The sequence below is a fragment of the Nonomuraea typhae genome (assembly GCF_009760925.1).
Taxonomy (GTDB): domain Bacteria; phylum Actinomycetota; class Actinomycetes; order Streptosporangiales; family Streptosporangiaceae; genus Nonomuraea; species Nonomuraea typhae.
This window is the reverse complement of sequence record NZ_VRLV01000016.1, coordinates 53,130-99,995: the sequence shown is the minus strand read 5'-3', so window position 1 is coordinate 99,995 and position 46,866 is coordinate 53,130. Positions and strand designations below refer to the sequence as shown.

General features: G+C 67.1%; 98 protein-coding genes and 1 tRNA gene (1 of these 99 cut by a window edge). 2 read left to right on the top strand and 97 right to left on the bottom strand.

Annotation, left to right across the window (positions count from 1 at the left end; genetic code table 11):
- Positions 1-146 precede the first annotated feature (146 nt).
- Genes FVE25_RS42555 through FVE25_RS42535 form a run of 5 tightly spaced genes read right to left on the bottom strand, consistent with a single transcriptional unit; the run spans position 147 to position 3,011 of the window.
- On the bottom strand, positions 147-491 hold the full coding sequence (locus FVE25_RS42555; protein ID WP_157253196.1) for a hypothetical protein: 345 nt from the start codon (positions 489-491) through the stop codon (positions 147-149).
- Between the two features lie 12 nt (positions 492-503).
- Entirely contained in the window at positions 504-1,151 is a 648-nt protein-coding gene (locus tag FVE25_RS42550; protein WP_157253195.1) for a hypothetical protein, read from the bottom strand.
- Entirely contained in the window at positions 1,152-1,631 is a 480-nt protein-coding gene (locus tag FVE25_RS42545; protein ID WP_157253194.1) for a hypothetical protein, read from the bottom strand.
- A 9-nt stretch (positions 1,632-1,640) separates the two neighbouring features.
- Positions 1,641-2,348 (bottom strand): hypothetical protein, encoded by a 708-nt coding sequence (locus FVE25_RS42540; RefSeq protein ID WP_157253193.1) that lies wholly within the window; start codon positions 2,346-2,348, stop codon positions 1,641-1,643.
- A gap of 9 nt (positions 2,349-2,357) precedes the next feature.
- On the bottom strand, positions 2,358-3,011 hold the full coding sequence (locus tag FVE25_RS42535; RefSeq protein WP_157253192.1) for a hypothetical protein: 654 nt from the start codon (positions 3,009-3,011) through the stop codon (positions 2,358-2,360).
- 82 nt (positions 3,012-3,093) lie between these two features.
- Here FVE25_RS42535 and FVE25_RS42530 point away from each other — a divergent pair, with 82 nt between their 5' ends.
- Positions 3,094-3,453 (top strand): hypothetical protein, encoded by a 360-nt coding sequence (locus FVE25_RS42530; RefSeq protein ID WP_157253191.1) that lies wholly within the window; start codon positions 3,094-3,096, stop codon positions 3,451-3,453.
- 343 nt (positions 3,454-3,796) lie between these two features.
- Here FVE25_RS42530 and FVE25_RS42525 read toward each other — a convergent pair whose 3' ends face one another.
- From FVE25_RS42525 to FVE25_RS42350, 38 genes are all read right to left on the bottom strand, one after another.
- Positions 3,797-4,024 carry a helix-turn-helix domain-containing protein gene (locus FVE25_RS42525; RefSeq protein WP_157253190.1) on the bottom strand — a complete coding sequence of 76 codons (228 nt, stop codon included), beginning with the start codon at positions 4,022-4,024 and terminating at the stop codon, positions 3,797-3,799.
- A 123-nt stretch (positions 4,025-4,147) separates the two neighbouring features.
- A complete protein-coding gene (locus tag FVE25_RS42520) occupies positions 4,148-4,834 on the bottom strand; it encodes a hypothetical protein (RefSeq protein WP_157253189.1) in 687 nt (228 codons plus the stop codon).
- Positions 4,835-4,944: 110 nt separating this feature from the next.
- The gene (locus FVE25_RS42515; protein ID WP_157253188.1) at positions 4,945-6,528 is read right to left on the bottom strand and encodes a TROVE domain-containing protein; all 1,584 of its coding nucleotides are present in this window, start codon (positions 6,526-6,528) and stop codon (positions 4,945-4,947) included.
- A 267-nt stretch (positions 6,529-6,795) separates the two neighbouring features.
- Positions 6,796-6,862 (bottom strand) — tRNA-Ser (locus FVE25_RS42510).
- A gap of 159 nt (positions 6,863-7,021) precedes the next feature.
- Positions 7,022-7,243 (bottom strand): hypothetical protein, encoded by a 222-nt coding sequence (locus FVE25_RS42505; RefSeq protein ID WP_157253187.1) that lies wholly within the window; start codon positions 7,241-7,243, stop codon positions 7,022-7,024.
- Positions 7,240-8,046 (bottom strand): hypothetical protein, encoded by an 807-nt coding sequence (locus tag FVE25_RS42500; RefSeq protein WP_157253186.1) that lies wholly within the window; start codon positions 8,044-8,046, stop codon positions 7,240-7,242. Before FVE25_RS42500 ends, FVE25_RS42505 begins: the two co-directional genes overlap by 4 nt.
- A 110-nt stretch (positions 8,047-8,156) precedes the next feature.
- Positions 8,157-8,318, bottom strand: a complete 162-nt coding sequence (locus tag FVE25_RS42495) for a hypothetical protein (protein ID WP_157253185.1) — start codon at positions 8,316-8,318, stop codon at positions 8,157-8,159.
- Between the two features lie 107 nt (positions 8,319-8,425).
- Positions 8,426-8,644, bottom strand: coding sequence for a hypothetical protein (locus tag FVE25_RS42490; RefSeq protein ID WP_246268307.1), 219 nt, complete (start codon positions 8,642-8,644; stop codon positions 8,426-8,428).
- A gap of 536 nt (positions 8,645-9,180) precedes the next feature.
- Positions 9,181-9,522, bottom strand: a complete 342-nt coding sequence (locus tag FVE25_RS42485; protein WP_157253183.1) for a hypothetical protein — start codon at positions 9,520-9,522, stop codon at positions 9,181-9,183.
- Positions 9,519-9,848 carry a DUF4873 domain-containing protein gene (locus tag FVE25_RS57185; protein ID WP_157253182.1) on the bottom strand — a complete coding sequence of 110 codons (330 nt, stop codon included), beginning with the start codon at positions 9,846-9,848 and terminating at the stop codon, positions 9,519-9,521. The genes FVE25_RS42485 and FVE25_RS57185 overlap by 4 nt, the downstream gene beginning before the upstream one ends.
- Positions 9,845-10,180, bottom strand: a complete 336-nt coding sequence (locus FVE25_RS42475; protein WP_157253181.1) for a DUF2283 domain-containing protein — start codon at positions 10,178-10,180, stop codon at positions 9,845-9,847. Before FVE25_RS42475 ends, FVE25_RS57185 begins: the two co-directional genes overlap by 4 nt.
- Positions 10,177-10,401 carry a DUF6011 domain-containing protein gene (locus tag FVE25_RS42470; protein WP_157253180.1) on the bottom strand — a complete coding sequence of 75 codons (225 nt, stop codon included), beginning with the start codon at positions 10,399-10,401 and terminating at the stop codon, positions 10,177-10,179. Before FVE25_RS42470 ends, FVE25_RS42475 begins: the two co-directional genes overlap by 4 nt.
- Entirely contained in the window at positions 10,398-10,700 is a 303-nt protein-coding gene (locus FVE25_RS42465; RefSeq protein WP_157253179.1) for a hypothetical protein, read from the bottom strand. The genes FVE25_RS42470 and FVE25_RS42465 overlap by 4 nt, the downstream gene beginning before the upstream one ends.
- 3 nt (positions 10,701-10,703) lie before the next feature.
- Complete coding sequence (locus tag FVE25_RS42460) at positions 10,704-11,015, bottom strand: hypothetical protein (protein ID WP_157253178.1); 312 nt, start codon at positions 11,013-11,015, stop codon at positions 10,704-10,706.
- Positions 11,012-11,491 carry a hypothetical protein gene (locus FVE25_RS42455; RefSeq protein WP_157253177.1) on the bottom strand — a complete coding sequence of 160 codons (480 nt, stop codon included), beginning with the start codon at positions 11,489-11,491 and terminating at the stop codon, positions 11,012-11,014. The genes FVE25_RS42460 and FVE25_RS42455 overlap by 4 nt, the downstream gene beginning before the upstream one ends.
- Positions 11,478-11,870 (bottom strand): hypothetical protein, encoded by a 393-nt coding sequence (locus tag FVE25_RS42450; protein ID WP_181019891.1) that lies wholly within the window; start codon positions 11,868-11,870, stop codon positions 11,478-11,480. The genes FVE25_RS42455 and FVE25_RS42450 overlap by 14 nt, the downstream gene beginning before the upstream one ends.
- A complete protein-coding gene (locus tag FVE25_RS42445) occupies positions 11,870-12,583 on the bottom strand; it encodes a hypothetical protein (RefSeq protein WP_157253175.1) in 714 nt (237 codons plus the stop codon). Before FVE25_RS42445 ends, FVE25_RS42450 begins: the two co-directional genes overlap by 1 nt.
- A complete protein-coding gene (locus FVE25_RS42440; protein WP_157253174.1) occupies positions 12,580-12,864 on the bottom strand; it encodes a hypothetical protein in 285 nt (94 codons plus the stop codon). The genes FVE25_RS42445 and FVE25_RS42440 overlap by 4 nt, the downstream gene beginning before the upstream one ends.
- Positions 12,857-13,084 (bottom strand): hypothetical protein, encoded by a 228-nt coding sequence (locus FVE25_RS42435; RefSeq protein WP_157253173.1) that lies wholly within the window; start codon positions 13,082-13,084, stop codon positions 12,857-12,859. The genes FVE25_RS42440 and FVE25_RS42435 overlap by 8 nt, the downstream gene beginning before the upstream one ends.
- Positions 13,077-13,283: a hypothetical protein gene (locus tag FVE25_RS42430; RefSeq protein WP_157253172.1), complete on the bottom strand. Its 207-nt coding sequence runs from the start codon at positions 13,281-13,283 to the stop codon at positions 13,077-13,079. Before FVE25_RS42430 ends, FVE25_RS42435 begins: the two co-directional genes overlap by 8 nt.
- Positions 13,271-13,696, bottom strand: a complete 426-nt coding sequence (locus FVE25_RS57180) for a DUF6221 family protein (RefSeq protein WP_219825902.1) — start codon at positions 13,694-13,696, stop codon at positions 13,271-13,273. Before FVE25_RS57180 ends, FVE25_RS42430 begins: the two co-directional genes overlap by 13 nt.
- On the bottom strand, positions 13,689-13,925 hold the full coding sequence (locus FVE25_RS42425) for a hypothetical protein (protein WP_157253171.1): 237 nt from the start codon (positions 13,923-13,925) through the stop codon (positions 13,689-13,691). Before FVE25_RS42425 ends, FVE25_RS57180 begins: the two co-directional genes overlap by 8 nt.
- A complete protein-coding gene (locus FVE25_RS42420) occupies positions 13,922-14,266 on the bottom strand; it encodes a hypothetical protein (RefSeq protein ID WP_157253170.1) in 345 nt (114 codons plus the stop codon). The genes FVE25_RS42425 and FVE25_RS42420 overlap by 4 nt, the downstream gene beginning before the upstream one ends.
- Positions 14,253-14,480, bottom strand: a complete 228-nt coding sequence (locus FVE25_RS42415) for a hypothetical protein (RefSeq protein ID WP_157253169.1) — start codon at positions 14,478-14,480, stop codon at positions 14,253-14,255. The genes FVE25_RS42420 and FVE25_RS42415 overlap by 14 nt, the downstream gene beginning before the upstream one ends.
- Positions 14,473-14,712, bottom strand: a complete 240-nt coding sequence (locus FVE25_RS42410) for a hypothetical protein (RefSeq protein WP_157253168.1) — start codon at positions 14,710-14,712, stop codon at positions 14,473-14,475. Before FVE25_RS42410 ends, FVE25_RS42415 begins: the two co-directional genes overlap by 8 nt.
- On the bottom strand, positions 14,705-15,169 hold the full coding sequence (locus FVE25_RS42405; protein ID WP_157253167.1) for a hypothetical protein: 465 nt from the start codon (positions 15,167-15,169) through the stop codon (positions 14,705-14,707). The genes FVE25_RS42410 and FVE25_RS42405 overlap by 8 nt, the downstream gene beginning before the upstream one ends.
- Positions 15,162-15,563 carry a DUF4326 domain-containing protein gene (locus FVE25_RS42400; protein WP_157253166.1) on the bottom strand — a complete coding sequence of 134 codons (402 nt, stop codon included), beginning with the start codon at positions 15,561-15,563 and terminating at the stop codon, positions 15,162-15,164. Before FVE25_RS42400 ends, FVE25_RS42405 begins: the two co-directional genes overlap by 8 nt.
- Positions 15,550-16,068, bottom strand: a complete 519-nt coding sequence (locus tag FVE25_RS42395) for a hypothetical protein (RefSeq protein WP_157253165.1) — start codon at positions 16,066-16,068, stop codon at positions 15,550-15,552. Before FVE25_RS42395 ends, FVE25_RS42400 begins: the two co-directional genes overlap by 14 nt.
- Positions 16,061-16,303 carry a hypothetical protein gene (locus FVE25_RS42390; RefSeq protein WP_157253164.1) on the bottom strand — a complete coding sequence of 81 codons (243 nt, stop codon included), beginning with the start codon at positions 16,301-16,303 and terminating at the stop codon, positions 16,061-16,063. Before FVE25_RS42390 ends, FVE25_RS42395 begins: the two co-directional genes overlap by 8 nt.
- A gap of 5 nt (positions 16,304-16,308) precedes the next feature.
- A complete protein-coding gene (locus tag FVE25_RS42385; RefSeq protein WP_157253163.1) occupies positions 16,309-16,890 on the bottom strand; it encodes a hypothetical protein in 582 nt (193 codons plus the stop codon).
- Positions 16,891-16,990: 100 nt separating this feature from the next.
- Complete coding sequence (locus FVE25_RS42380; RefSeq protein ID WP_157253162.1) at positions 16,991-17,269, bottom strand: hypothetical protein; 279 nt, start codon at positions 17,267-17,269, stop codon at positions 16,991-16,993.
- 3 nt (positions 17,270-17,272) lie between these two features.
- A complete protein-coding gene (locus FVE25_RS56570; protein ID WP_281367964.1) occupies positions 17,273-17,395 on the bottom strand; it encodes a hypothetical protein in 123 nt (40 codons plus the stop codon).
- A 12-nt stretch (positions 17,396-17,407) separates the two neighbouring features.
- Positions 17,408-17,638, bottom strand: a complete 231-nt coding sequence (locus FVE25_RS42375; protein WP_157253161.1) for a hypothetical protein — start codon at positions 17,636-17,638, stop codon at positions 17,408-17,410.
- Positions 17,639-17,910: 272 nt separating this feature from the next.
- Positions 17,911-18,168 carry a hypothetical protein gene (locus FVE25_RS42370; RefSeq protein ID WP_157253160.1) on the bottom strand — a complete coding sequence of 86 codons (258 nt, stop codon included), beginning with the start codon at positions 18,166-18,168 and terminating at the stop codon, positions 17,911-17,913.
- A gap of 123 nt (positions 18,169-18,291) precedes the next feature.
- Positions 18,292-18,432 (bottom strand): hypothetical protein, encoded by a 141-nt coding sequence (locus FVE25_RS42365; RefSeq protein ID WP_157253159.1) that lies wholly within the window; start codon positions 18,430-18,432, stop codon positions 18,292-18,294.
- Between the two features lie 8 nt (positions 18,433-18,440).
- Positions 18,441-18,704, bottom strand: coding sequence for a hypothetical protein (locus FVE25_RS42360; RefSeq protein ID WP_157253158.1), 264 nt, complete (start codon positions 18,702-18,704; stop codon positions 18,441-18,443).
- A gap of 69 nt (positions 18,705-18,773) precedes the next feature.
- Positions 18,774-19,007, bottom strand: coding sequence for a hypothetical protein (locus FVE25_RS42355; protein ID WP_157253157.1), 234 nt, complete (start codon positions 19,005-19,007; stop codon positions 18,774-18,776).
- Positions 19,008-19,017: 10 nt separating this feature from the next.
- Positions 19,018-19,215 (bottom strand): hypothetical protein, encoded by a 198-nt coding sequence (locus FVE25_RS42350; protein WP_157253156.1) that lies wholly within the window; start codon positions 19,213-19,215, stop codon positions 19,018-19,020.
- Positions 19,216-19,320: 105 nt separating this feature from the next.
- Between FVE25_RS42350 and FVE25_RS42345 the strand changes: the two genes are divergently transcribed.
- Positions 19,321-19,515, top strand: a complete 195-nt coding sequence (locus FVE25_RS42345; protein WP_157253155.1) for a hypothetical protein — start codon at positions 19,321-19,323, stop codon at positions 19,513-19,515.
- Between the two features lie 4 nt (positions 19,516-19,519).
- Here the strand turns inward: FVE25_RS42345 and FVE25_RS42340 are convergent, their stop codons facing one another.
- The 54 genes from FVE25_RS42340 to FVE25_RS42070 all read right to left on the bottom strand — a co-directional run.
- A complete protein-coding gene (locus tag FVE25_RS42340; RefSeq protein WP_157253154.1) occupies positions 19,520-19,714 on the bottom strand; it encodes a hypothetical protein in 195 nt (64 codons plus the stop codon).
- Complete coding sequence (locus tag FVE25_RS42335) at positions 19,711-19,920, bottom strand: hypothetical protein (protein WP_157253153.1); 210 nt, start codon at positions 19,918-19,920, stop codon at positions 19,711-19,713. The genes FVE25_RS42340 and FVE25_RS42335 overlap by 4 nt, the downstream gene beginning before the upstream one ends.
- On the bottom strand, positions 19,917-20,369 hold the full coding sequence (locus FVE25_RS54075; RefSeq protein ID WP_181019890.1) for a hypothetical protein: 453 nt from the start codon (positions 20,367-20,369) through the stop codon (positions 19,917-19,919). Before FVE25_RS54075 ends, FVE25_RS42335 begins: the two co-directional genes overlap by 4 nt.
- On the bottom strand, positions 20,366-20,542 hold the full coding sequence (locus FVE25_RS42325; RefSeq protein ID WP_157253152.1) for a hypothetical protein: 177 nt from the start codon (positions 20,540-20,542) through the stop codon (positions 20,366-20,368). Before FVE25_RS42325 ends, FVE25_RS54075 begins: the two co-directional genes overlap by 4 nt.
- Positions 20,539-21,216, bottom strand: coding sequence for a hypothetical protein (locus tag FVE25_RS42320; protein WP_157253151.1), 678 nt, complete (start codon positions 21,214-21,216; stop codon positions 20,539-20,541). Before FVE25_RS42320 ends, FVE25_RS42325 begins: the two co-directional genes overlap by 4 nt.
- Positions 21,213-21,704, bottom strand: a complete 492-nt coding sequence (locus tag FVE25_RS42315; protein ID WP_246268305.1) for a hypothetical protein — start codon at positions 21,702-21,704, stop codon at positions 21,213-21,215. Before FVE25_RS42315 ends, FVE25_RS42320 begins: the two co-directional genes overlap by 4 nt.
- 94 nt (positions 21,705-21,798) lie before the next feature.
- Complete coding sequence (locus FVE25_RS42310; protein ID WP_157253150.1) at positions 21,799-22,044, bottom strand: DUF397 domain-containing protein; 246 nt, start codon at positions 22,042-22,044, stop codon at positions 21,799-21,801.
- A 473-nt stretch (positions 22,045-22,517) separates the two neighbouring features.
- A complete protein-coding gene (locus FVE25_RS42305; RefSeq protein ID WP_157253149.1) occupies positions 22,518-23,012 on the bottom strand; it encodes a DUF5662 family protein in 495 nt (164 codons plus the stop codon).
- The gene (locus FVE25_RS42300; protein ID WP_157253148.1) at positions 23,005-23,196 is read right to left on the bottom strand and encodes a hypothetical protein; all 192 of its coding nucleotides are present in this window, start codon (positions 23,194-23,196) and stop codon (positions 23,005-23,007) included. The genes FVE25_RS42305 and FVE25_RS42300 overlap by 8 nt, the downstream gene beginning before the upstream one ends.
- On the bottom strand, positions 23,189-23,596 hold the full coding sequence (locus FVE25_RS42295) for a hypothetical protein (RefSeq protein WP_157253147.1): 408 nt from the start codon (positions 23,594-23,596) through the stop codon (positions 23,189-23,191). The genes FVE25_RS42300 and FVE25_RS42295 overlap by 8 nt, the downstream gene beginning before the upstream one ends.
- Positions 23,589-24,683 carry a DUF5131 family protein gene (locus FVE25_RS42290; protein WP_157253146.1) on the bottom strand — a complete coding sequence of 365 codons (1,095 nt, stop codon included), beginning with the start codon at positions 24,681-24,683 and terminating at the stop codon, positions 23,589-23,591. Before FVE25_RS42290 ends, FVE25_RS42295 begins: the two co-directional genes overlap by 8 nt.
- On the bottom strand, positions 24,676-25,323 hold the full coding sequence (locus FVE25_RS42285) for a hypothetical protein (RefSeq protein WP_157253145.1): 648 nt from the start codon (positions 25,321-25,323) through the stop codon (positions 24,676-24,678). The genes FVE25_RS42290 and FVE25_RS42285 overlap by 8 nt, the downstream gene beginning before the upstream one ends.
- Positions 25,320-25,487 (bottom strand): hypothetical protein, encoded by a 168-nt coding sequence (locus FVE25_RS42280; protein ID WP_157253144.1) that lies wholly within the window; start codon positions 25,485-25,487, stop codon positions 25,320-25,322. The genes FVE25_RS42285 and FVE25_RS42280 overlap by 4 nt, the downstream gene beginning before the upstream one ends.
- Entirely contained in the window at positions 25,484-25,834 is a 351-nt protein-coding gene (locus FVE25_RS42275) for a hypothetical protein (protein ID WP_157253143.1), read from the bottom strand. Before FVE25_RS42275 ends, FVE25_RS42280 begins: the two co-directional genes overlap by 4 nt.
- Before the next feature lie 39 nt (positions 25,835-25,873).
- On the bottom strand, positions 25,874-26,635 hold the full coding sequence (locus FVE25_RS42270) for a GIY-YIG nuclease family protein (RefSeq protein WP_157253142.1): 762 nt from the start codon (positions 26,633-26,635) through the stop codon (positions 25,874-25,876).
- Positions 26,632-27,498: a hypothetical protein gene (locus FVE25_RS42265; RefSeq protein ID WP_157253141.1), complete on the bottom strand. Its 867-nt coding sequence runs from the start codon at positions 27,496-27,498 to the stop codon at positions 26,632-26,634. The genes FVE25_RS42270 and FVE25_RS42265 overlap by 4 nt, the downstream gene beginning before the upstream one ends.
- Positions 27,499-28,857, bottom strand: coding sequence for an HNH endonuclease (locus FVE25_RS42260; protein WP_157253140.1), 1,359 nt, complete (start codon positions 28,855-28,857; stop codon positions 27,499-27,501).
- Between the two features lie 398 nt (positions 28,858-29,255).
- Positions 29,256-30,080 carry a helix-turn-helix domain-containing protein gene (locus tag FVE25_RS42255; protein WP_157253139.1) on the bottom strand — a complete coding sequence of 275 codons (825 nt, stop codon included), beginning with the start codon at positions 30,078-30,080 and terminating at the stop codon, positions 29,256-29,258.
- Entirely contained in the window at positions 30,073-30,405 is a 333-nt protein-coding gene (locus FVE25_RS42250; protein ID WP_157253138.1) for a hypothetical protein, read from the bottom strand. Before FVE25_RS42250 ends, FVE25_RS42255 begins: the two co-directional genes overlap by 8 nt.
- A 7-nt stretch (positions 30,406-30,412) precedes the next feature.
- Positions 30,413-31,969 (bottom strand): DNA methyltransferase, encoded by a 1,557-nt coding sequence (locus tag FVE25_RS54655; RefSeq protein WP_219825901.1) that lies wholly within the window; start codon positions 31,967-31,969, stop codon positions 30,413-30,415.
- On the bottom strand, positions 31,959-32,801 hold the full coding sequence (locus FVE25_RS42235) for a DNA adenine methylase (protein ID WP_157253137.1): 843 nt from the start codon (positions 32,799-32,801) through the stop codon (positions 31,959-31,961). Before FVE25_RS42235 ends, FVE25_RS54655 begins: the two co-directional genes overlap by 11 nt.
- Entirely contained in the window at positions 32,791-33,198 is a 408-nt protein-coding gene (locus FVE25_RS42230; protein ID WP_157253136.1) for a hypothetical protein, read from the bottom strand. Before FVE25_RS42230 ends, FVE25_RS42235 begins: the two co-directional genes overlap by 11 nt.
- Complete coding sequence (locus FVE25_RS42225; RefSeq protein WP_157253135.1) at positions 33,188-33,901, bottom strand: hypothetical protein; 714 nt, start codon at positions 33,899-33,901, stop codon at positions 33,188-33,190. The genes FVE25_RS42230 and FVE25_RS42225 overlap by 11 nt, the downstream gene beginning before the upstream one ends.
- On the bottom strand, positions 33,894-34,049 hold the full coding sequence (locus FVE25_RS42220) for a hypothetical protein (RefSeq protein WP_157253134.1): 156 nt from the start codon (positions 34,047-34,049) through the stop codon (positions 33,894-33,896). The genes FVE25_RS42225 and FVE25_RS42220 overlap by 8 nt, the downstream gene beginning before the upstream one ends.
- 163 nt (positions 34,050-34,212) lie before the next feature.
- Positions 34,213-34,581 (bottom strand): hypothetical protein, encoded by a 369-nt coding sequence (locus FVE25_RS42215; RefSeq protein ID WP_157253133.1) that lies wholly within the window; start codon positions 34,579-34,581, stop codon positions 34,213-34,215.
- Positions 34,582-34,630: 49 nt separating this feature from the next.
- On the bottom strand, positions 34,631-35,719 hold the full coding sequence (locus FVE25_RS42210) for a DNA cytosine methyltransferase (RefSeq protein ID WP_157253132.1): 1,089 nt from the start codon (positions 35,717-35,719) through the stop codon (positions 34,631-34,633).
- Positions 35,716-35,895, bottom strand: coding sequence for a hypothetical protein (locus tag FVE25_RS42205; protein WP_157253131.1), 180 nt, complete (start codon positions 35,893-35,895; stop codon positions 35,716-35,718). Before FVE25_RS42205 ends, FVE25_RS42210 begins: the two co-directional genes overlap by 4 nt.
- Complete coding sequence (locus FVE25_RS42200; protein ID WP_157253130.1) at positions 35,888-36,133, bottom strand: hypothetical protein; 246 nt, start codon at positions 36,131-36,133, stop codon at positions 35,888-35,890. Before FVE25_RS42200 ends, FVE25_RS42205 begins: the two co-directional genes overlap by 8 nt.
- The gene (locus tag FVE25_RS42195; protein WP_157253129.1) at positions 36,130-36,519 is read right to left on the bottom strand and encodes a hypothetical protein; all 390 of its coding nucleotides are present in this window, start codon (positions 36,517-36,519) and stop codon (positions 36,130-36,132) included. Before FVE25_RS42195 ends, FVE25_RS42200 begins: the two co-directional genes overlap by 4 nt.
- Positions 36,516-36,755, bottom strand: coding sequence for a hypothetical protein (locus FVE25_RS42190; protein WP_157253128.1), 240 nt, complete (start codon positions 36,753-36,755; stop codon positions 36,516-36,518). Before FVE25_RS42190 ends, FVE25_RS42195 begins: the two co-directional genes overlap by 4 nt.
- Positions 36,752-37,291: a hypothetical protein gene (locus FVE25_RS42185; protein ID WP_157253127.1), complete on the bottom strand. Its 540-nt coding sequence runs from the start codon at positions 37,289-37,291 to the stop codon at positions 36,752-36,754. The genes FVE25_RS42190 and FVE25_RS42185 overlap by 4 nt, the downstream gene beginning before the upstream one ends.
- Positions 37,288-37,488 carry a hypothetical protein gene (locus FVE25_RS42180; protein ID WP_157253126.1) on the bottom strand — a complete coding sequence of 67 codons (201 nt, stop codon included), beginning with the start codon at positions 37,486-37,488 and terminating at the stop codon, positions 37,288-37,290. Before FVE25_RS42180 ends, FVE25_RS42185 begins: the two co-directional genes overlap by 4 nt.
- A complete protein-coding gene (locus tag FVE25_RS42175) occupies positions 37,485-37,706 on the bottom strand; it encodes a hypothetical protein (protein WP_157253125.1) in 222 nt (73 codons plus the stop codon). Before FVE25_RS42175 ends, FVE25_RS42180 begins: the two co-directional genes overlap by 4 nt.
- Positions 37,703-37,909, bottom strand: a complete 207-nt coding sequence (locus tag FVE25_RS42170; protein WP_157253124.1) for a hypothetical protein — start codon at positions 37,907-37,909, stop codon at positions 37,703-37,705. The genes FVE25_RS42175 and FVE25_RS42170 overlap by 4 nt, the downstream gene beginning before the upstream one ends.
- A complete protein-coding gene (locus FVE25_RS42165) occupies positions 37,906-38,358 on the bottom strand; it encodes a hypothetical protein (RefSeq protein ID WP_157253123.1) in 453 nt (150 codons plus the stop codon). Before FVE25_RS42165 ends, FVE25_RS42170 begins: the two co-directional genes overlap by 4 nt.
- 137 nt (positions 38,359-38,495) lie before the next feature.
- Complete coding sequence (locus FVE25_RS42160; protein WP_157253122.1) at positions 38,496-38,924, bottom strand: hypothetical protein; 429 nt, start codon at positions 38,922-38,924, stop codon at positions 38,496-38,498.
- Positions 38,921-39,328, bottom strand: a complete 408-nt coding sequence (locus FVE25_RS42155; protein ID WP_157253121.1) for a hypothetical protein — start codon at positions 39,326-39,328, stop codon at positions 38,921-38,923. Before FVE25_RS42155 ends, FVE25_RS42160 begins: the two co-directional genes overlap by 4 nt.
- Positions 39,329-39,444: 116 nt before the next feature.
- Positions 39,445-39,942 carry an HNH endonuclease signature motif containing protein gene (locus FVE25_RS57175; protein ID WP_157253120.1) on the bottom strand — a complete coding sequence of 166 codons (498 nt, stop codon included), beginning with the start codon at positions 39,940-39,942 and terminating at the stop codon, positions 39,445-39,447.
- Positions 39,939-40,850, bottom strand: a complete 912-nt coding sequence (locus FVE25_RS42145) for a PD-(D/E)XK nuclease family protein (protein WP_157253119.1) — start codon at positions 40,848-40,850, stop codon at positions 39,939-39,941. The genes FVE25_RS57175 and FVE25_RS42145 overlap by 4 nt, the downstream gene beginning before the upstream one ends.
- Entirely contained in the window at positions 40,847-41,119 is a 273-nt protein-coding gene (locus tag FVE25_RS42140) for a hypothetical protein (RefSeq protein ID WP_157253118.1), read from the bottom strand. Before FVE25_RS42140 ends, FVE25_RS42145 begins: the two co-directional genes overlap by 4 nt.
- Positions 41,112-41,855, bottom strand: coding sequence for a recombinase family protein (locus tag FVE25_RS42135; RefSeq protein ID WP_157253117.1), 744 nt, complete (start codon positions 41,853-41,855; stop codon positions 41,112-41,114). Before FVE25_RS42135 ends, FVE25_RS42140 begins: the two co-directional genes overlap by 8 nt.
- Before the next feature lie 47 nt (positions 41,856-41,902).
- A complete protein-coding gene (locus FVE25_RS42130) occupies positions 41,903-42,211 on the bottom strand; it encodes a hypothetical protein (protein ID WP_157253116.1) in 309 nt (102 codons plus the stop codon).
- Positions 42,208-42,474, bottom strand: a complete 267-nt coding sequence (locus FVE25_RS42125; RefSeq protein ID WP_157253115.1) for a hypothetical protein — start codon at positions 42,472-42,474, stop codon at positions 42,208-42,210. Before FVE25_RS42125 ends, FVE25_RS42130 begins: the two co-directional genes overlap by 4 nt.
- A complete protein-coding gene (locus FVE25_RS42120; RefSeq protein ID WP_157253114.1) occupies positions 42,471-43,097 on the bottom strand; it encodes a hypothetical protein in 627 nt (208 codons plus the stop codon). The genes FVE25_RS42125 and FVE25_RS42120 overlap by 4 nt, the downstream gene beginning before the upstream one ends.
- A complete protein-coding gene (locus tag FVE25_RS42115; RefSeq protein WP_157253113.1) occupies positions 43,094-43,585 on the bottom strand; it encodes a hypothetical protein in 492 nt (163 codons plus the stop codon). The genes FVE25_RS42120 and FVE25_RS42115 overlap by 4 nt, the downstream gene beginning before the upstream one ends.
- Positions 43,578-43,847, bottom strand: coding sequence for a hypothetical protein (locus FVE25_RS42110; RefSeq protein WP_157253112.1), 270 nt, complete (start codon positions 43,845-43,847; stop codon positions 43,578-43,580). Before FVE25_RS42110 ends, FVE25_RS42115 begins: the two co-directional genes overlap by 8 nt.
- Positions 43,847-44,050, bottom strand: coding sequence for a hypothetical protein (locus FVE25_RS42105; protein WP_157253111.1), 204 nt, complete (start codon positions 44,048-44,050; stop codon positions 43,847-43,849). Before FVE25_RS42105 ends, FVE25_RS42110 begins: the two co-directional genes overlap by 1 nt.
- Positions 44,047-44,460 (bottom strand): hypothetical protein, encoded by a 414-nt coding sequence (locus FVE25_RS42100; protein WP_157253110.1) that lies wholly within the window; start codon positions 44,458-44,460, stop codon positions 44,047-44,049. Before FVE25_RS42100 ends, FVE25_RS42105 begins: the two co-directional genes overlap by 4 nt.
- Positions 44,457-44,603, bottom strand: a complete 147-nt coding sequence (locus FVE25_RS42095; protein ID WP_157253109.1) for a hypothetical protein — start codon at positions 44,601-44,603, stop codon at positions 44,457-44,459. Before FVE25_RS42095 ends, FVE25_RS42100 begins: the two co-directional genes overlap by 4 nt.
- Positions 44,600-44,977, bottom strand: a complete 378-nt coding sequence (locus tag FVE25_RS42090) for a hypothetical protein (protein ID WP_157253108.1) — start codon at positions 44,975-44,977, stop codon at positions 44,600-44,602. Before FVE25_RS42090 ends, FVE25_RS42095 begins: the two co-directional genes overlap by 4 nt.
- Positions 44,974-45,402: a hypothetical protein gene (locus tag FVE25_RS42085; RefSeq protein WP_157253107.1), complete on the bottom strand. Its 429-nt coding sequence runs from the start codon at positions 45,400-45,402 to the stop codon at positions 44,974-44,976. Before FVE25_RS42085 ends, FVE25_RS42090 begins: the two co-directional genes overlap by 4 nt.
- A gap of 247 nt (positions 45,403-45,649) precedes the next feature.
- Positions 45,650-46,360, bottom strand: coding sequence for a BRO-N domain-containing protein (locus tag FVE25_RS42080; protein ID WP_157253106.1), 711 nt, complete (start codon positions 46,358-46,360; stop codon positions 45,650-45,652).
- Complete coding sequence (locus FVE25_RS42075) at positions 46,357-46,833, bottom strand: hypothetical protein (protein ID WP_157253105.1); 477 nt, start codon at positions 46,831-46,833, stop codon at positions 46,357-46,359. The genes FVE25_RS42080 and FVE25_RS42075 overlap by 4 nt, the downstream gene beginning before the upstream one ends.
- A protein-coding gene (locus tag FVE25_RS42070; RefSeq protein WP_157253104.1) for a helix-turn-helix transcriptional regulator crosses the window boundary here: on the bottom strand, positions 46,830-46,866 show its final stretch. It continues 185 nt past the right edge of the window; only the last 37 of its 222 coding nucleotides appear in the window; its start codon lies off the right edge, out of view; the stop codon is at positions 46,830-46,832. The genes FVE25_RS42075 and FVE25_RS42070 overlap by 4 nt, the downstream gene beginning before the upstream one ends.

Below are 46,866 nucleotides of genomic sequence, written 5' to 3'. Positions count from 1 at the left end.
CTCCTGGGCGGAACCGGGTCTCGTGCTCGTGCCCGTAGCCGCGCTCGTGCCTGCTTCCGCGTCGTTTCTCTGCCTGGCTGCGGCAGTCCGCGCACCGGCCGCCTTCAGCGAGGTTGGGGCAGGCTGGGGTGCTGCAGACGGTGGTCCTAGACATTGGCGACGGAGAGCCAGCCGGCGATGGCTGTCTTCGTGGTCGCTGGGGATCCGGAGGTTACGCGGATCTTGTAGAACCAGATGCTCGGTGACTCGGTTACCGCGTCTGGGATGGTGAGCTGGACCAGGCCCTGTGTCGGGCTGGTGACCGTGAGGCCGCTGCCCGAGGTCAGCGTGTACACGCCTGAGGATGCGTCGTCCTCCACGTGCTGGCTGGCCTTGATGATGGCGACTACGGTGGCGCCGGTCAGATTCAGCGCGGCGCCGTCGCCGGTGATGCGGAAGATGGGCCCTTCGTCGTCGTCCTCGGTCAGGTCGACGTTGACGTAGTCGGTCACCAGCGGCCCTCCCTATGCGGGCTCTCCGCCGAGATCCATGGCTGCGATGGAGCCGCCGAGATGGCCGGCGGAGACGAGGCTGCCGCCGAGGCGCGAAGGGCGTCCGGCGCTGGCGAGAGTGGCGTGGGTCGCGAGCGCCAGGTACGAGTGGCCGGACACCGCCCGTACCTCGGTCACGAAGCGGGATCCGGTGAGCAGGAGCACGCCGGCCGCGGAGGCGGGAGTGGTCTTGCGTGCGGTGCCGGTCGATGCGATGGCCATCGCGGCTGTGGCGGCGGCGAGAGTCCGCTTGAGGGCGGTCGCCTGGGAAGCGGTCAGGATTGCGCTGTGGCCTGCCGCGGCGGCGGCCTTGACCGCCTGGGTGTGCGTGGACGCTGCCAGGAAGCTGTGCCCTGTCACCGGCGACTTGCGGACCGATACGGCGCCGGAGGCCAGTGCGGCCGGTGTCGTTCCGCTGACCGGCGTGGACTTGACGGCGCCGGCAGATGTGGACAGGCCGATCGCTGAGGTTGCCGACACGACGGCGACTTTGACCGCGGTCGAGGTGGACGCGAGAGCCACCGTGCTGGTGCCCGCGGCCGGGACCTGAACGACCGCTGGGGCCGAAGGCAGGAATCGTCGTGGCCGGATCGGGACGGGTGCCGCCTCGAAGAGCGTCATCTACAGCTCGCGAACCCAGACAGTGCCGGAGAAGGTGGCGTCGTCTGCCAGCGCGGTCAGCAGGCGCACGCACAGCGTGGTGTCCGCCTGGCTCGCCTTCGGCCGCATCAGCTCGGGGTAGATCTCGTTCAAGCCCGCCCGGACATTGAAGGTGTCGGCGACCAGCGTGATGGCTGTGCCCGAGGATGCAGGGGTTGAGCCCACAGTCTCGGCGGTGAAGGAGGCTGCGCCGTCGTTCGGGTCGAGGGGGCGCGGGGTGGTGGAGGTGCCATTGCCTGAGGTGGTGTTGCCTCGCACGATCGAGTAGGCGACCATCTCCTCCTGCGTGTCGCCGACCTCGCTCTTGTTGGAGAGCTTGAGGGCGACGATCTCGATCGCCTTGTCGTCTGCCGGGGTGAGTTCGAACAGGTCGTAGTCGCCGCTGGAGGCTGCCACGGTTTGCTGGTCGAAGACCACGGTGTAGACGCCTCTTTGGGCCATGTGAGCCTCCTAGAGCTGGATGAGGGCGCCGAGAGGCTGCCGGCGGCTGGGCGGAAGCGCGGTGGCCGTCGCGGGTCCGGCGAGGGCGATGGAGATCGATCCCCACGCCTCGTCCCTGAAGAAGGTCGCGGTCCGGGTGCCTGTGGCGCCGGCGGCGGCGATCTCCTGGGTGGCGACCAGGAGTCCTGAGAAGGGGCTGGAGTTGGGCTGCGCCCTATCGGTCATCGACCCGGGCGCCGTGTAGGGCGGGCTGCTCCAGCCGGTGTTGACGTTCGTTCCGAGCCAGCACGCCACGAGCAGCCGGTCTGCGCCGGTCGTGGTGACGCTGGGAGCGACGTGCGAGGTGGTGGACTCGGTCGGATCGATCTGACCGTCATGGGCGTCAACGGTGGCCGCGGTGGACAGGCGCAATACGACGCCGAAGATGTCGCAGCCGGAATGCGCCGGGATCGTGACCGTGTGCGAGCCGCCGGATGTGACCGCGCACGTGTACGTCTTGATGTGGCCCAGGTTGGTGCCGATGTCGATCGTCCGTACCGCGCTCAGGGTTCCTGCCGAGCTGGTCGCCTCAGGCATCGTGGCCAGCGCGAAGAAATCCGAGGCGTAGACGATGACGAGGGTGTCGCCGACTGCGGTACCTGCGGCGGTGTTGAGCACTTCAGTGGTGGTGCGGCCGTTGGTGGTCTGGAGCACCTCGGCCACGGCCGGGGCGGGCATCGGCGATCCCTAGATGCCGGTGGCGTCGAGCACGAGCTGGCCGATCGCCACCGTGACCTGGCCTTGGGATGCGAAGGTTTCCGGGACGACCTTCTGCCACGCGCCCTCTCCGCCACCCATAGCGGTGATATCCACCGCGGACCCACCTTGCGTGGTGGAGACCTTGAACGAGTTCGTGGCCGAATTGACGACGTAGTAGAGCGTGCCCTCCGTGAGGCCGGTCGGCAGGGTCTCGGAGAACACGTTGAACAGCTGGACGCGGTCGCCGTCGGCTAGACCGTGGGCGACGGAGAAGAGGGCGTCGTTCGTCAGCGTGGTGTCGACGGAGAAGAAGCCCTTCGCGCTGCCGTTGATGGGTGCGTACCCGAGGTAGTTGTTCGTGTTGCCGCTGGAGGCGTTGAAGTACAGAAGGTAGGCGTAGCTGCCTGCGGGGACGTCGATCGCGAGCGCGCCGGAGTTGGATTTCTGGCCGCTGGCCGCGGCCGCCCAGGTGACCGCCTGGCGGGCGTAGGAGGGCGTCCCGCCGCTTGCTTCGGTGCCCGCATAGTTGGTGCCCGTACCGGGGTGTGTGAGGTCGCCGACGCCGATGTGGGTGATGGCTCCCGATACGGATTCGTCCAGGCCGTCCAGGGCCTTGTTCTTGCCAAGATCGTTGAACGGCACGGTGGACCTCCAGCGCTGGTGAGGTGAGGTACGCGTGCGTCAGAAGTGGCGATCTATAGCACGCCTGTTCGAAGATGGGTGAGTGGAAGAACAGCACGTCGTCCTGCGCGAATGGCCCGTCGACGGCGGGCCGGGCGGATGGGTGGCCCCAGTAGGTGACCCGCTAGATCACTGGGTCGTCGCAGTGATTCACGCCGTCTACGAGGCTCCGGACGGGCGGGCACGAGGCGAGGACCCGTGGGGTAAGCCCATCCCGCAGGGCACCTACAGGGCGTACCTGGTGGACCTGGACGGGTCACAGACACTCACGCTGGACAGCCACAAGCGGGTGCTGCTCCACCAAGCACCGCCGATCGGGCATTGGCACATCAAGGCGGTGGACGACGACTACCTGAAAAGGATCGAGCCGCATCGGGTGGACCGGGCAGGCGAAGGCGCTTGACGCCGGCCCGCTCACCGCCGTTCGGGACGATGCCGATCTTGTGCTTGGTCACGCGAGTTCCTGGGGGAAGGTCAGGGGATCATGGGCGGCCCGCCGCAGTCCCCCAACCGCAGCGGGCCGCACACGAAGGGCGCTCGGGGTGGGTGGCGGCATGGGGACACCGCTCGTGAGCGCCTGGGAGCCGCCCGAAGCACGCTCCCGTTCTGGGGTGGTGCCAGCCCCGGCATGCCCTCCTCAAGGCACGCCAGGGCCGGGACCGGTGCTCGACAGGCCACGGGGGCCGGGCCCGGAGCGGACACGCCCTTCGGGGAAGGAGGGCGCGCGTACAGGTTTCTAGGGGTGTCTAGGCCGCAATGTTCTCTGGCCGGCGCGCGAGCTCACGCGTCTTGGCCTCCGCGTTGGCCACCGCGACCTGCGTGAACAGCATGTGACCACGCCCGTCTCTTCCGACTGGAACGAGATGTTCGCGCTCGACCCACTTACGGATCGTCGCTGGCTTCACACCAGCGAGTTCAGCCGCGCTGGCCGTGGTCAGGTAAACCTCGTCAGGGTCGAACTCGGAGCGGGGCATGACTTCACCCCCAAAACGACAAAAGCCCCTGACCTGGATCTCACCTGGTCAAGGGCATGCGTGTGCTGGAGATCAGCGTGACACCTGGGTCCGAATTTTTCAAGTCAGTCGCATTGCGTCAGCTTAGAGCGCGCCACCAAGCCTGTGTTTGTGCGAGTCCGTGAGCAGATACCCCGTCATCTTGGGCTCACCGTGCTGCCGCTTGATCTCGGCGATGTGCCTGATTAGGTCATCGCCTGGCAGGAACCTCTCCCCGCGGAGCTTCAGATGAGCGAACTGCGCCTGCCGCTGTCGTTCCAGGTTGATATCGCCAGGCTCAGTGGCGAGAACCTCGTCCGGCATCACCTGCGGCATTCGCGCCTTCATGTTGGTCGTGACGCCAATCTTGATCGCGTCGCCAATGCGGACGTAGTAGACGACCGACTGCGTCTCGTACAACTTACGGCGGGCGGCCAGGTAGTCGCCCTCCCATGCCTGTCTCGATGCCAGCCCTTCCTTAAGGGCTCGGCGGCTATCCTCCCAGGCGTCTTTCATGAGCTCGCCCCAGCGCTCCCCGTCCTCCACGGTCTCGCGGAACGCGTTGAAACTCGCCAGATGATCCGCGCACAGCGGGATCCCGACGCCGTCCGAGTCTTTACTAGCCGCGAATTCGCACGCACGATCGGCGGTACCGCCTAAGCAGGCTGGCTTACGGGCCTTCTCGCTGATCGTGACCCGGACGCCACAGCCGCATCGATACGCGCCGGCACCGCTGATCGCGTCCAGACCCATGGTCCGACCGCACGAGCAGGCCACGGTAACGTTCCTCATCGCTGACTCCTGACAGTCGGCGGCCCCGGCCGGGTGTGCGACCACCCGCCGGGGCACTTTGGTTGTGAGGCAAATGCTGGCAGGTCACACCGACAGAATCGGCGCGACCCTCAGAACGGCCAGTCGGCGTTTCGTCCTGCCTCCAGGAGCGGGATCAGCTTGAACGTGGAGTCGGAGAACCCTCCAAGCTCGTGCCGGTTTCCGCCGCCCGCTGGCATCGCCGCGTGCTGGTAGCCCTGCAGATTGAAGCCGTACATGGGGATGTGCTTGGGAGCAGCGCTGGTGACGTCGCCCGCGTAGTAGCCGGACATGGTCTGCATGTCGGACAGAATGATCACCCTGTCGTGGCCCGAGTAGGTGCGGCGCACCGAGTCAGCGATCTGCGTGCCGTGGCCGACCTCGCCGATCCGCCTGCAGAAGCGCTCCATCTCCTTAAGGACGGACCCGCCGGCCGGGATGGGATGCTTGAACACGTCGTCGGCGAAGCCGTACAGATCCACCTGGTCGCCCCGCGTTGCCAGGGCCACGCCGAACAGCGCCGCCGCCTGGACAGGCGTGACGGTGGAACGGGCGGAGATGCCGCCGCTCGACATCGACGCGGAGGTGTCCACCAGGATCAGCGTGCGGCCCTTGAACGACGGCACGTTCGCTGTGGCCGACGTAAGCGCCTTGTCCAAGGCGTAACCCCACCGCAGGGACGGCGCGTTGCGGTAGGCCGAGTAGAAGCGGAACGGCAGCTGCCTCGACTTCGCCACCTCAGCTGGGTCGGTGAGCTTGGCGACGATCTGCGCGGCGACCTCGTCGGAGACACCGGCCTCGTCGAAGTTCCTGAGGTTGCGGATCAGCGCCATGTACCCCATCGACGGGATAATCGACTCCCACGCGCCCTTGCCCATCGGGCCCTGCAGCCACCCTGCCAGCGCCTCCCACGTCATCCCGGCGGCGGCGAGCCGCTCGGGCTCCGCAGCCAGGACCGCGGCGCGGGACTCGACCGGCAATGCCATGAGCTGTGCCCGCTCGATCAGCGTGCGCAACACCTCGGGGATCGGCTTGTCACGGTTGTGGCGCCGGTCGAGGGCGTGCTCGAACAGCGCTCCTTGCCACGGCTTGCCCGGGTCCGGGCTTGGGTGGATGACGTCGATAACGTCGCCGAACCGCCACCCGTGCGAGCTGGTGTCGTACTTCACCAGCGAACGCTCGTTGTACAGGCGCTGCACCGCGTCGGCGACACCGCGCTTGACGGGCTTGGGGATCGCGCGGCCGTAGGTGGAGGTCCAGTAGGCGAGCGCCTCGCCGGGCTCGTCGGCGCGCTGTAGGACAGTGTTGACGAGCTGCCGGTTCAGGCCGTTCTCGCCCGCTGCCAGTCGCGCCTTGACCGCCTCCAGGGCGGCGACGATCGGGGCCGAGCGCATGTTCGCGTCCAGGCGGAGCCACGGCAGGAAGCGGGCCAGCCAGTCGCCGTCCTCGACGGCCACCTGGTGGACGAGCGCCCGGAAGCGGTTGTCTCGGTCGCCCTTCTTCTCATAGAAGGTGTCCTCGCCGACCATGTTCGTCACCGCGAGCAGGAAAAGCTCTCCCTTGGCGTCCCGGGCGTAGCCGGGCGCACCCTCATGCGTGCGGCCGGAGGGCGTCGCCTCGGTCTTCACCGGGCTCGACACCGCGGTCTTCGTGGTCGTGCTGTTGAACTTCGCCATGACGCGACAAGGCCCCTCTCATAGCAGTGCGAAAGGGGCCTCGTTCAATAGGTCGCGCCCGAGATCGAAGTCGGCGACGGTGCCAGCTGCTCTACCGCTTGAGCTACGGTCCGGAGACCGGCGGGACTCGAACCCGCAACCAGCCGATTAGGAGTCGGAAGGAACCGTTGCCTGCGCACCGGGCACGCCTTTTGAAGTTGTTCCCTCCCGAGATCAAGGTCGGCGACGGCGACGTAGGTGTCCTTGGCCGCTAGACGACGTCCACCGAGGTGGGCGGCGGGATTCGAACCCGCGTCTCTCCTTTGAGAGAGGAAGTAGCCGCTGCCTGCGCACCGGGAAGGTGCATATCAAGTTGTGAGCTTCAGAGATCGGAAGCGGCGTCCGGCGTAGTTTCACCTGAAGAAGTAGCCGGTCGCCTTCGCACCTGAAGCAGTTCTTACGGTAGCGATCAGCGTGACGCGTCACACCTGAATTTCCGGCGGATCGGGAAATGTCAGTGCATCGCCAGCGACGAAGCGCTGACGCGACTTCGGCGAGCGCGCTGAGCGGCGACATCCCGGCAGGACTTCGAGCAGTAGGCGGCGTCCGTCCTCGGGTGGACCCGGCTGCGACCGTCGTCCTGCCAGCGGAACTGCCGGCCACAGCTCGGCAAGGCGCAGGTCTTCTCGTCGGGGAGTTCGCCGCGGCCGTGGCAGGTGGGGCACTGTTCGCTCATCGGCTCCTCGCTGCGGTGAGCGCGGAGTCGAGGAGCGCCTCGTACTCCTCGGTGGTGAGCACCGCCGGTCCGCCGCGGCCTTCTCCGCAGTCGCGGTTGCGACACTCGATCCGGTCCTCCCCGTCGAGCTGTGACAGCGTCGCCAAGTGGCATTGGGGGCAGCGCAGCGGCTTGCTCGTCCGGCGCGGCTTGGCTGCCATCTCGGACGGGTCGTGCACGGCGAGTTTGCCGTACCAGTGGCGGATCTCCTGCCCGAAGTCCAGGGCGATCTCCGGGCGAGTGAGGAGCCGTTCAGCGCGGGCGACGAGCCAGGCAGTCCCGAGGGTGATGGAGTCGGCAAGGTGGCCGGCCCGGGCGAAGGTATCGATGCCGAGGTAGGCGGACTTCCATGAGCGGAGCCACGAGTCGAATTCGTCGAGGTCTTCGATCGTCGGCGACAGCGAGTGCTCCTCGGCGCTGCCGGAGACGCGTACCTGGTCGGTCTGGCCGCGCAGCCCGTCGGACTCACGCAGGTAGACGCAGGCGGCGCCGTCCAGCTTGGACAGCATGGCCTTCAGCTCGTAGACGCAGGACGGGCAGTAGACGGGGTCGCCGTGCACCGGGTATGGCAGGCGAGGATCCTCCGGCCGGACAGGCTCCTCGGGCCTGACGAGCGGCGGATGCCAGGCTTCGACGGCCCGCTGCCAGTCGGCGTACGCGGCGAGGTAGACGCTGACGGCATGCTCGTGAGCGCGGACCTTGCGGCGGAAGCCGCTCATGCAGGCTCCGGCGCACAGAGCGTCGAGATCGACGGTGGACGACATTGTGGACCTCCCCGAATACGCTGTACGGGAAGACCACTGGTGGCGCTGGTGGTAGGTGAGGGGCGGGAGCGGTTCTCCAGGCAGGGAGGACCGCTCTTTTCGTACTCAGGCTAGTCGCCTGTGTCGTCATCAAGAGCGAGCAGGCGATGGGCGAACCGCCGTCGCCCGATCGGGTCGAGCCGAACAGGCCACACGGCGGGCAGCAGGAGCACGTCGGGGCTGTCCAGGCAGGGGACGATCGTGATGGATTCCGGAGGGGTGATGACCACCACGCGGCCTCATCTCAGGCGAAGTGTGTGCAGGTCAGGAAGAGGATGCTAAGTCGCGGGGATGTGTCCATTCTACCTTTGCGACGAGACTCGCGATCTGGTGGGCCAGGTCACTCGGTGATCTCCTCGATCAGCCGGCTCCAGAACGCCATCAGCTCCTCGCCCTCGTACACGCGGAAATGGATGCGGGTGTGGCCTCGATACACGGCGACCTCGGTGTAGGGCTGGGCTCGGTCGTCGTACAGAGTTGCCAGGCTGGTCCAGTCAGTCGGGCGGCGCAGCCAGTCAGGGAAGGCCAGCCTTGCGGCGTGGTCGCGGAGTGCGGCCATCCAGCGCTCTTCGCCTGGGACCTCCATACTCCAGGCTGACAAGACATGGGTCATGACCAGGCAAAACGCTCAGGCGATCCAGATGTCAGCTTCGTGATGAGCGTGGCCGTATCTGCAAAGGCGATCGTCCGAGTTCATCGCTCCGATGCTGCGGCACACCATCCACCAGCCCCAGCCGAAGTGGCGCTGACCACCTGGGTAGCGCCGCCACTCGAAGCAGTCCGTGCACTCACCCTCTGGTGGTGCGCTGGCGGTGCCTTCCCGGTCGCCGATCCGCCCGTACCAGCGCCACCAGGAGCCGCAGCGCGGGCACGGCCGGTTCCCGTCCCGCACGGTTGGAGCGTCACCCAGCCCGCAGGTTGTGCACCAGAATCGGGCCGAGTCTTCGGCGCCCTCCGGAAGTTCGCCAGCCAGCGTCTCTGGGATGTCCGGGTACGGGTTCGCCAGTCCCTCCGCCACGAGCAAAGCGCGCATCTGAGCGCGCCCGGCGTCCTGGCGAGCCTGATGACGCCGTGCCATCCGCTCTTCCCAGGTGCTCATCGCGCTGCTCGCATCTCGGCGACCACCGTCATGTCCGGATGCTCGTACGCGATGCCCATCAGGTCGTGGAATCGCTGGTAGATGCCGGTATCCAGGAGTTCGATCGGGATCTGCTGCCACGGTGTCGCCCGGCCGAGCGCCCGGGTGAGGACGGCGATCCGGTGTGACTTGGCCTCGCAGCCAATTGACCAGCAGCCGTCCCGGGCCTGGCGTATCTGGTCGGCGAGGTCGTCCCACAGACGCATCAACTCGTCAGCGGCGGCCTCCTCCAGTGTGGTGAATGGCTCGAGGTCGGCGGAGTCGATCGCCTCCTGAAGCTCGCGCGCGCGGTCGGTCAAGGTGTCGTTCCTTCCGGCCACTCAAACGGCGGTGCACCGTTCCCCACGATGGTCACGTGCGCCAGACCGTCTCTGTACGCGACTGAGGTGATGGCGGCCAGCGCTTCCCGACCATCAGGGAGGCGGATCGTCACGTCACCTAGGAGAGGCGATGGGAGGCCGCGAGTGCAGGACATCTCCGTGGTGTCGGCTGCGCCCCGCCACGAGCGCAGGAGGCCTCCACTGTTCGCGATCGGCTCGCTGTCCACGTAGAGCCGAACGTCGAGGGACAACTGCGTGCGTCCGGACGTAACGGCGGCGGGGCCCTCGTATGCGAGCACACTCATGTTGTCGCTCCTGTCTCTGCTGTCTGCTCAGTGTGCCTGTAGGTGCAGTGTCCACAGCGGGGGCAGTGCGGGTGATCAGACTTGCCGCAGTCGGCGCCGGGATTCCGGGTGCAGCGCTCGCACGAGTCGCACAGCCTGGACGCGTCTGGCCACCTCGCGATGATCTCAATCCCGATCACGTAGCCGTCGGCGTCGAAGTCGAGGTTGACCATCGCTTCGATCTCGGTGGTCACCGCCACCCGGCCCTCAGGGATCGGTCTGTAGAGGTACACGTAGGTGGCGCCGGCTTCCGGGTCGTACGTCCACTCTCCCGGGTGGCGTTCCAGGGTCACGTCTCCTCCAGGATGTCGGTTTGGCCTTCACAGTCTCCACCTGGCCGTACCCGTGCGAGCCGCAAACGGCGTCGCGGGCTGATCCCGAGCCGCTCCCGGCAGTCCGGGCCGATCCCGTAGGCGAGGGACACCGGGTCGGCGATCTTGTGGTGGCAGGAGCGGCAGCGGCCAACTGTGGGCGTCTCCTCCACGGTTGATGGGTCGAGGTCGAGGAGGGTCACGGCGCTTCCACTGCCAGGTACTCCCGGTCGAACCTGTTCTTCAGCGTGTCCTCGCCCTCGAAACGCTTGACTGCGCGCATCGCCTCGTCGTAGCTCTTGTACCTCCTGGACCACAGGAAGCGGTCCAGCTCCTGGGTGCGCGCTTTGTCTCGGTAGGCGATCTCCAAGATCTGCCACTCGGCTGGTTGCTCGTCTACGGCGGTCCGCGTCTGGCGCAGGCGGCCGATCCTGTAACCGACCAGCAACGAGACGGCAGCGACGACCAGGAGACCGGCCACGCCCAGGATCAACTCACCCATCACTCATCTCCTACCAGGTAGGGCTGACGGCTCAGGTGGCAGGCTAGTCAGGATGACGTCGTACGGCGCCCGCCGGGCAACCTCGGTACCGATCGAGTATCGTTCGCCGGCCGCGTCGCGGTCGTACTCGTGGACGCGTGCCCACAGGCGGTCGGTGCGGTACACCTCCAGTCGGTAGATCTCGTTCGGGTCCAGGCCGTGCCCGCGGATCCAGTCCAGGACGCTCTCCCAATACGGCCGGTCACCGGACATCGCAGCCTGAGCGCGGACGTCGTTGACGTCGAAGACGGCGATGGGTTCGAGCGCGGAGGTCATCGACGGTGCCTCCTGCGGTGGCGGCGATGGTATTCGGACTTCAAGGCGTGCATGCGGTCCTGTCTGCCCCAGCGCAACGTGAACGCTGCAGACAGGGCGTTGAGGAATCCTCGGCGGAACTCGCTCGTGTCCGTCGTCAACGTGACCGTCACGGGGCTGGGCATCCACCGCAGGTTGTCCGCCCGCTCGTACGTCTCGTCGCGGGCGAACGTGATGTCGGTGATAACGGCACCGTCCAGTGGCCGCCACGCCTCCTCCAGCGACGGGGCGAAGAAGACGCGCACGCCGTCGTGAGGGTGGACGGGCTGGACCACGCACTCGAAGAAGGTGCCACCATCTATCAGGTCGCCGGAAGAGGGCGGCACCCCTTCCATCGGATCTGGCTCGTCCGGCGCCCACCGCATCGCGTCGGCCGACAGCGTGTAGTCACGCAGGCAGGCGTCGATCGAGTCGAGTACGCCGTCAGGGTTGCTCATTGTCGGCCTCCTGGGTGCGGAGTAACGCCGGCAGCCCGTTGACGGCTTCGAGCCACTGCGTCAGGTCGTCCCTCAACGCTGCTACCTGCTGCTCGTCCAGGATCACTGTGGCGGAGGCGTCCCGTGACGGGTTTCGCCAGTCGTAGCCGTCGACCGATAGGCGGAAGTACGGGACCGGCGGGCCGTCTTCGTCGCCGGCGAACGTTTCCGCGTTCACGCCGGCGGCGCACCACGGCGGGATGTGGGCGGTGTCGAGGACGCCGTACCTCCATGCGTCGTCCTGGATGCGGACATGGGAGCCGAGGTAGGCGATCGGCGACGGCAGGCCGGTCGGGTCGTCGTCGTCGTCCATGGACAGCCTCGAACAATAGATCGACATCAAGCCTCCCGGGAGCCGGGCCCGGCGGCGCGTTCGGCGAGTTCAAGGCGGCCTTCGTGGTCGAGGATGAAGCACCGTTCGGCCTTCGCGAAGGCGTTCATGATGGCTGCTGCTCGGCGGAGACGCCGGTCTGGGGTGGCGTCGTTCCACGCCCTAATCCACTCGGCAGGTGTGGGCGTGCCGCCCTCAACTGGATAGTCCGCAGCTTCGCCAGCGCGCAGCCGGGCAACCTCAGCCTCGGCCTTCTCGGCGCGTTCCCGCCATTCGTCGCGTGCCCGCTCGGCAGCGACGGCGCGGTCTTGCTCCTCGTACCAGCGCTGCTTGGCCTGCTCGTAGTGGACGCCGTTCTGGCGGGCGGACTCCATTGCGCGGTCTCGCGCCGTCTCACGCTGCATGCAGCCGGAGCAGATGTCCTTCTCGGCGTTGGTGAGGAGGCGCGTTATCTCCTGCCGCAACTCGTGGCTGACCTTGCGTTCCCGGGTGATGAGAGAGTTGAGCCGCTCCAGTTCCTCGTCTCGCGCGGTGGCGAGCCCGCCGACCATCTGCCTGACCAGACTGTGCCGGTGACGCATGCTTCGCAGATAGGGCGTCAACGCGTAGTCGAGCACGGACCAGTACTCCTGGAGGATCGCGCCCCCGGGACCGTTGAGGATGCAGTCTTCTGGATCAACGCCGTCGCAGTTGTCGCAGCGGTGCGGCAGGTTGGTGCTCATCGGCATCCTCGCGCACACGTGCCGGGCGGAGTCCAGCCCAGCGTTTCAAGGGCATCGGCCAGATCCGCGTACGCCTGGAGCCGCTGCTTGGTCTGGGCGAGGTCGAAGCGTGCCTGCTCCAGGTCGCCGCTCTGCGCCTCAAGACCAGCCAGCAGGTCATCGCCTGGGATGGTCTTCAGTTCGTGGAGGATGGCGTCCACCGCCATCTCCGGGGTGAGGTGGAGGCCGCCGGACTCGTCGTCTAGGCGGGTGATGAGGCGCTGGCGGAGGTCGTCACTCATCCCACTCATCCCCGAGCACCTCCAGAACCTCCACACACTCGGCGGGGACCACGTACGAGGTGTCCACGGTCGGCTCGGTCCACCACGAGTCTCCGCCAGGCGCCCACTGGATCATTTCGAGTTCTTCGCCAGGGGTGAAGTCGCGGTCTCCGTAAGGGTTGGACGCCCGGCAGGGCTGGGTGATGCGCACTCTGGCGCGGGTGAAGGGAAGGTCAGCCATCCGTCGCCTCCGCCTTCTCGGCGAGCATGTCGGCCACGCTGTGGTCTCGGCAGGCAGTCGCATAGCCGTCCTCGTAGCCTGCCCTGTGGACGTTGTCGAGGATCTGCCGGATCACGAATACCCGCTCGTACAGGTTGGTCTCGCTGAGTGTGGCGAGCTTGCGGATCGCCATCTCAAGGTCAGCCGTCACCGCTTCCACTGCTCCCGAAACTCTGGGTGGTCGGCGTACGGGAGAGCGAGTAGGCGGAGCAGGTCATCCCAGACTCCGCCCGTGGCAGGTTGCACCGTCCTGCGGACAGAGTCGCCTCGCAACCTGAACTGGTCCAGCAACTGCCGCTTGGCTTCGACCTCTCGGAGGACACGGGCAGGGTCATGGAGGACGATGTGCTGCGCGTCGCAGGAAGCTGTTCCACCCACGTCGTCTCCGGCCACAACGACGCTGCCGTGTTCATGACCCGCCGTTGGACCTTCGATGCAGTCCGCCGTCACCACACGATGTAGCCCGCTGAGGAGTCGGTCGGGATCAACGCGCCAAGGTCCTGGCGTCGCTGCTCGCGCTGTCCGCTCCTCATCGTCCAGGCGTGCCCTGAGGAAGGCGATCAGGTCATCCACGGTCCTCGTCCCTCCACGGCCGGTGCATGCGCATGGTGTTGAGGCGCTGCTCGTCGATGCGGATGAACGCGATGTCGGCCATGGTCATGCCGGGCTGCTCGTAGGGGCCGTTCGGTCCGAGCGCCCAGCCGTTGGCGGCACTGTTAGCGATGCGGCGGATCCGCTCGAACGGGCTGCCTTCCGTCTCGTCGACGACGGCAGCTTCACCAAGGCGGCCTTCAGCCATCATGGCCGCCACTCCTCGCGGTACCCGGGGTAGTCGTCGTAAGTCGCCGCGATCGTGGAGAGGGCACCCAGCAGCGCCTCGGCGCGGATCTTGTGTCGTGGGTCCGCAGCATGGTCGAACCCTAGGTTGGCGAGGTACGCGGCGTTCTCGTACTCGCGTATCAGGCGGCGGTGCATCCACCTAGTCCGGTTCGCGCGGTCACCCTCGCGCTGGAGGAACAGGCGTTGGTCTCCCATGAGAGAGGCAGCCAGCAGCGCCATGCTGTCCGCGTCCTTGTCTGCGGCATCGAGCGCCGCTTTGAACCAGTCCACCATGGCGTTGGTGAGGGTGTCAGTGTCCGGCATCGGTGATCCTCTCGGGTAGCAGGTTCTTCACGCGCCACTCCCAGACCACGACGGCGAAGGTGATGAACATGGCGCTGTACAGCATGTACAAGCAGGCCGAACCCGCGCTCCCGTAGTGGAGGAGGGATATCGCGATGAAGGCGGCGAACATGGCCAGGTCCATGACGACGCCGATCACTGTCAGGCAGATGGCCAACTCGGCGTGATCACTCATCGGCTGGCCTCTCGGGTAGGGCAGCGAGGAGCGCCTGGGCTTGCGCGTGCGGGCATCCGTCCCATGTCGATGTCGGCCCGTGTGTCTGGCAGTCACCGTTGTGGTCGAAGTGCTCGCATGGGCTGGGGTCGTGCAGCTCGGCGAGGAGCGCCTCCAGTTCCTTGATGCGGGCTTCCAGCTTGTGGATCCGCTTGCGGTACGGGACGACTGCGGCTGCTCCGGCGTCAACCATCGGTGCTCCTTTCGGGCAGGACGGCTCGGAGGCGGGCTTTGGCCTCACGGACTGTGGCAGCCCGGCGCGGCTCGCTCTGCGGGACGAAGACGCGGGACAAGATCAGGCGAAGGTCTTCGGCGGAGACGACGACCAAGCCGGCGTCGGGAAGTGCGGCATCTCCGATCTTGCGGGCGAGGGCAGCGTCTCCCTGCCGGCAGGCGCATGGCCGATGGAAAGGCGGATTATGTTCGCAGCCGCGGACCTCGATCGCTCGGGCGATCGACTCGGCTGTCTTGCGGCGCTCGTCCTCGCGGATCTCGCCCTCGCTGGGTGTCCTCCCGTCGAGGTATGGCAGGGCGCCCCGGAGGATCTCGTACACGTAGGCGTGGGCTTCGTGGACGGGGACGCCGGACAGGCGGGAGTACTCGTAGGCGGCGACACCCTCCCGGATGGCCTTCTCGGGGATCTCAGGCACGGCACACCTCCTGGACCAGCTCGATCAGGTAGGCGGCGTGGCAGTGGTCCGGCTGGCCGAGCTCTGGCAGTGGACACCAGCAGGCCAGGTCCCTGCCAGCGAGTTCACCCAGGCGAAGCATCAGATGCGGCTGCTCGATCACCCATGATGAGTACAGATCAACTGCCTGCTCTCGGGTCGTCGGCGCCAGCGCCACGAGCCCACGAGCACCACCCGGGACGGAGGCAGTGATGTACGGCCACAGCGGCGAGTCGTTGCGGATCTTCTCTCCGACCTTGAACGGGTTCCCCCAGATCGTCGATCGGTCCACACAGATCACGCCCTTGGGGAGTCGGGAGCCTGCGGTTCTCTTGCGCTGGATGCGCTTCGGGGTTCTGGTCTCAGGTGTGGTCATCGGGAGCCTCCCCGAAGATCTCAGGGTGGGTGGCCTTCCACTCCAGCCAGTGCGGGCTGACCTCATCGACCATCGTGTGGATACGGTCCATCACCTGGAGAAGCGTCAGCGGGCCGGGACTCTTCTCGATGCTGCGCGTGCGCGGGTGGGTCGGCACATAGGTGGGGCCCATGGTCCAGGTGCGGCGGCGGTATCCCCAGTCGTTGTCGCCCCACTTGCGGAAGGTCACGCCGTTGGCTCCGCCGTCGATGTCAAACGGGCGCTGGCGGAGCTTGTCCTTCCAGGTCTCGTTGTACCAGTGGCCGATGTACTCCTCCAGGAAGGAGACGATCATCGCCGCCTCCTGGTCGGTAGGGCGGGTCAGCTCTTCGTCCAGGCGTCCGGTGTCGAAGGCGACAATGTAGTTCCAGCGCGGCCAGGCGTGGCCCACCACCGCGATGCGGAGCTTGGTGAGCGGGTCATGCTGGTCGGCGTCGTATGGCCAGCCGGTGTCGAGGTCAGGCATCGGGAGCCTCCCGGACTCGGTCCAGCCACGAGCAAACCGCGACCAGCGGGCCCGTGTCCCACCCGGCCAGAGCGTCCACCATCGCATGGTCGTGGGCGCCAAGCGGCACTCCCGTAAGCGCTTCGAGGAGGGCTTGCCGACGGACTTCGATGCCGTTCTCGGTGAGCACGTCGTACCGGATCGCTCCGACAGGCTCGGAGTCGATGGGGCCGCGAGGGATGTTGATCTCAGCCATGGGGGTCACCCCTCCTCAGGCGATTCAGCGAGCAACGTTCCTACGTCGTTCAGCGCTATCAGCAGCCCGGTCGGGCGGTGGGCGTTATCCACGCTCGCGGTGATGCCTCGCGCGGCGAGCGCCTCGACCAGGGCCAGGGCTTGGGCGCGGGCGTCCGAACTCTCCTCGTGGAGTACGGCAAGGCGTGTCTGTTCGTCGTGCCAGCGCTGCTCGTAGGCGGCGTTCACCTTTTCGGTCCAGGTGACGACCGCCGCGACCGAGGTGATCACTGTCAAGGTGACCGTTTGGCCTCCGACACCGAGCTCCGTGGAGTCCGCGCTCTCGAACTCGGCGAGCGTGACCCGCGTCAGCGCGTCCGCCGGCACGCCTCCATCCGACCTCACTGCCGGATAGCCGCGCCCGCGACCAACGCGCCGGCCGGGCTCACATTGGACGAACGCTCGCCCAATATGATGGCGCTGCGAGTACGACGCCTCCTGGTAGAGGTGGCCGGCGTCGAGCGGGGCGAGGAACACGACCGGCGCGACGTCTCCAGGCTCGTGCTGGTAGCCGTAGACCACTCCCGGGATGATTCTGTGGGCCTTCACCGGGCCGTCCTTTCACGGTGGGTGGGTGAGTGCCACGGTCGCTTACGACCCGGCAGGAGGGCTGCCAAGAAATCGACAGCCGGCCGGATCCGGACCACGCTCACCGGCCGGAGTCCCCTTGAAGATCGGCGAGCTTGTCGCGTACGTCTTGCAGCCAGGCGGTCATCGCCGGCGCGGGCTTGGGCAGCTCGTAGCGTGTCCGCTGCCACGCCTGCCTCACGGTGTAGCCGTGCTCGGCCAGGGTGGCCATGTCGCCGAGGACGAGCGCAACGGCGACCTGCTCACCGGTCGACCAGACGCCCTTGGGGCGCCCGTGGTTGTGCTCCAGTGCCCATAAGCAGCGGCGCAGAAGGTCCTGGGTGAAGTCATCGGGTGCCATCGGTCAGCAGCCCTCCTCGGCGGTGCGACGGTTCCACTCGGCGCAGCACTCGCAGCCGCAGGAGCTCTCGTCGTGGCCGTCGATCGCGAGGATGAGCGCGCCGCTGGTCATGGTGCTCAGGTCCACCGCTAGCCCTCCTCAGTTGTCCGCGATGCGGCGCTCTGCTGCGCCTTCGCTGTCGTCGGGCGCGGTGGCCTCGAACACCTCGTACAGCAGCCACCGGCCGTTCTCCCACTGGTTGACCACGATCCGGTGGCCGTGCGGGAGCTGCTCGCGGACGAACGCGTACGCCTTGTTCTCGCTGCGGAAGGACTTCGGCACCTCGGAGCCGACGGTGACCTTCCACCTGTTCGTGGGCGGCTTGTCCATGTCAGCGCTCCTCGGGGCAGGACGTGCAGCCGGGGCGCCCACATCGGCACCGCTTTCGGCCACTATCCGGGTCGGCCTTCTCCGGCAATGGGGGTAGCTCAACCTTGGCTGGCAGAGGCTTCGGCCTCCAGTCCGGCTTAGCGTCGCCGGCGCGCTCCTTGAACGGCAGCGGCTGGCCGAATCGGTCACCCCAGTAGGTCTTGACCATCGGTATCACCTCCTCAGTCGGGGATTTGGGACGTAAAGGACCGGCGGGGAGCCGGCCAGGAAGGTCAGGCGTCACGCGGCTTACGCTTGCCGTACCGGTGGTCAGGAAGCCCGAGTCGCTCCAGTTCCGCAGCTACCTGCGGCCACCAGAACACCGCTCCCCCGTGCCAGAGCTCCACGATCGCCAGCCCGGCGAGGGTTGGGTAACGAGCCATCCAGTTGCCGACCGCTCCGCGGGTCACACCGGTCCTGCGGGCGATCTCCGCCGGGTAGACCAGGTGCTCCCGGATGGCGGCGTCTGCGTCGGGCGGCGGTGACCACACGGTCAGTCCTCGTAGGTGGGCTCGGCGGGCACGTACGGGATGCCGCACTCGTCGTCGTCACACACGTCAGCGGTGACCAGGTCAATCTCGCCGGCGGCGAGCAGGCCGCAGGAAACGCACATTTCAGAAGGGGGCCTCTCCGGTCGCCGGGTGATCAGTGAGTTCGGGTTCGATGTCGAGGTTGGGGTCCTCTTCGGCCGGCCGGTCGTCGCTGTCGTCGCGCCAGGCGAGTTCGGCGAGGTCTTCGGGGTGCAGGTTGCTCACGGGTTCTCCTAGATGGGTCCGGTCCAGACGAATTCGGTGTCCCAGGTGGACGGCCAGCCGGTGGAGTCGCCCAGGACGCGGATGTGGTTCTGCTGGATGAAGGGGTTGCCGGGGGCGATGACCCAGTCCCAACCCTGCGGGGTGGCCCAGTAGATGCGGACCTTGTGGTCGATCCCGATCTCGACGCCGTCGGCGATTCGTACGGTGCGGGCGCCGCTGGGGAAGCGCTTGATGACGGTCATCACCTGCTCCGCGTACGCGGTCTCTGTCATCACGTCTCCTCAAGATCAGGGGGAGCGGGTTGGGATGTGGGCCCGGCAGGGAGAGCCGGGCCAGAGGGGTCAGATCGCGTACCACTCGCTGACGGTCACGGTGCGGGAGACGAGTCGAGCGTCCGGGGACACGTCCACGCTCTCCTGCCATGCGCGTTCAGCCAGAACCTGTCCCTCGACGAACGCCTTGTCGGTCTCGCGGCCCGGGAAGGTCTCGATGACCGTCTCGCGCTTGCCGTGGCGGAGATGGCTGATCTGGATGGCGTACTCGGTGCGGGTCTCGGTGGCCATGAGCGTGATCACATCTCCTTGATCAGAGTCGGGTCGCATTGGCGATCTCGCGGGCGGGCAGGATCGGCATGATCTGGGCCTGGTCGCCGGGGCTGGCGTCGCGGTTCCACTTGTCGGCGACGGCCTGGGCGGTGTCCTCGGAGCGGAACGGCCCGTACATCTCGCTGAGACTGGCGTCCTCGCCCGGGAGCATCACGATCCACCAGTTGCCCATCGCCATCACCGCTCCCCGGCTCGCTCTTGCTGATGCCTCTAATGTAGCTACATTGTAGCCACACTACAAGCCCTGTGAGAGACTTTTTGTAGCCACAGAGAGGACACACCAATGGCAGAGAAGGGCCCCGGCGGCCTCAGGCGCTTCCGCACAACCGACGACCTGTGGAAACGCTTCGGCGAAGCCGTCGAGAGGAGCGACGACCCCGAGGCCGACATGTCCAAGGTGCTGCGCGCCTTCGTCCGCTGGTACGTCGGAGATCCTGGGGCCAAGCTCCCTGAACGTCCGGAGTCCGCTTCCGAGTAGCCCGTCACCCGGACTCCCTGGCGTTGTACGCGGCGACAAGATCGGCCGCGAACTCCGGGCTCATGGCCACCGCGTAGAACGTCTCCGTCGTGGTCACGGTGCCATCCACAAGCGCCACCTGGACCAGGTACAGGTTCTGCGGGTTCTTGTTGCCGTGCCGCAGGTAGGGGCGGGGACGGTAGTCGGTCGGATCGCTCACCGGGACACCTCCGGCTTCTCCCAGCGGACAATCAGCTCTTCGTCGGTGGCGACCACCTGGGCGGCGTCGTCCCACGTGGATTCCTCGTCGCCGAGCGCTCTACCGGCTAGGATCACCAGGTCCTTCAGGTCGCCCCACACGGCGGGGAGTGGGATGGAGTACTCCTCCCAGACCTGGGTCACCTCACGGTGAGAGACAGAGGTCACGACGCCTCCCCTGCTTCGCGGCCTGCGAGGATGTCCTTGAACCATTGGCGGCCGGACGCGTGCGCATGGCTCTTGAGCTCGTCGAGATACCGCAACAGGCTGGCCGGGTCGATGGCTCCGCCGCCGTCGATCGCCTGCATGACGTAGCCGCGAAGCTCCTGCCAGACAGAGGCGTAGTCCGGGGCTGGTGGCATCGGAATGTCGAGCCACGCGATGCGTGTCGCTCCGCCGTGACCGTGGACCTTCTCGATCCCGTGATGGCCCCGATAGAGCCACGTGGTCATGGTCGGCTCGTGCATCGGCGGCCGGTCCAGCCAGTGCGTGACGGCCCAGCCGTCGCTGACCACGACGCCTTCCGCGACCACGCCGGTGTCGCTGATGCCGGTCGGGTCATGGTCTCGGACCAGCCGGAAGCGGCGCATGATCTGGAACTGGGGGATCTCGGTCATCGGGACGCCTTCCCAGACCGCTGGGCGCGAGCCTGCTTGCGTTTCCACGCCTCAACGGCACGACGCTCCCGCCGGTTGCGTGGCGCTTCGACATCGACCAGGTCCTTGGTCTCGACGTCATCGAGGGGACCACCGCGCTTGTTGACCTTGACGTAGGACCAGACGACCTTCACGACGCCTCCCTAGACTGCTGGGCGGCGACCTGGGTGAGCGCTTCGCGGAGCCGGTTGATCGACACGCCGCGCTCTCGGCCGGCGCTGTAGAGCAGCCCGAACACCATGGGCTCCACGTCGTCGCGGACCTCGGCTATCCGTTCGACAGGCTCGACCAGCGCAGCCTGGCCGTCTTTGATCGCCCATGTGGCCGCGACTTCGCCCTCGCCTTCGTCAGTGATGAGTTGGGCGTGCAGGCTCAGGTACGGGAAAGCCTTCGCGATGGTCGTCCAGTCCTCGTTGACTTCCTCCGCGGATGGCCATTTGCCGATGTTGTAGTTGGAGCAGCTGATCGTGCCGGTCCAGTCGCACCAGCCATGCGGGCCGCCCAGCCACGACGACGCGATGCGAGAGTTGCCCAGGTAGTGCAGGTCCAGCAAGCCCATCCGAGCGCGCCATGCCTGGTCGGCCTCGTAGTGTTCCCGCCGCGAGCCGGGCTCCTCGCCCATCCGGCTGTAGTCGTAGGCGGGCGGACGACCGAACTCGGTGGCCAGGTCCTTGACGGTCCGCGCCCACGCCCGGTCGTTGATGCAAGGGCTCAGGCCGTCGGTCCGGATCAGGATCTCGTTGGCCTGCTCTCGCGTGACCGTCTCGCCCACCACGAGCAGGCGGGGCCACTTGGTGAGGTCGCTCATCGGGCTACCTCGTCACCCTGCTCAGCGGCTGGTTCGAGGTAGCTGACCGGCTTGCCAAGCGAGCAGGCGTACTCGATCTCCGAGCGGGTGCTGTCTCCTACGTAGCCGCCCACATTGAGCACCTGGACCCGATCCGCCAGGTCGATCTTGCGCTTGTGCAGCTCATCGAGCCGGATCTTGACCTCTCGCAGGTCCGTCTCGGACATGGCACCGAAGACCTCGGTGTCTGTGCGCATGTTGCAGCCGATCGACACCACGATCCGCCCGGCCAGCGTCTCTCGGAGGGTCGCTTCCCGAAATGCATCGGGGAAGCGGGTGGATCCGCACAGGCAGACGATCTCGGGCCGGTCGCCGGCGAACTCGGCGATGAGGACGCGGTCCGGGCCGAGGGCGCGTAGGCGCTCCTCTTCGGCGGTGAGGTTGTTGGTGAAGTAGGTCATTGCTGTTCGATTCCTCACTCGAATCTCGATGTGGATCTGCTGACTCATGCTCGAAGATCAAACTGGTCTTCGAGCCGAGGGGCCGTAGTTGCCCCTGTGACACGAACTCGGACGGGTTGCTATCCGTGGACCCGGGACGCCCCTAAAGGCGCGAGACGGGCTCTCCGGGCTCGGTGGCGGCATCCACGGTCAGCTTGTCGGTGTCGAACTCGCCGGCCTTCACGCCGAGGACGAACGCCTCCCATTCGGCGGGCGAGTACGCCAGCACCGGTCCGTCCTGCTCCTTGCTGTCCCGGAGAGCGACGTTGCCGTCCGCCAGGAAGGCGAACTCGACGCAGGCGGTCTGGCCATTGCACCTGCTGCTCTTGATCCAGTTTTGGGCGTTCATGAGTGATCTCCTTCGTTGATCGGGTTGAACAGGTTGCTGGCCGCGCCCCAAGCAGTGCGGCTGGCGGTCAGGGCGGCCAGGTCGTCGAGCACTCCCCGCTCCCTAGTGCTGTTGCTCCGATACGCCCTGTACGGGGTCCGGTCCGGAGGGAGCGCGGGGTGTCGCTCCAGCGGGCGTACGGGATCCAGGTCCGACAGCGCGTCGGCAAGATCACCCATGATCAGCCGCCTCGGTTCCGTTGATGACCCGAGCCACAGCCAGCGCGCCTGCGAAGCACTGGCAGTCGTCCGGGCCGTCGATCACGTCTCCGCAGCCGCCGTCGTGGATCAGCCACGTGCCGTGGTCGTGGCCCTCGTCGCAGCGAGGGCACTCCGGCTGATCAGAGATGACCTGCTCGTCGAAGAACTTCGCCGCCTTCTCCAGCCAGGAGGCGAGAGGCGTGGATGGGGTCGCAGTGGGGGCACTTCGAGGCGTCAGCCACGGCGGTCCGCCCCCTCGGACTGGACCCACCCGAAGTGCTCGGCCGTGTTTCGCAGGATCTCGGCGAGCTGGTCGGAGATGCCGAACCGCTCCTTCTGGAGCTGCAGGCTCTTGGCCAGATCTCCGTCGTCATGGCGTTCGGTCGCGGCCTTCCAGTCGGCGAGCATCTCGATCAGGTCCACGAGGGTCATCCCGTTGATGCCTCGCTCGCCGAACCGTTCAGGGTGATGCCGATTTGCCTGATAGTGGTGCTGGAGCGCCGGGCCCATCGCCTCCAGGAAGCCCTTGTACTCGTCGCTGCCGTACGTGGAGCTCTTGAGTCTGGGCGTGAACTCGTTGAAGATCTCCAGCTCGGGCGGTTCGGTCTTCGACAGGTCGTGGCGGACCGACCGATCCACCAGTTCCTTGATCGCCTCGCCCATCAGGGCGCCCACCCGGAGCGAGTGCTTCAGGGTGTCGGCGGTGCTGTCGTACGTGGACTCAGGCATTCGGTGCCTCCTCGGGCATACGGAAGGTGACGGCGGTTCCCCAGACGGTCTCCTCGTTACGCATGTCTGCGGTGGTGAGGACGTGGCCGAGCTGCTCGGCGTGGGCGCACGCGGCGTTGACCAGGGCGCAGAACAAGGTGGCGTCCACCGGCAGAGGGACGATCATGAGCGGCTTGTCACCCATGATCAGCCACCTCCGGCAGCAACACGGCCAGCGCGGCGGCCCACGACGTGAACCGGACCGCCCTGTCATCCAGATACACAATCGCTGGCAGCTTGCGGTTGCTGACGAGCACCAGACCGCGCTCCGTCCAGAACTGGACAGGCTCGCCGGCGGCTTCGGCCTGGCTGTGCGTCACCGCCTGGATGCCGTGCTCGATGAGCCACTCAGCGACATGCCCGGCGGTCCTGCTCGTGTGGATGAACACGCTGAAGTGCGCCATCAGCGCGCGCACTCCGTCCAGGGCGCCGGGGATCGCATCGTCGTAGATGCTGCCGTCATGCCAGCCGCGACTGTACGCGTGGATCACACCGTCGAAATCCACAGCCACGGTCCTGGCCTCGCCGGGCGTGATCTCAACCATGGAGGGCCACCTCCTGCGGCTTGGTGTCAGGGAACTGGTCCCAGGTCCGCCCATCGAGCTCGCGGCCGGCGCGCTTCTTGCCGACCTTGGCCATCAGCCACGTTCGGGAATCGGCAGGCTGGTGGCCCTCGGCGATGTAGCCATCCCGTTCGAGCTGGATGACCTGCTTGCCCTCGACCACCTCCAGGCCGACCGCTTCCATGCGGGCGTCGTCCGCTTCTTCGTCGTCGCTGACATCGCCGTACAGCGGACCGAGCGGCTCCCATTCGCCGTGCTGCTTAAAGTGAAAGGCGGCATAGCCCTGGCACTGGTTGCGGAGACCGCGGGCCCAATCCGGGTGCATTGGTCGGGCGCCCGGTCCGGACTCGCCGCCGACGATCACCCAGTCGAGGACGCTCGGCGTGCCGTACAGGACAGCGCCGTCGCTCGGATCGACGACGTCCCCGCCGAGACAGTCGATCACCCGGCCCCGTACCTGAAGACGGCGCAGGTTCACGGGGCCGAGCAGCGGCTCCGCCGAGATGAACCTCACCGCCGCCGGCGTCTCCAGCAGAGCCGGGATCCGAGTCTCCGCCCACTGCTGGTTCTCGACCGAGACGCCCAACCACACGTTCGGCAGCACCTCGGGAGCGCCCAGGTGCTCGTTGAGCAGCTCGCTGTTCTGGACGTAGGCGACCGAACCGCGCACTCCCTGAGAACGCCCTTCGGTGGTGGGCAGCCTCCACGCGATGCGGCGGACCACAGATCGCATCCGCGCGTGCCGCTTGGTCAAGATCTGGTAGGTGTGCTGAGGCGTCTTCGCCATGACCGTCCACACCTGGGCGATGTACTCGTCCGGCACGTCCTCGTGGAAGAGGTCGGACATGCTGTTGACGAAGATCCGGCGAGGCTCGCGCCAGCGGAGAGGCTGGTCGAGCCGCTTCGGCTGCAAGGTCACGTCGAAGCCGTTCGGGAATGCCTTGCCGCCAGCGAATCGACGGGCGATGCCCTCGGCGTAGCAGTGATCGCATCCAGGGCTGATCTTCGTGCAGCCAGTGACTGGATTCCAGGTCGCATCCGACCACTCGATCTTGGTCTTGTCAGACATTCGGGGTGTCTCCTTGAGGTAGGGAGGGAGCGGTCACGTGATTGCCGTCGATGCGGGCCCGGTGCTCCAACTCCTTGGCCCAGCCCTCGTCCGAGTTCCGCTTGGCGATCTCTCGCTGGATGGCTGCGGCCAAGGCGTCGTCAGCTGCCTGCTGCCGGAGGCGGGCATACTTCGCTTCCAGATCGGCGAGACGGCCGAGCGCTTCCTGGTCGGGCACGAACGGCGCCGCGGCCGGCGACAGGACGCTGTAGTCGAGTGGCGAACGCAGCCAGGTGATCAGCTTGTGGGTGTGGCCGTTGGCGCGGCGCCCGATCTCCAGGCGGGCGTTGCGCAGCTCCTGGAGTTTCTGCCAGGCGGCCTGGCAGGCCGGAGTGAGCGCGTCATACCAGCGGGACCGATCGATCGGCTTGGCCGGCGGCGGCCACGGAAGCACACCTTGAAGCCTCTTGATCTCCGCCGTGAGCGGCGCCCGGACCGCCTTGGACAACTCCACGTACAGGCGGTCCATCTCCCCGACCTCGTCCGAGGTCAGGTAGTGCTCGGCGCCCTCAGGGACACGCTCCATCGGGTAGCAGGCCGTCCGAACCGCGTGCTCGGCAGCGGCAGCCCACTCCACGCGGGATGGCCAACCGCGGCTCATCGCTGCTCCTCGGGGATCTTGTGGTCTGGTGGCCCGGGGTTGGCCAGCAGGCGAGCCAGGGTCGCGATCAGGTCGCCCAACGGGTCCGCGGGCGTCTCGTCTCGTGAGCCGCGAAGGCGCTCGATCTCCAGCCGATCGACGACAGCGTCGGTGGGGTCGCTCACGACTCGCTCACCTGCTCGGCGGCCTTGAGCTTGGCTGTGCCGGCCGCGCAGGCGTCGCGCGCAGCCTGGAGTTCGCTGGCGTGGCTCTCCAGCACGGCAGTCCGGCGCGCGGACCTCGGCGGTTCTGTACGCGTCGGGACGAGTTCACCGGGCCGCGCCTGCAGGTCCACGATCAGCCGGGCCATGCCGACGATCGTCTGTGCCCAGGTCATGCCGACCGTTCGGGCGTCGACGAGGGCGCCGGTGACTTCGGTGACGGTCCAGTCGGGCCGGACCGCGCAGGCCAGTGCGCCGAGTTCGTTCACGGCGGCGACGAGATGTGGCTTCGCGGTGTTGGTGCTGGTCATGCGGTCCTCCGATCGATCGATAGGCGCGTTTTGGTCATGTCACTCGGCCTTCGGACAGCAGCAGTCGCGACACTGCGGCATCAGGGCGAGCATTCGCCTGGCGACGGTCTCGTGAACCACGTCCGTCTTCAGTTCGTCAGGCGCGTCCCAGCCTTGGTCGACCCATGTGCGGATGAAGCCGTGCGATAAGACCCTGATCTCTGAAGGGCATTGGCTCAGGCCGCCAGCCCAGATGGGTTTGCCGGCGTCTGCTCCCGCAACGGCACCGATGAAGGCGGGGATGGACAGGCGGTCACCGAGGAGTCGGCGAGCGTTCCCGGTCCCCTGCCATAGCTCGTTTGCGCAAACGTACTCGTGGTCGGCTTCGCCGTACTCGGGTGCGTAGGACGTCCACTGCCTGTAGGTCTCGCCGATGTACTTGACCCACTGCTCCAGCATGATCAGCTCGGGGTGAGCCGCTGACACGGCCTGCCAAGCCGGGTCGAGGCTGATGACGAGGCGCCCGAGGTAGTCCCAACGCCCCTGCTTGGCGGACTTGGTTAACGGTTCGCCCGAGTTGTGGATCAGGTTGTAGAGCGGATGCTCCGACTCGATGGCCTGCTTCTCCGCGGCCAGCACGTCGGGTCGGCTACCGAACCGCTCGATGGTGATCTGTGTGACCTCACACCACCAAGGCTGATCGCCCTTGTGGCGACGAAAGCGCTGGGGCGGATTGACGGAGATTCCGATGTACAACAATCCGCCGTCGGCATTGAAGAACCGATAGAGCGCATGGTCTGCGGAACCTTCGAGGTCTGTCATGACACCTCCTTGGAGCCGAACGGGTCTTCCGCATCGGGGTTGCACGCAGGGCATTTGTCCCAGCGGCCATCAGGGAGCTGAAGCCACCTGTAGTCGTCGCTGTCGCAATGGCCGCACCACTCAGAGACCGACCGCAATCTCGGCGTGCCAGTCTCGTGACCCGGATTGTCATCGGTGACCGGCAGGAACTTGCCCGGGTCGTTCACGATCGCGGTCTCTACGTAGGCAGCCCGGCTCGTACGGATTACGCGAGAACCGAGAATGCGCTGCCGGATCGCGGTCGCATCGATGGCAGAGATCTGCTGGCCCGTCAGCTCCGCTAGGAGCTCGACGATGCCGAGATCAATGGAGTCGTCGTCTTCCGCCCACGCGGGCGCGTTACGGCGGGAAGAAGACTGACTACCTGTATCCGTCCTCGTCCCTTCGGGACGGGACGGGACGGGACGGGGGTTCAACGGTTCGCGAACGGATGTCGAAGCGTTTGCTTCGTCCTTGCTTCGCCGTTTGCTTCGGCTCTTTCCGCTGGCCAGACCGCCTTTGCGACCGGCCTCGGCGCGCTTGGAGCGGTTATCCACAACCTCCTTTTTCGAGGGGTTGCGTTTCGTTCCGTCGCCGTCTTCATTCCACTGGTGAAACTGGTAGCCGCCCCGCACCCTCTTCCACAGCCCGGCCGCGACAAGGTCCTCAACCAGCTTGTCCGAGCCTCGGGACAGCGACGGGATCATATGGTCGGGCACGAAACCATCGGTGAGATGGTCGCTTGACCACGATCCAGCCACAGCCCACAGCCCGAGTGCCGCCAGGGAGGCCGCCATCGCTTTCGGGTGGGAGTGGAGCGAGTCGTCCACCTTGAACCAGGTCATTTAGGCGTCGTCCAGTTCCTCAAAGTCGCGGATAGTGAGATGCCGCTCGTTGGGTGCGACCCAACCGTGATCAACGGAGTCCTCCAGGTGTTGGTGGCAGAAGCCGTGGAGGACGTGGTCTTGCTGTTCGCTGTCTGCCTTGCAGCACCCGAGTTCGTTGAAGAACACGCGATAGGCCGCACGCCGGGGGCAGCGAGGGATGCGGGTGCCGGCGCCCAGGCACATGTGCCAGTAGAAGCCGCCTTCCTTGATGTGGCGAGCAACCTTGGCCGCATAGAGGATGTTCTCCTCGGCGGGTAGTTCCGCCTCGGGATGCCATGGGCTGGCAGGCCCGTACCACGCTGATGCGTAGGCCATCCACTCCCCGAACTCTTCTTCGGGTAGGGCCTCCAGGTAGGTGAGCGCACGCCGAAGACGGAAGAGCCGAACCGTCTCGATGACAACGAGCGACTCACGCTCGGGCTCGCCGGGTCCGCGCTGCTCCTCGATCTTGGCGATCGCCTCCGAACGGGCCTCTCGAACTTCGTCCTTGGGCAGGAACCCGAGAAGATGCTTAGCCGCCGTCATCAGACGAAAGCTGTCCCAGGACGCATGACCGACCGCCGTCTGAGCAGCCTCTATGATCAGTTTGCTTCGAGGAACCGACTCCGCGTCCTCAAGCCACGTTCGCTCCCATTCGATGCGGGCCTCAAGATCCGCGCTGCTCTCAGCGAGGGTGCCAAGGATCGTGGCAGCGAGGCTCTCCCGTCCGGGTGCAAGTTGCGGATCGAGATCCGGATCGTAGTCTTCGTCCTCTTCGTCTTCGTCGCCAACCTTGGCGACCAGTGACCGGGCGGCCTCTTGAAGGTCGCGTACCTTGCTCCAGGCAACGGCGCAGAAGTACTTCCACGGGTCGTTCCGCTGCCGAGAGAGAGCTATCTCGACGCTCTCCCGAATGATCTGCACTGGAAGACCAGCGGCAAGGAAGTTGTCGATAGATCGCTCCCAGCCAGGGGGGAGCGATGCATAGCGGCCACCGCGCGCGTCTTGCCACCATCGTTCGATTTGCTGATAGACCTCGGACTGTGCCCCGTGCGCCGCAAGCATGCGGTCGGCTGCAGCGAGCATCGCCTTGGACCATCTGTTCGCGTCCTTAGCCACCTGGGCGACAACTGCTGCGTCCGGCGGCGTCGCGGACTTCCCCGAGTTGCAGGGCTCACAGAGGGTCTGCAGGTTGGTCGGCTCATCCGATCCGCCCAGCGCCACGGGCGTGACGTGGTCGATCACCAGCGGAACCTTCGGCGCCTTTGCACCGCACTTCTGACAGGTGCTGTTGTCACGGCGGAGGATCTCTGCGCGGAGGCGTTTGCTGATTGCCATGTCGTCTCGCCTTCCAGAGGGGAATGCAACGGTCAACAGGTGGGTCGCGCTGCGACGGTCTTCGTTTCACCCGGTCTCCAGCCACCTCTCGACCCGCTCCCGGAGAGCCGGCGACAGGACGCCGTGCTGCATCACGCGGATGCGCGGGGTCAGGGAACTCCTCGTAGTCCATGGGGCTTCGGAGGAGGATCGAGAAAAATAACGCTCTGTGATGCCCGTCGTAGCTTCACGACACCTCCCCAGCGTGGATCTCGGCGAGCAGCTTCTGAGTGAACGGGTTCGGCCGATGCCCGAGAGCGGCGTGAGCTGGTTGAGGTCACGCTGGGCCGTCCTGGACGCGATCTCTTCCAGCGCGGCCCGTAGTCGGGCGTTCTCCTTGACGAGGAGTTGCATCGCGTTCACGACGCCTCCCCCAGCTCCCGGCCGGCGGCTTTCTGTCGGCGCTTGTACTCGCGGGACGCCTCCAACGTGAGCGGAGTCTTGTCGCCGTGCCGGTAGCGGGAGTTGTGGGCGTGCTGCAGGTCCTCCATCGGCATCGACTCGACCCGTTCCCGGAGCGCGGCTTCCAGTGCCGGCTGGGCGAGGTCGATGAGGTCGTCGTCCCAGGCCAGTGGCGGTAGCCAGCCTCGCTGTGAGGCCCACCGGCGGGTGCGTTCGGTCTTCCAGTTGGAGGGCGCAGGAGTCATTGACCAGGCGTCGTAGAGGCTCCGCACGAGCCGGGCGGTACCGACCAGCACGGTGGGCGTGCAGAGCAGGCGCCGGTAGTTGGTGGCGTGCTTGCCGATCGCGTCGGCCTGGTCCTTGAAGGAGTGGCCGAGGACGGCCAGCGCCTGGGCCCGGCGGCGGGTGCCGATGGCGTCTATCCACGCGGTGTCCGGCAGGTCGTCCAGCGTCGCCTGCACCGCCAGCAGGGCCCGAGCTGTCTCGGCCTTGACCTTCTCCGAAGGCTGGCCACCGCTCCGCGGGATGCCGTGCATGAGCCGCTTCACAGTGCTCACCGAAATGCCGGCGAGGACGGCCACCCGTCCCAGCGTGATCCCGGAGGAGAGCAGCGACTCGACGTGAGCCCGGCACTCCGCGGCATCGACGTATGATTCCCAGCGCCCGTAGGCGATCAGGCGCTTGCGCTGGCGAGAGTAGGCAGCCTTCGCGCCCCGGCACAGCTGACAACGGCAGCGTCGGCTCAGATACCGGCCCAGGGTGCCGTGAGGATAGTCACGCACGGTCCGCCTCCGTTTCAGCGTGTTCCGGATCGTTCCGACCTGCTCCGGACAGCTCTGCTGCGATGGCTTCCAGCGCGGCTACAGCGGCCATGGCCGCGAGCGTGGGCAGGTTGTCCACGTGCAGGGAAGGCAGGCCGGAGAGTCGGTCGTGGATCGCCTTGGGCAGCGGGTCGTCGTTGGTGCCGCGGGACGTGAGGATCGCCCAGGCCCGCGATCGGAGACCCTTCGCGGCGGCGTCCAGGACGTGCTGCTCGTGGCCGGCGAACTCCTGCGCAACGATCTCTGCGACGAGCAGCAGGCCGTCCGGGAGTGTCAGGTCAGGCATCTTCCCGTCAGAGCGCATCGGGGGCCTCCGAGAACAGGTCGAGAGAGGGCTGCAACGGCTTGGACAGGCGGGTCTTGGCCAGCTCGGCGGCGACCGGATCCTGGTCGATCAGGATGCAGCGGAACCCTTCAAGCACGGCGGCCTCTGCTGTCGTGCCCGTGCCAGCGAACGGGTCCAGAATGGTGCCGCCAGGCGGAGTCACCAGGCGGGCCAGCCAGCGCATCAGCGCCAGCGGCTTCACCGTGGGCCATGCCGAACCGTCAGGAAGCTTGGGCCGTTCAGATGTTGGGGCCTTGGCCTCGTAACGGAAGGTCGGGAAGAACCTGGAGGCCCCGCCACGATCACCCAGCCCGCCAGCGTTCGCGCGGGGACCAGTGTGCGCAAACTGGCCGAATGTGGCGTGGACTCCGATCTGGCCGCCCCTAGCTCCTCCCGAGGACGTGGTGACTCCGCTTTGCCTGTCGAGTTCGGCGACTGGGCACGACTCCTGATCACACGGGCCGTCCTCAACACAACTCGCACTGTGAGAGAAGATCAGATTTGTCGGCCAGCGCCCCTCGGGGGCTCCGCCCCGAACGCCCGGCAGCGGGGCGAAGTCCGTACCGCCCCTGTCGGTGTAGCGGGTCTCCTGCGACGCCTCACCGACGCGGGGGCGGGATTCTCCGGTCGGCTCGACGCGGCAAGCGGCGATGTTGAGGGCTCCCGTGCCGTGCGTGAGAACGTTGGAGGCGACCGTGCCGGCGAGTGGCTTGCGGGCGAGGACGATCGGCTCCCAGCCGGGCTTGAGAGCCGTTCCCCAACCTTCCCAACGCTTGGCTTCGATGCTGGCAGGCGCGGTGATGTCCCGGCTATCGCTGTCACCGATGTAGGCAACGCTGCCCCTGCCGGTACCGATGCCAGTTGTGCGGGTGCCAACGACCTCGCGCACGTGCCATGCCTCGCCTGGCTGGCCTTTACGGCCGTTGAGACGCCACACCTCGGCGTCCATGGAGCCGTCGAAATTCAGGAGCATTTTGAGGTGCAGCCACTGTTCCCATGTCGGCACATAGGCGGTCTTCAGGTTCGGTTTCGCGGTCCAATGCCCGGCCATCCCTGCGAATCCGAAGGCTTCGTCGATCTGCCGATTGGTCCAATTGGCAGCATCACGCGCGGCCCTCAGGAAAGCGGTAACCATGAGGATGTCGGCCTGGTCGTTGCGAGTTCGATCGATAGCCTTGGAGACGTCAAGCGACTTGGGGAAGCCGGTCCCGTAGATCCACATGATCGTGTCGCGGATCTCCCATCCGGCGTCTTCGATCGCGACCGCTACCCGGTGCCAGGTGCGGGTGCCGCCGAACGCCACCAGGTGGCCGCCGGGCTTGAGCACACGCAGGCACTCCCGCCACACGACCGGGTCGAACGCGATACCGGAGGCATCCCAAGATCTCGACATGAACTGGATCTCGTAGGGCGGGTCCGTGGAGATGGCGTCAACGCTGGCGTCGGGCATCTCCCGCAGCACGTCGAGGCAGTCGCCCAACCACAACGTCACGGTGTCGTCGCTCCAGTACGGCTCAAGAGGCATCGGACATCTCCTCGTCGAACAGGGACGGCGCGATGTTGGGGAACGGCCGGTTGGACCACAGCACCTCTGTACGGGCCTGGTCGGTGGCGGCTTGCCCGGTGTGGGTGTCGAGCTCTACCCGGTGCCAGCCGTCGTACAGGGCGTCGTACAGCTCGCTGTGGTAGCCGGACAGGACGACCGCGGCCTTGCAGGCTGCGAGGGCGTCAGCGAGTTCGCGGTGGTCCTTCTCGGCGCCCATCTCGTGCCGGTAGTTCCGCTCCCTGGTGCTGGCCAGGTAGGGCGGGTCCGCGTAGAGGAGGACGTCCGCGTGGCGTCCATAGGCGGCGATCACGTCCAGCGCGGGACGGCACTCCAGGCTGACGCCCTGAAGGCGCGCGGCCACCGGCGCGAAACGGGAGACGTAGCCCTGCAAGTAGCGCGGCATGCCGGACGAGGAGCCGCCGTAGGTCTGGAAATGGCGCCAGCCCGTATCCCTCATCGTGCCGGCACGGCCCTGGGTAAGCCGGACCCACACCAGCCGGGCGCGTTCCAGGTCGCGGAGCGAGCCGAGGTCGGCATTCTGTGCGTGTTCATAGTCGGCGCGGGAGTGCGGAGTGAGCGCGCAGACCCGCTCCAGCTCCCGCGGCTGGTCTCGCAGCATCCGCCACCAGACCATCAGGTCCTGGTCGAGGTCGTTGACTGTCTCCATGCGGGAGACGGGCTTGGCCAGCAAGACCGCGAGGCTGCCGGCGAAAGGCTCCACGTAGTGCTCATGGGCTGGCAGCAAGGCGACAATCCGGTCCGCGAGAGTCTGCTTGCTCCCGTAGTAGGAGATCGGCGGTTTAAGCGTCATCGGAGACCTCCGAGGCGGGAGCCGCGGGAGCCGCCCGGCCGTGTTCGACCACATCTGAAGACTCCTGGCCGCACTCGTGGAAGAAAGGCGGATCCCCGGCAGAGTCGTCGCATGCCTGATGGTCGGCACAGAAGTGCATGCCGCAGAACGTCACTCCTCCTGGGGTCCACGCGAGGCAGGCCAATACCGTGGCCAGTTCGGCGAATCTCCTCGCGCATCCCGGTCCGCCGTACAGCAGGTCGTCGCCGTGGGCGGCGACCGGATTGACCGGGTAGCGGAAGTGCTCCAAGACCGATGAGACGTGAAGCTGGCGACGGTCGTCGTCGACGGTGCGAAGCCGAGCCATCTCCAAAGGGACCGCAGCAGAGAGCGTCAAAGCCAGCAGGTCACGACGCATCAGCCACCTCCGTGCGTACGGTCCGGGCCTGCTGCCCTTGCTGGCGACGGCGTAGGATGCTGGCCAGTGACGAGGTGGCGGAGGAGCGCCGCTGGCCGTCGTTCCCTGCTCGCCTGTCCACTCCCCAGGGGCTGGACGGCTGCTCGTGCTCGTGCCACAACGCGAGGAACTGGCGGCGCCCGCGAGAGATCCGCGTCAGCAGCGTGTGGTAGGCGACACCGAGCAGATCTGCAGCGGCGGCATAGGAGCCCGTCTCGGCCAGCGTGGTCAGAGCCTGCCGATGCTCGGCCCGCAGCCTGGGGAGAATCTGCGCCAGCGCGATCCTGTCGACGACGGCGTCTTCGTGGCCTGCCGGGCCGCGGCCGAGGTAGTCCGACCAGAACTGGTTGAACCGCGGCCTCGACGCCACACCGCGCCGGGACGCGTAGAAGTCGGCACACCCATACAGCGACAGCCTCTTCTGCCATTCGCTGCTGATGGCCCTCAGCCCTGCGGCGATCAACTCGCCCCGCAGATTCGGACCCGACTCGGTACCAGCGACTAGCACCTGCAGCATCGCCAAGCGGGCCACGGCCACTGCTTCGTCCAGGTCGTCTCCCCATCCACGGGCGTTCCTCGCTGCCACGCTGGCCAACCGGTCAAGGTCGGCGACTGTTAGTCCGTCAGCGACGATCGTCAGATGCGGTTCCCACGTCTCAACCATGAGCCACCGCCTCCCGGCTGACGAACACGCCCTCGTGGCCAGTGATGGACTTCACCCACTGGGCGGCCTCGCGCTGATGCTGCGGGTCGTAGCAGACGTAGGTGGAGGCGTGCGCCTGGCCGGGCTGGTAGGGCTCAGGCCAGGACACACGGCCTGCGGTACGGCCGCACCAGAACCCGCACGGAGGCTCACCCGCAGGCGGACGGTGGGAGCCGTCGCAGCGGACGCCGTCGGCCTTGTGAGGCTGGACCAGGCCGTCGGAGTTAAGGGCAGAGTCGCGGCCGCAGGAGCGGCATTCGGCGCGTCGGCGGCTAGTCATGGCACTCACCCACATCCGAGGCGGGAGCGGCGGGAGCCGCGGTGTCCTGTACGAGGCCAGCAGCGGCACGGGCAGCCGCCGCGTACCGCCACACCTGCCGCTCGCTCACACCCATCTCGAACGCCATCGTGGCGACCTTGAGAGGCGGCCGGACAGCGGCCAGGCGCTGGTAGCGCTCCAGCATGGTGGAGCCGTGCTTGCCGGTCGGTTTCCAGGCTGCGGCGGGCTGGCGGATGCGAGAGAACCGGTCGAGAGTCCGGGCGCGCTCGTACCGCTTGTAGCAGGCGACGACCAGGTTCCGGGCACGGTGCCGGCCAGAGGTGCCGCAGCAGATACAGGTGATGATGCGCTGGCCGCTCACGACTTCTCACCCGCCTCCAAGGTGGGAGCTGGGCAACAGCAGGAGGCCATCACGCCACCCCCGCGAACAGATCAAGCTGGACATCGGCCAGAGGCTGCTCGGCCGCCGGGTAGAGGCCGGCCAGGTGCTCGCGGACCGCGGGCTCCCAGTCGATGCCGAGCGTCGCGCCCAGGACCGCGGCGGCCACGATCGGGGAGACCGCGTCGGCCGCTTGAAGGAACCGCTTAGAGCGGGAGCCCTGCCACGGATAGTCCCTAGGGAAGCCCATCAGCAGTCCCGCCTCGGCGCCGGTCAGGCGGAGGCCATCACTCACTCGGTACCAGGTGCGGGCCTTCTCCGTGAGGCACCAGGCGGGCTGGTCGGCGGAGAAGAGATTGCCGCCGCTGGTCTTGCGCGCCCCGCGGGTGTTGACCATCTCTCCCTTCGGCCAGAGCAGGGCGAACGCCATGGTGGTGGCCGGGAAGTAGTGGCCGGTGGGAGGCAGCTCGGCCATGGGCGGAGCGAACCGGCCGGTGCTCCACAACGACCGCACCGGCAGACCCACCAGGTCGGGCACATAGTCGCGGGTGGCGATCAGGAAACTGCGGGTGCGACGGCTCGCCACACCCAGGTCTTCGGAGGCGACGTCGACCACGGCCAGGTGCGTCCAGTCCGCGGCCGCGGCCAGCTCGGCGCCGACCTCCATCCACAGCGGCGCCGCCCCGGGCACCTGTTCGGCGACCACGACGCGGACGTCCGGGAGGAGGAAGGCGAACCGCAGCGTCTCCACGACCAGCGCCGAACGCTCGTCCTGAAGGTTGTCGAGGGCTTGCTTGTAGGCGTCCGCGGAGACCATGCCGGCGAAGAAGTCGCCCAGCAGGGTCAGCGCTGCGCGAACGGCGTGGAAGTCCTCCAGGCCCTTGCCGAGGCCGGACCGGCTGAACGGAGGGCACGGCGGCGTAGGCACTGCGACAGTGACGCCGCGGAACGCTTCGGGATCCAGATCGGTGACGCTGGCCAACGTCCGCTGGAAGCCTGCGGCCGTGGCGGTCGCGCACGCGTCGGCGTCGATGTCGTAGCCGCGGATCGGCGTGGTCATGCCGAGGATCCGGGCGCCGTGGTCGACGCCACCTGGGCCGGCGAAGAGGTTGAGGATCATGGCCGCTCCCCCGCATCCCAGGCAGCCAAGGAGGCGCGACGCTCGTCCACTGCGGCGCGGGTCTCCTGCCTGCGGTCGAGGCGTGCGTTGATCGCCATGAGCAGGGCCGTTGCGGCGGCGACGGCTGCAGCGAAGAGCGTCAGGACGCCGATGACAGCGAGGATGCGCTCAACCATGGCCGTCCCTCCGCTCGTCCTCTGCGCGCCAGCGGGCGGCCATCTCGTCCAGGTCGTAACGGCCGGCTTCCTCGGCGAGGTGGGCCCGCAGCCGGTTCTCGTTGTCGATGCCGTGCTGGTGCTCCGCGCTGCGCAGGCGATCGATGGATGCGGACTCCAGCCGGTGCACCACCAGGACCCAGCCGACAGACATCAGCACGATCAGGCCGACGGCGATGTATGGAGCGACGGCGTTCACGAGGTCACCGCCTCAGGGGCGCCGAGGACGGTCCACAGGTCCGCCACGTACACGAACCGGCGGCCGTCCTCACCCAGGTGTGCGGGGACCTCCGCGAGCCCTGTGAGTTTGGCTTCGGCTGACATGCAGGCTGCAGTGACCTCGGAGATCATCAACGCCTGAGCGCGGGCGAGCGTGTTGAGGCGCTCCACCTCTGCGAGAAGCTCCTCAGCACCCGACAGCGCGGCGGAGATGATGAGGTCGGTGTCCCGCTTCGAGTCGGCGGGGATGCTCATCTTGAAGCGGTTGCTGGGCCCCAGTTCGCACACCGCCCCGAGCTCGACGTGGGCTCGCTCCACCCTCGCCTTGATGTCGGCGAGTTGAGCGGCGGACAGTGGCTCGCTCACTGAACCTCACCGCCCTGCTTGGGTTCGGGCATGGGAAACCCGGCAGCCGGGCTGAAAGGGACCGCCCCAACCACAGGCCAGTCGGCGACGACCTCGTCCTTCTCGTAGCCGCACGAGCCCCACGTGTCGGTGGTCATCCACCGGGCAGGGTGTGGCGGGGACGGCCACAGGACTGCGAGGACGCGGCCGTTGGGCTTGCGGCGGACGGTGCCCAGCAGGTTCTCGGACGGATTCACGCTCCACCGCCGTTCTCTGCCTGAGCGGCCTCGACGCTCACGTCGTGGCGGGCGCACCCGCACTCCTCCGGCTCAGTGCCGTGGCACTTGCCGGACATGCAGTCGCCGCAGGTCCCGTCGTCGTCCGTCTCTGCCTGAGCGGCCTCGCGAGCGTCGGCCATGGCGGCAAGCTGAGCAGCCATCTCCCGCGCCTGCTTCGAAGGGATCACCCATTCGTCGGCACCGCCGGGGAAGATCGTGATGCCTTCGCGGGTGAGGGCCAGCATGTCGCCGCCGTCGTGCCACTCCATGCCCAGCTCGGCAGGCGACTCCAGCACGATCGGTGCCTGCTCGCCCTCGACGACGACCGCCCGGAAGTGCTTGGCGTTCGCCTTGTCGTAGCCGAGGGAGTCATCGACAGGCGTGACGTCGATCGCCAGCGTGTTGCCGCGTCGCCGGACGGTGACGACCCCGCCCAGGTGCTCATCCATGTCGCCGGTGAACTCGGTGACCCAGCCGGCCACGTCCTCAGCGGTGACCTCGGCCGGGGCGCTCACTTGGCACCTCTCGCAGCAGCACGGCGCCAGGCCAGCGCGGAGCGGACGAAGAACCCAGTCGCGGCCCCGCCTACGACGAGGAAGGCGGCGTTGGGCCAGGACGGCTCCACCACCAGGTTGAGCAGCAGCCAGAACGTCACGCCAAGAATGGCGAGCGCGAGAACGGTCATGACGTGAGCGACGGTGGACGCCTTCATTCGGTGCCTCCCATGTTGGCGTGACGGCGAAGGCGAGCGGCAACCAGGAAGGCAGCCGCGGTCCCCGACGCTGCGAGAACGGGGACCCAGACGGTGGTCCAGGAGGGATTCATCAGCCAGACGATCAGCGTGGCGAGCGTGACAGCAGCGAGCACGACCGCCGTGAAGGCGGCGATCGTCGCGCGCTCGCCCACCTCGTCGGGAGTGAGGTCGTTCATCGGCTCTCCTCGTAGGGGTGTCGGTAAGGGATCAGGTCGCTGCTCACAGGCAGCAGTGCGAGAGGCTTGGTACGGCGGCGGGTGAGCCGCTCGACCGCAGGCAGGACCCCTGCCAGGCCGGACCAGCCGAACGCGGAACCACGGCCGAGCAGGTCGAGACGGCGGACGTGGCGGCCCGTGTGGCGGGCCAGTAACCGGCTCACAGCTCCGGGTCCCGGTTCTCTGCTGGAAGGGCGTCGTGGAGCTGTTCCACGCGCTCCCAGTTCGCCGCGCGCAGGAAGTCAAGCTGGTCTTCGTGGACCGCATGGCCTAGCAGGGCGAGGGTGTCCCCGGCGCCCTTGGCGATGGCGCGCTGCCCGTCGGCGAAAGAGAGCGCGGCGACCCGCTCACGGTGAGCCTCGGTGTTCTCCCGCTCCAGGGCGTTGATGTGAAGATTGATCCGTTCGATCTCGCCGTGCAGGTGGTTGATCTCCTCCTGCCGTTTGGCGATCTCCTCGGCCTTCTGCCGGGCCTGCTCCACCTTGCCTTCAGCGGTGTTCTTCGCCTGGGTGAACTGCTGGTAGACGGCGCCGAGCACGGTGTTCTGCGCCTCTTCCGTGGCGAAACGCACGGCGGGAGCGGGTACCACGAGCTGGTCGTTTCTGCGGGACATCAGTGTCTCCTGGTGCTGGTGTGGTTCGTTTTCGCCGGCGGCGACCACGCCCCCGATCTGGTCGAGGTCGCCACCGGAAGATCGAGTTGTGCAGGTGCCCCCGCTCCAGCGCTCCCCCTCCGGCACTGGAGCGGGGGCTAGAAGGGCTTCTCTTCGTCGAGCTGCTGCCAGGGCTGAAGCGTGTGGATGCGGGTGAAGACGTTCCATCCGGGTCTCTCGTCGGCGTGCTCGCTCGCCTTCACGACCGACTGGAAGGAGACGACCTCGGCTGTCTTGTCCGGGTCCTCGCCGGGAGCGGCAACGATCTCGATGCGCTTCTCCAGCGCCTCCCACTCGGCGAGCTGCTTTCGGAGCTCCTCGATCTCGGCGAGCGCCTGCGGGAGCACCTCGTCCAGCAGGCGGCTTTCCGCCTGCTTTTCTGCGAGGTCGTCGTCAGTGCCGGAAATGACGGCTAGACGGACGATGAGGCCCCGGACCTCTTCAAGGTCGAGCGGCGGGTCACCCTGGTCGTCCGGCTCGGGCTCGCGGTCGTCTCCCGGCCCGTACAGGTCGTCGATGTCGATCACGACTGCTCCTCATGGATGTCGAGGTCGGATGGTGGGCCGGAGCGGACTGTCTCCTCGTCCGGCTGGGTGTCGCAGTCGTGGCCCACAACCCGCCAGATCCGGCAGTGATGGCAGTAGGCGATGTCCTCGACCGGTGTCTCGTCGGCCAGCAGTTGGCGGCGGACTGAGGCGAGCACGGCGAGTGGGGTCCTCTCCCACTCGTGGATCAGCAGAGCCAGCCTGTAGCCCCAGTCGGGTTCCAGCGTCAGCTCGCTGTTATGGCGGCGACAGACTGGGACGGAGTTGTCCGGGTCCGTGATGGATCCACCGCGGGCGCGGGTCAGCGGCTCGTGGACGTCCTGGTAGAGACGCTTGCACTTCGGCACCGCGCAGCGGGTCCAGGGCGGGAAGAGAGTCTTTTTCATCTCGGTCCGTTCGCGGTTCTCCCGCTGCCGCTTCTTGCTGACCTGAGGCAGAGGGGTGCGCTTTAGGCGGCTCGTGCCGCGCGGCATGGGCGTGTGCCGTCTGATCGGAGTGCGCTTCATACGTCACCGCCGGCGACGGCGTCACGCGCCTGACGAACGAGGTAGCGCACGTGGTTGCTTGAGATGCCGAACTCTTGAGCCAGGGCTTCTGTGTTCGCTCCTCGACCAGACGGACCGGAGCCGGGCTGATATCGCGCGACGATCTCTCGTACCTGGTCTGATGTCAGTTTGAGAGGACCATGCGTACGATGGCGGCCCTTGTTGATCATGTCCGCCGCATTGTCCGCAGCCGTGCCAAGGAAAAGATGGTCAGGCCGAACGCATGGCGGGTTGTCGCACTTGTGGCACACGAAATGTCCGAGTGGTATTGGGCCTTGGGTGAGCTCCCAAGCAGCGCGGTGTGCAGGGATCGGGCTGCGGACCCCCGGCTGTTTCACACGGCCATAGCCATCGGGGGTGCGATGGCCGGTCCATAGCCAGCACTCGCCGCCGATGTCAACGCGGTGCCAAAACCGTTCAGCGAACGTGGCCGATGAGGGAAGCCGTCTCGTCATGGCTGGCCCCCAGCAACGAAATAGATGCTGAAGCGGGTCGGATCCTTCGGGTTGCGCCGGAAGTCAATCGTGCGCGAGCCGCACCGAACGTGACCGCCCATCTCGGGCCTTACAGCGTCCAGAGCGCCCTTCACCCGGTCAGCGCGGGTCTCCAGCGTCTTGATCTGCTGGCGCAGTTCGAACAGCTCGTCGGCCCACTTCTCGGCGTCCGGGTCATCCAGGTACAGCACCGAGCGGCGGTCGCGCTCCGGGACGTGGCCTTCCCAGCAGATGCCGCCGTCCGGTCCGCCGAACGGGCAGCCCAGGCAGAACACCGAGTCGGGGTCGTAGTCGCGGGGCAGCATCTCCAGTGGCGTGTCGCGGACCTGCTGCAGCCACTCCATCGCGTCGCGCACGTTGCGCGGGTTCAGCGGGGCGCCGTCGGGGCCGGGCCACAGGTACTCTTCGCCGGTGTCGCGGGCCAGGTACTCGATCCTGATGCGTTTGGCGTCGTAGCCCATCGTCACCAGTGCGGCGGCGTACACGGACACTTGCCACAGGTGGGTGTGCTCCGGCCCATGCAACTTGATGTGTTCCAGCCAGCGTGACCCGGTGGTCTTGGTGTCCACGACGGTGCCGGTGGCGGCTTCGAACCGGTCGAGGTGGCCGAGAATGCCAGCGAAGCGGACCTCGTGCTCGACCAGGTCGCCGGGTTCGGCAACCTTCTCCATGATCTTGGCGACCATGTCGTGCACCGCTGAGCCGATGACCGCCTGAATGTTGCCGTACGGGTTGACCGACTCGGCACCGGCCAGCTTGTAGCCCACCCGGCGGCGGCAGGAGCCGAGGTCGGAGACTCCGATCTCCTTCTGCAGGGTGCGGGGCCGTTTCTGGTCGGCGATGAGCAGCAGCTCGGAGGTGGTCCTCACGCCGACACCGCCATCTCGGGGGTCGGCTTGCTGGCCTGCGACGGGTAGCCCGTCACCATCTGCACCGCAGCCAGGTGGGCGCAGTCGCGAGTGCCGCACGAGCACAACCAGCCGTCGGCGTTGAGCCGCACCCAGTACAGGCCGTGGAACCCCTTCACCAGCGCAGACACCCGGTAGGGGCGCAAGTCCGGCTTGGACCAGTTGGCGCCGAGGATGCGGACCTTCTCATCCCTCAGGTAGCTGAGGGCCTTCGTCCGGACGTCAGCCACGGGAACCGTCCGGGCATTCGTCCTCGAAGTGGTCACTCACCGCGCCGCACGTCTCGCACACGTAGTCGGCGGACGGTGCCGCCTCGACGATCTCGGCGTCAACCGGCTCGTCTACGGTAAATTGGGCGGCGATGTTGCCGATCTCCTCGGCGACCTTCTCCGGGTCAACCGGCTCGGCCTCGACCACCTCCGGATCGGTGATCACCGCGGCGGCGTCGGCGATGAAGTCGTAGTCGCCCTCCACCCCGAACCCGAGCGCCACCTCAGGGCAGGCGATCTTCGCGCCACTGGAGATGGCCCGGTTGCGCAGCATGGTGCGCGTGTACGCCTCCCACGGCAGCGGATTGCCGTTCTTGTCCCGCAGAAACGCCTTGCCGTCCTTGATGTGGCACAGACCGGCCCGCGCGGCGTCCTGCAACGTGAACGTCTCCCGGTGCGGATGCCCCGGGTCGTCGGCCCGGGTGATCTCGACCGTGCACCGTTCGTCCGTGGACTCCAGGATCCGGACCTTGTGGCCAGCTTTACGGGCCAGCGCGATCCACGTCGTTCCAGAAAGCTGCGGCTTGCCCTTGACCACGTAGATGCCTTGGATGGCCTGCATGGGCGACAGCCCCAGGTCCTGGCCATACAACAAGAGTGCGAGGACATCGGAGGGCTTGCCGCGGATCGCGTCCGGCATGAGGACCGCGGTCGCGAGGGCCTGTGACAGCCGCCACGCCTGGTCCAGGTCTTCCATCGGCGCGCCCAGATTGACCGGCAGCCGCTCGACTTCCGTGGACTCACTCACTTGTGCTCGTCTCCCTCGTCGTTGGGGGTGTCCAGGGGCTTGATGTGGCGGGCCCACACCTTGGCGTCGGTGCGCGACAGGGTGTTCCGCGCGGTGGCCTCCCACGCATGGCCGGTCCAGGCGCCGCGGCTCTTTCGGATGCTGGTGGCCAGGTTCTGAACCTCGACGTAGTGGCCGACCAGGATGAGCGCCCACTCACTGGACCGCTTGATCAGCCCGTCCCGCGTGGGCATCCATTTGTCCTGGGCTGCTTGGGCGCCGGGCGGCGGCGGGTCGCCGAACACCGGCTCCATCGGCGCGCTCACGTGTCCTGCTCCTTGAAGTAGCCGAGGTTGTCGGCGAAGGTCATCTCGTCCTCAGCCGGGTTCGCCGGGTCACGCGGGATCAGGCGCGGCTGCTTGGGCCGGGAGTGCTCCACATGCGCGGCCACGGCGCCGGCGTGCACCTCGCGCTGGTTGCCGTTGATGCGGGACTTGAGTTCGCCGGAGACGGCCATGGCCAGCACCTCGTGCCAGGTCAGCCGCATCCGGACCGCGGCGTCAGCGAGGGGCATCCAGACGTCTCTCATGACGCCCCGCCCTCACCGATGCGAGCGGAGATGGCCGGCAGCACGGCGGTCTGGTACCAAGCGGTGGCCTCGAAGCCGCCGGAGCACAGATCGATCAGTCGCTCGTAGCCGGAGTGGACGTCGCCGGTGAATTCGTTCTTCCACAGCCAGCGGACAGTGCGCTCATCCAGCCACTGCCCGAGCTCAGCCACCAAACGGGCGTGCAGGTCGCCGCAGCCTTCGCCGTTGTCGCCGCGATAGCCGTACCCGGTGTCGAACGAGATCTCCAGCCAGCAGGCGGGCCTATGGTCGGAGCCGTCGCAAGGTCCGGACTCCTCGTCGTACCAGGACCCGCCAGGCAGGTTACAGATGTCCTCATCGTGGGCCGCCGCCTGCTCCGCCGAACGGAGCGGTACGCCAGGTCGATAGCTCACGTCGAGCAGCGCGCACAATCCCTGACCGGGCTTGTTCCAGATCCACCATGAGTTGCCGGGTTCGACGAAACTCTCGCCGCTGCGCCAAGTCTTCTGCTGCTCGTCGGTAAACCGGGTGTTCTCGGTGGCGCCGATGAGCTGGTTGCACTTCAACCAGACGTCCTTGTAGCTGATCTCATCGAGGACGTAGACGCGGGTGTCGAGGGTCATGACGCGCCTCCCGCCTGCACGAACCGCGCGTTGTCGGGGAACCGGTGACGCCACTTGGGCGGGATCGGGCCCTGGTACCACAGGTCTTTGGTGGACACGGCCCGGCCGTCGAAGAAGGCGATGTTGAAGGTGCGGCCAGCGAAACCTGAATGCTCGGCCGGCTTCCCGCCTTTGCCGATCACGTAGTGGGTGCCGTCGACAACCACACGCCTGGACGGGTCGTCGCGGTCGCGCTCTCCGCCGGGACCCCAGAACCAGTCGTGGTCGTCCTGGGACTCCACCGCCGACAAGGTGAGCGTGTACACCGTGTTGGAGCCGTCCGGCTGCTTTACGGAGTAGGTGGCCAACATGGTGCTCGTCGCGCCGTCCACGGTGAACTCGCCGATGCTCCGGCTGGTGCCGGGCGTCTCCTTGGGGAGTCCGGCCACGATGGCGAGCACGCCGTCCCACAGGGCGGACTGGACGCAGGGGTGCTTGGGCTTAGGCATGGTCGGCTCCCGCCTGCTCGGCGAGCTTGCGGAAGGTCTCCAGCCGCATGCCGCCCATCTGCACGGCCGCCGACAGGATCGCCTTCAAGAGGCGCTCGCCCTGCCCATGCACGATCTCCAGGTCCGGCCCGATTCCTCGCGAGCCATGCACGACGTACAGGCCGGTACGGGAGGTGAGCGGCGAGTGGATCTCCAGCGCGAAGCCGAAATACCGCAGCGCCTCCAGGTAGTAGCGGGATGTCCCGCTGACATCGACGTCCACTACGCCACCTCTCCCGCCTGCTCGGCGAGACGGGCAGCCTCAGCCTCCTGCGGAACGGGGTAGAGGATCGCGGTGAGCGCCTCGACGCTCTCCCAGCACGAAGGACACACGTAGACGATGCCGCAGGCGCTTCTCTGCCTGGCGTCGTGGCTGTCGCAGCCCGCCACCTCACACAGACGGCCCGTCGCCGCGAGCGCGCTCATGACGCCGCCTCGGCAGGTGTGCGCGGGGTGCCGTCCAGGTCGAACGCCAGCGCGTACTGGACGTCCTCGACCATGCCGACGACGACCTTCCTGCACACCTTGTCAACGGTGGTGTACACCTTCACGTGCAGCGGCCCAAATCCGATCTTCACGCCGCCGTGATTGCCGTCCACCCATTCCTTGACTTGGGCGCCGAAGGCGCGCCCCCGTCGCGCGGCGTCCAAGATGAACTCGACCGGGTCTGCGGCGGTAGGCGGGACGATGTTCGTGTACCGCCCCAGATAGACGCTGGCCCGCTTGGCCAAGTCCGGGTTCGCGGCCAGAAACGCGGCAACCTGCTCGTAGGCGCGGGCGTACTCCAGCGCCGTGGTGACGGACTTGAGCGACTCGGAGCCCGTGGTGGTGCTCATCGCGTACCTCCTGCACGCTCGGCCAGACGGGTCTCGACGTTGAGGACAATCTGCTGGTAGGCACGAGGCGAACGGCGCTTGGGCCGCTCCCACAGCGCGGTCTGCGCGGCCACGTCGTGCAGCTCGGGGATCGGCGTGTTCATGCCTGCTCCTCCATCCACGGCGCGGCGGCCATAACGTGCTCCGGCGGGTCTGCGATCACGTCGTGGATCTGCTTCGGCAACAGCCACTGCTCCCTGCCCGCCACTTCGATGCGGACCGCGACGTTGGTCCGCCGCAGCGCGACCAGGACCTTCAGCCCGCGCAGCCAGCCGGCCAGTTCGATCGTGTGCGCGTCGACGTGCTCGAGTCGCGGCAGCGTGTTCATGGCGTTCGCCCAGAGGAGTGCGGCCTCGACCGACACCACCGGGTACACGCGGCGAAGCTGAGTGCCTGACGTGGGCGGCGTCAGCTCCGGGTGGCGCCGCAGCAGGGCCAGTGCCAGCTCCTCGCCGGCCAGGTACTCCTCGACGGTCATGACTCGTCCTCCGGGGCTGGCGCGTCGGCCGGGTAGATGTGGTGGGCCCACTCGCCCAGGTCAATCACCTGCAGCAGCTCGTCCGGGAGGCGTATCTGCACGACTTCGAAAGCCGTGCCGTACTTGGTGGTGGCGGGCACGTCCACCACCGGGACTCCCCACAGCACGAGCCTGGCCAGGAGTCCTTCGACCCGGCCCGCCAGCTCGAGCCGGTACTGGCTGACGTGAGTGATCCGCGGCCCGGTCATGATGCGGACCCACTTGACCGCGTTCTCGCACGCGCTCAGACCTGCCAGTTCCACGCTGACCGGGGTGTTTTCGCAGCGGCCGGTCTCCGGCCGCTCCAGTTCGGGGTTGGCCTCCAGCAGGTCCGCGAGGCGCCGAAGACCCCTGATGTAGGCGGCCCGTTCTGGGGTTAATCTCATAGTTGATGCGCCTGCTCTCTCTTCGATGCTCGTGAGCGGGTGGGTCACAGGCCCTCGTCCGGACGCCACCGGGCGAGCGGCCACTTAGCTGGTCAGCGACACTGAGTGCACGGAGCGCCAGCGGGCAGGACATGTCCTTTGCCGCAGACCGACGTGTTGTCCGTACGGGCCGCGACCTTGTCCTTGAAGACCTTCTTCGGGCTCAGCGGGCGCGGCTTGAACGGGAGAACGTTCGACTTCTTCGCCATCACGAGGCACCGCCCTCGATCGCGAAGAGGTCGCCTTGCCGATGTCCGGCCGCTATCTCGCGGTTCTCCGGGCCGAGGACAGCGCGCAGCTTGCGCTTGGTCTCCCGGTAGTGGAACCAAAGAGCGGGGACGCAGTGGCGAAAGACCAGGTAGGCGCTGCCGGTCCACCAGAAGCAGTCGGAGAACGCGGCCTTTGGCTCGAACTGCTGGTTCAGTACTCCGGCGGCCATCAGCGTGCGGCGAAGATCCACGACCCCAACTCGGACCCGATACTCCTGGCGGATGACCGTGCAGGTCTCCTTCCAGGTGAACGCGTCCGGCTTGAATGGGTCCTCGCCGAGTTCCGGGCGCGAATCAGGGAGTTCGTACCTGCCAGTCCGGCGGATCGCCGGCAACACATCCCGGTACACCCAGTTCTGAAAGCGGATCACCTGATCGCGAACCTCTGCGGATTTGATCCGCTTCGGCTGTCGCTGCCCGATAGCCCGGTAGAACCCCGATTCGGTGACGTGCCAGATCTCCTGATCTCCACCAGGGGTACACGCTGTCGTGTACCCCTTCTCGTCGTCGGGCAGAGACTCGACCAAACGGAAGGCGTCCCGCATGCCGAGCGCTCGCGCAAGTCCCGGTGCCTCGACGATGAAGGAGTCGCCCTCTTCTCGGACGCGGAGCTCGAACTCGCCGTTGCTAAAGAGTTGGATCTCGGTCATCGCCGCCTCCGCCCTGGCTTGGCCACCAACGGGGCCACCAGGCTGGCGGCACCCACTGGTCGCAGGCGATCGCGTCCGACCCGAGGCTTCGGCGTCGGCACCACCTCCGGGCGCCGTTGACGAACTTCGGGCTTGGCGGAAGCTTCGGGACGCTTCTCCCCCATCTCGACGATCTCGGCGACCATCGCATCGGTGAATCGATAGCCCTTGTCACCGACGGGTGACTTGATCGACGGCCATCGTCCGAGCCAAGCCATGCGGACAACAGCGCGCGGGTCGCAGCCAAAAAGGGCGGAGAGGCAATGCTTGGTGTGGAGCCGCTTCTGACAGGGGCAGTAGATGCGGACCTGACTGGTCATTGGGTTCTGGCAGTTCCGGCAGGCTGTCCGGTCTGGCTCGTTCTTGGTGCCGCAGTTCGGGCAAGTAACCATGTCCGGCCTCGGCGGATTCGGGAGCCGCTCCGCCGGCGTCATGCGTCCACCTCGACCTTCTGGAGGTCGATGTCC

Coding starts and splice junctions, on each gene's coding strand:
- FVE25_RS42550 (WP_157253195.1), bottom strand. CDS start 1,151: ATGACGCTCTTCGAGGCGGCACCCGTCCCGATCCGGCCACGACGATTC.
- FVE25_RS42545 (WP_157253194.1), bottom strand. CDS start 1,631: ATGGCCCAAAGAGGCGTCTACACCGTGGTCTTCGACCAGCAAACCGTG.
- FVE25_RS42540 (WP_157253193.1), bottom strand. CDS start 2,348: ATGCCCGCCCCGGCCGTGGCCGAGGTGCTCCAGACCACCAACGGCCGC.
- FVE25_RS42525 (WP_157253190.1), bottom strand. CDS start 4,024: ATGCCCCGCTCCGAGTTCGACCCTGACGAGGTTTACCTGACCACGGCC.
- FVE25_RS42520 (WP_157253189.1), bottom strand. CDS start 4,834: ATGAGGAACGTTACCGTGGCCTGCTCGTGCGGTCGGACCATGGGTCTG.
- FVE25_RS42515 (WP_157253188.1), bottom strand. CDS start 6,528: ATGGCGAAGTTCAACAGCACGACCACGAAGACCGCGGTGTCGAGCCCG.
- FVE25_RS42505 (WP_157253187.1), bottom strand. CDS start 7,243: ATGAGCGAACAGTGCCCCACCTGCCACGGCCGCGGCGAACTCCCCGAC.
- FVE25_RS42500 (WP_157253186.1), bottom strand. CDS start 8,046: ATGTCGTCCACCGTCGATCTCGACGCTCTGTGCGCCGGAGCCTGCATG.
- FVE25_RS42490 (WP_246268307.1), bottom strand. CDS start 8,644: ATGGCCGCACTCCGCGACCACGCCGCAAGGCTGGCCTTCCCTGACTGG.
- FVE25_RS57185 (WP_157253182.1), bottom strand. CDS start 9,848: ATGAGTGTGCTCGCATACGAGGGCCCCGCCGCCGTTACGTCCGGACGC.
- FVE25_RS42465 (WP_157253179.1), bottom strand. CDS start 10,700: ATGGGTGAGTTGATCCTGGGCGTGGCCGGTCTCCTGGTCGTCGCTGCC.
- FVE25_RS42460 (WP_157253178.1), bottom strand. CDS start 11,015: ATGACCTCCGCGCTCGAACCCATCGCCGTCTTCGACGTCAACGACGTC.
- FVE25_RS42455 (WP_157253177.1), bottom strand. CDS start 11,491: ATGAGCAACCCTGACGGCGTACTCGACTCGATCGACGCCTGCCTGCGT.
- FVE25_RS42450 (WP_181019891.1), bottom strand. CDS start 11,870: ATGTCGATCTATTGTTCGAGGCTGTCCATGGACGACGACGACGACCCG.
- FVE25_RS42445 (WP_157253175.1), bottom strand. CDS start 12,583: ATGAGCACCAACCTGCCGCACCGCTGCGACAACTGCGACGGCGTTGAT.
- FVE25_RS42440 (WP_157253174.1), bottom strand. CDS start 12,864: ATGAGTGACGACCTCCGCCAGCGCCTCATCACCCGCCTAGACGACGAG.
- FVE25_RS42435 (WP_157253173.1), bottom strand. CDS start 13,084: ATGGCTGACCTTCCCTTCACCCGCGCCAGAGTGCGCATCACCCAGCCC.
- FVE25_RS42425 (WP_157253171.1), bottom strand. CDS start 13,925: ATGATGGCTGAAGGCCGCCTTGGTGAAGCTGCCGTCGTCGACGAGACG.
- FVE25_RS42420 (WP_157253170.1), bottom strand. CDS start 14,266: ATGCCGGACACTGACACCCTCACCAACGCCATGGTGGACTGGTTCAAA.
- FVE25_RS42415 (WP_157253169.1), bottom strand. CDS start 14,480: ATGAGTGATCACGCCGAGTTGGCCATCTGCCTGACAGTGATCGGCGTC.
- FVE25_RS42410 (WP_157253168.1), bottom strand. CDS start 14,712: ATGGTTGACGCCGGAGCAGCCGCAGTCGTCCCGTACCGCAAGCGGATC.
- FVE25_RS42400 (WP_157253166.1), bottom strand. CDS start 15,563: ATGACCACACCTGAGACCAGAACCCCGAAGCGCATCCAGCGCAAGAGA.
- FVE25_RS42395 (WP_157253165.1), bottom strand. CDS start 16,068: ATGCCTGACCTCGACACCGGCTGGCCATACGACGCCGACCAGCATGAC.
- FVE25_RS42390 (WP_157253164.1), bottom strand. CDS start 16,303: ATGGCTGAGATCAACATCCCTCGCGGCCCCATCGACTCCGAGCCTGTC.
- FVE25_RS42380 (WP_157253162.1), bottom strand. CDS start 17,269: ATGGCACCCGATGACTTCACCCAGGACCTTCTGCGCCGCTGCTTATGG.
- FVE25_RS42375 (WP_157253161.1), bottom strand. CDS start 17,638: ATGGACAAGCCGCCCACGAACAGGTGGAAGGTCACCGTCGGCTCCGAG.
- FVE25_RS42360 (WP_157253158.1), bottom strand. CDS start 18,704: ATGACAGAGACCGCGTACGCGGAGCAGGTGATGACCGTCATCAAGCGC.
- FVE25_RS42350 (WP_157253156.1), bottom strand. CDS start 19,215: ATGGCGATGGGCAACTGGTGGATCGTGATGCTCCCGGGCGAGGACGCC.
- FVE25_RS42345 (WP_157253155.1), top strand. CDS start 19,321: ATGGCAGAGAAGGGCCCCGGCGGCCTCAGGCGCTTCCGCACAACCGAC.
- FVE25_RS54075 (WP_181019890.1), bottom strand. CDS start 20,369: ATGACCGAGATCCCCCAGTTCCAGATCATGCGCCGCTTCCGGCTGGTC.
- FVE25_RS42320 (WP_157253151.1), bottom strand. CDS start 21,216: ATGAGCGACCTCACCAAGTGGCCCCGCCTGCTCGTGGTGGGCGAGACG.
- FVE25_RS42315 (WP_246268305.1), bottom strand. CDS start 21,704: ATGAGTCAGCAGATCCACATCGAGATTCGAGTGAGGAATCGAACAGCA.
- FVE25_RS42310 (WP_157253150.1), bottom strand. CDS start 22,044: ATGAACGCCCAAAACTGGATCAAGAGCAGCAGGTGCAATGGCCAGACC.
- FVE25_RS42305 (WP_157253149.1), bottom strand. CDS start 23,012: ATGCCTGAGTCCACGTACGACAGCACCGCCGACACCCTGAAGCACTCG.
- FVE25_RS42300 (WP_157253148.1), bottom strand. CDS start 23,196: ATGGGTGACAAGCCGCTCATGATCGTCCCTCTGCCGGTGGACGCCACC.
- FVE25_RS42295 (WP_157253147.1), bottom strand. CDS start 23,596: ATGGTTGAGATCACGCCCGGCGAGGCCAGGACCGTGGCTGTGGATTTC.
- FVE25_RS42290 (WP_157253146.1), bottom strand. CDS start 24,683: ATGTCTGACAAGACCAAGATCGAGTGGTCGGATGCGACCTGGAATCCA.
- FVE25_RS42285 (WP_157253145.1), bottom strand. CDS start 25,323: ATGAGCCGCGGTTGGCCATCCCGCGTGGAGTGGGCTGCCGCTGCCGAG.
- FVE25_RS42275 (WP_157253143.1), bottom strand. CDS start 25,834: ATGACCAGCACCAACACCGCGAAGCCACATCTCGTCGCCGCCGTGAAC.
- FVE25_RS42270 (WP_157253142.1), bottom strand. CDS start 26,635: ATGACAGACCTCGAAGGTTCCGCAGACCATGCGCTCTATCGGTTCTTC.
- FVE25_RS42265 (WP_157253141.1), bottom strand. CDS start 27,498: ATGACCTGGTTCAAGGTGGACGACTCGCTCCACTCCCACCCGAAAGCG.
- FVE25_RS42260 (WP_157253140.1), bottom strand. CDS start 28,857: ATGGCAATCAGCAAACGCCTCCGCGCAGAGATCCTCCGCCGTGACAAC.
- FVE25_RS42250 (WP_157253138.1), bottom strand. CDS start 30,405: ATGCCTGACCTGACACTCCCGGACGGCCTGCTGCTCGTCGCAGAGATC.
- FVE25_RS54655 (WP_219825901.1), bottom strand. CDS start 31,969: ATGCCTCTTGAGCCGTACTGGAGCGACGACACCGTGACGTTGTGGTTG.
- FVE25_RS42235 (WP_157253137.1), bottom strand. CDS start 32,801: ATGACGCTTAAACCGCCGATCTCCTACTACGGGAGCAAGCAGACTCTC.
- FVE25_RS42230 (WP_157253136.1), bottom strand. CDS start 33,198: ATGCGTCGTGACCTGCTGGCTTTGACGCTCTCTGCTGCGGTCCCTTTG.
- FVE25_RS42225 (WP_157253135.1), bottom strand. CDS start 33,901: ATGGTTGAGACGTGGGAACCGCATCTGACGATCGTCGCTGACGGACTA.
- FVE25_RS42210 (WP_157253132.1), bottom strand. CDS start 35,719: ATGATCCTCAACCTCTTCGCCGGCCCAGGTGGCGTCGACCACGGCGCC.
- FVE25_RS42205 (WP_157253131.1), bottom strand. CDS start 35,895: ATGGTTGAGCGCATCCTCGCTGTCATCGGCGTCCTGACGCTCTTCGCT.
- FVE25_RS42180 (WP_157253126.1), bottom strand. CDS start 37,488: ATGAAGGCGTCCACCGTCGCTCACGTCATGACCGTTCTCGCGCTCGCC.
- FVE25_RS42175 (WP_157253125.1), bottom strand. CDS start 37,706: ATGAACGACCTCACTCCCGACGAGGTGGGCGAGCGCGCGACGATCGCC.
- FVE25_RS42165 (WP_157253123.1), bottom strand. CDS start 38,358: ATGTCCCGCAGAAACGACCAGCTCGTGGTACCCGCTCCCGCCGTGCGT.
- FVE25_RS42155 (WP_157253121.1), bottom strand. CDS start 39,328: ATGAAAAAGACTCTCTTCCCGCCCTGGACCCGCTGCGCGGTGCCGAAG.
- FVE25_RS57175 (WP_157253120.1), bottom strand. CDS start 39,942: ATGACGAGACGGCTTCCCTCATCGGCCACGTTCGCTGAACGGTTTTGG.
- FVE25_RS42135 (WP_157253117.1), bottom strand. CDS start 41,855: ATGGAAGACCTGGACCAGGCGTGGCGGCTGTCACAGGCCCTCGCGACC.
- FVE25_RS42125 (WP_157253115.1), bottom strand. CDS start 42,474: ATGAGAGACGTCTGGATGCCCCTCGCTGACGCCGCGGTCCGGATGCGG.
- FVE25_RS42120 (WP_157253114.1), bottom strand. CDS start 43,097: ATGACCCTCGACACCCGCGTCTACGTCCTCGATGAGATCAGCTACAAG.
- FVE25_RS42115 (WP_157253113.1), bottom strand. CDS start 43,585: ATGCCTAAGCCCAAGCACCCCTGCGTCCAGTCCGCCCTGTGGGACGGC.
- FVE25_RS42105 (WP_157253111.1), bottom strand. CDS start 44,050: ATGAGCGCGCTCGCGGCGACGGGCCGTCTGTGTGAGGTGGCGGGCTGC.
- FVE25_RS42100 (WP_157253110.1), bottom strand. CDS start 44,460: ATGAGCACCACCACGGGCTCCGAGTCGCTCAAGTCCGTCACCACGGCG.
- FVE25_RS42095 (WP_157253109.1), bottom strand. CDS start 44,603: ATGAACACGCCGATCCCCGAGCTGCACGACGTGGCCGCGCAGACCGCG.
- FVE25_RS42090 (WP_157253108.1), bottom strand. CDS start 44,977: ATGACCGTCGAGGAGTACCTGGCCGGCGAGGAGCTGGCACTGGCCCTG.
- FVE25_RS42085 (WP_157253107.1), bottom strand. CDS start 45,402: ATGAGATTAACCCCAGAACGGGCCGCCTACATCAGGGGTCTTCGGCGC.
- FVE25_RS42080 (WP_157253106.1), bottom strand. CDS start 46,360: ATGACCGAGATCCAACTCTTTAGCAACGGCGAGTTCGAGCTCCGCGTC.
- FVE25_RS42075 (WP_157253105.1), bottom strand. CDS start 46,833: ATGACGCCGGCGGAGCGGCTCCCGAATCCGCCGAGGCCGGACATGGTT.